Annotated in this window: 56 protein-coding genes and 1 pseudogene (1 of these 57 cut by a window edge); 21 read left to right on the top strand and 36 right to left on the bottom strand. The window is 42.9% G+C overall.

Annotation, left to right across the window (positions count from 1 at the left end; translation table 11 throughout):
- Positions 1-115, bottom strand: the start of a protein-coding gene (locus A5883_RS03545; RefSeq protein ID WP_086338005.1) for a peptide ABC transporter substrate-binding protein. It extends 1,547 nt beyond the left edge of the window; the window shows 115 of its 1,662 coding nt (coding positions 1-115); its start codon is at positions 113-115; its stop codon lies off the left edge, out of view.
- A 710-nt stretch (positions 116-825) separates the two neighbouring features.
- On the opposite strand from A5883_RS03545, the gene A5883_RS03535 reads away from it, so the two are divergent.
- Complete coding sequence (locus A5883_RS03535) at positions 826-1,161, top strand: antibiotic biosynthesis monooxygenase family protein (protein WP_086338004.1); 336 nt, start codon at positions 826-828, stop codon at positions 1,159-1,161.
- A 74-nt stretch (positions 1,162-1,235) separates the two neighbouring features.
- Here the strand turns inward: A5883_RS03535 and A5883_RS03530 are convergent, their stop codons facing one another.
- The 8 genes from A5883_RS03530 to adhP form a co-directional block, all read right to left on the bottom strand.
- Positions 1,236-2,009, bottom strand: coding sequence for a hypothetical protein (locus A5883_RS03530; RefSeq protein ID WP_081116494.1), 774 nt, complete (start codon positions 2,007-2,009; stop codon positions 1,236-1,238).
- 158 nt (positions 2,010-2,167) lie between these two features.
- Complete coding sequence (locus tag A5883_RS03525; protein WP_005229082.1) at positions 2,168-2,395, bottom strand: hypothetical protein; 228 nt, start codon at positions 2,393-2,395, stop codon at positions 2,168-2,170.
- Between the two features lie 178 nt (positions 2,396-2,573).
- On the bottom strand, positions 2,574-3,035 hold the full coding sequence (locus tag A5883_RS03520; RefSeq protein WP_074536031.1) for a GAF domain-containing protein: 462 nt from the start codon (positions 3,033-3,035) through the stop codon (positions 2,574-2,576).
- Positions 3,036-3,214: 179 nt separating this feature from the next.
- Positions 3,215-3,862 (bottom strand): NAD(P)H-binding protein, encoded by a 648-nt coding sequence (locus tag A5883_RS03515; RefSeq protein WP_016608699.1) that lies wholly within the window; start codon positions 3,860-3,862, stop codon positions 3,215-3,217.
- A 137-nt stretch (positions 3,863-3,999) separates the two neighbouring features.
- Positions 4,000-4,425: an Rrf2 family transcriptional regulator gene (locus tag A5883_RS03510; RefSeq protein WP_010749722.1), complete on the bottom strand. Its 426-nt coding sequence runs from the start codon at positions 4,423-4,425 to the stop codon at positions 4,000-4,002.
- A 192-nt stretch (positions 4,426-4,617) separates the two neighbouring features.
- The gene (locus A5883_RS03505; protein WP_086338003.1) at positions 4,618-5,022 is read right to left on the bottom strand and encodes a VOC family protein; all 405 of its coding nucleotides are present in this window, start codon (positions 5,020-5,022) and stop codon (positions 4,618-4,620) included.
- Between the two features lie 261 nt (positions 5,023-5,283).
- Positions 5,284-6,003: a helix-turn-helix domain-containing protein gene (locus A5883_RS03500; protein WP_176323996.1), complete on the bottom strand. Its 720-nt coding sequence runs from the start codon at positions 6,001-6,003 to the stop codon at positions 5,284-5,286.
- Between the two features lie 100 nt (positions 6,004-6,103).
- The gene (gene adhP, locus A5883_RS03495; RefSeq protein WP_005229064.1) at positions 6,104-7,117 is read right to left on the bottom strand and encodes an alcohol dehydrogenase AdhP; all 1,014 of its coding nucleotides are present in this window, start codon (positions 7,115-7,117) and stop codon (positions 6,104-6,106) included.
- Positions 7,118-8,428: 1,311 nt separating this feature from the next.
- On the opposite strand from adhP, the gene A5883_RS03485 reads away from it, so the two are divergent.
- A complete protein-coding gene (locus A5883_RS03485; protein WP_015510131.1) occupies positions 8,429-9,481 on the top strand; it encodes a zinc-binding dehydrogenase in 1,053 nt (350 codons plus the stop codon).
- Positions 9,482-9,710: 229 nt separating this feature from the next.
- Here the strand turns inward: A5883_RS03485 and rplS are convergent, their stop codons facing one another.
- The 7 genes from rplS to rpsP form a co-directional block, all read right to left on the bottom strand.
- Positions 9,711-10,058 (bottom strand): 50S ribosomal protein L19, encoded by a 348-nt coding sequence (rplS, locus tag A5883_RS03480; RefSeq protein WP_002357176.1) that lies wholly within the window; start codon positions 10,056-10,058, stop codon positions 9,711-9,713.
- Positions 10,059-10,224: 166 nt separating this feature from the next.
- Entirely contained in the window at positions 10,225-10,971 is a 747-nt protein-coding gene (trmD, locus tag A5883_RS03475) for a tRNA (guanosine(37)-N1)-methyltransferase TrmD (RefSeq protein ID WP_010749727.1), read from the bottom strand.
- Positions 10,961-11,485, bottom strand: coding sequence for a ribosome maturation factor RimM (rimM, locus tag A5883_RS03470; RefSeq protein ID WP_010749728.1), 525 nt, complete (start codon positions 11,483-11,485; stop codon positions 10,961-10,963). The genes trmD and rimM overlap by 11 nt, the downstream gene beginning before the upstream one ends.
- A gap of 155 nt (positions 11,486-11,640) precedes the next feature.
- Positions 11,641-12,465 carry a hypothetical protein gene (locus A5883_RS03465; RefSeq protein WP_086338002.1) on the bottom strand — a complete coding sequence of 275 codons (825 nt, stop codon included), beginning with the start codon at positions 12,463-12,465 and terminating at the stop codon, positions 11,641-11,643.
- Positions 12,466-12,551: 86 nt separating this feature from the next.
- Positions 12,552-12,809, bottom strand: coding sequence for a hypothetical protein (locus A5883_RS03460; protein WP_005228919.1), 258 nt, complete (start codon positions 12,807-12,809; stop codon positions 12,552-12,554).
- Positions 12,810-12,922: 113 nt separating this feature from the next.
- The gene (locus A5883_RS03455; protein ID WP_005228918.1) at positions 12,923-13,168 is read right to left on the bottom strand and encodes a KH domain-containing protein; all 246 of its coding nucleotides are present in this window, start codon (positions 13,166-13,168) and stop codon (positions 12,923-12,925) included.
- Positions 13,169-13,179: 11 nt separating this feature from the next.
- Positions 13,180-13,455 carry a 30S ribosomal protein S16 gene (gene rpsP / locus A5883_RS03450; RefSeq protein WP_005228917.1) on the bottom strand — a complete coding sequence of 92 codons (276 nt, stop codon included), beginning with the start codon at positions 13,453-13,455 and terminating at the stop codon, positions 13,180-13,182.
- A gap of 254 nt (positions 13,456-13,709) precedes the next feature.
- On the opposite strand from rpsP, the gene A5883_RS03445 reads away from it, so the two are divergent.
- The gene (locus tag A5883_RS03445; protein WP_005228916.1) at positions 13,710-14,261 is read left to right on the top strand and encodes an NADPH-dependent FMN reductase; all 552 of its coding nucleotides are present in this window, start codon (positions 13,710-13,712) and stop codon (positions 14,259-14,261) included.
- 84 nt (positions 14,262-14,345) lie between these two features.
- On the opposite strand, the gene A5883_RS03440 is transcribed toward A5883_RS03445, so the two are convergent.
- Positions 14,346-14,879, bottom strand: a complete 534-nt coding sequence (locus A5883_RS03440) for a dihydrofolate reductase family protein (protein WP_086338001.1) — start codon at positions 14,877-14,879, stop codon at positions 14,346-14,348.
- Positions 14,880-14,892: 13 nt separating this feature from the next.
- Positions 14,893-15,462, bottom strand: a complete 570-nt coding sequence (locus A5883_RS03435; RefSeq protein WP_086338000.1) for a DNA-3-methyladenine glycosylase I — start codon at positions 15,460-15,462, stop codon at positions 14,893-14,895.
- A gap of 100 nt (positions 15,463-15,562) precedes the next feature.
- Here A5883_RS03435 and A5883_RS03430 point away from each other — a divergent pair, with 100 nt between their 5' ends.
- From A5883_RS03430 to A5883_RS03420, 3 genes are read left to right on the top strand one after another with little or no spacing between them, the layout of a single operon-like run.
- Entirely contained in the window at positions 15,563-15,949 is a 387-nt protein-coding gene (locus A5883_RS03430; protein ID WP_005228910.1) for a GntR family transcriptional regulator, read from the top strand.
- On the top strand, positions 15,946-16,827 hold the full coding sequence (locus A5883_RS03425) for an ATP-binding cassette domain-containing protein (RefSeq protein ID WP_015510136.1): 882 nt from the start codon (positions 15,946-15,948) through the stop codon (positions 16,825-16,827). Before A5883_RS03430 ends, A5883_RS03425 begins: the two co-directional genes overlap by 4 nt.
- Positions 16,828-16,839: 12 nt before the next feature.
- Complete coding sequence (locus A5883_RS03420; protein WP_015510137.1) at positions 16,840-18,000, top strand: ABC transporter permease; 1,161 nt, start codon at positions 16,840-16,842, stop codon at positions 17,998-18,000.
- 46 nt (positions 18,001-18,046) lie between these two features.
- On the opposite strand, the gene A5883_RS03415 is transcribed toward A5883_RS03420, so the two are convergent.
- From A5883_RS03415 to A5883_RS03400, 4 genes are all read right to left on the bottom strand, one after another.
- The gene (locus A5883_RS03415; RefSeq protein WP_005228904.1) at positions 18,047-18,247 is read right to left on the bottom strand and encodes a CsbD family protein; all 201 of its coding nucleotides are present in this window, start codon (positions 18,245-18,247) and stop codon (positions 18,047-18,049) included.
- A 394-nt stretch (positions 18,248-18,641) separates the two neighbouring features.
- Positions 18,642-20,060 carry a signal recognition particle protein gene (ffh, locus tag A5883_RS03410; RefSeq protein ID WP_005228902.1) on the bottom strand — a complete coding sequence of 473 codons (1,419 nt, stop codon included), beginning with the start codon at positions 20,058-20,060 and terminating at the stop codon, positions 18,642-18,644.
- A gap of 14 nt (positions 20,061-20,074) precedes the next feature.
- Complete coding sequence (locus A5883_RS03405; protein WP_005228897.1) at positions 20,075-20,413, bottom strand: putative DNA-binding protein; 339 nt, start codon at positions 20,411-20,413, stop codon at positions 20,075-20,077.
- Complete coding sequence (locus A5883_RS03400) at positions 20,403-20,876, bottom strand: DUF523 domain-containing protein (protein WP_016608717.1); 474 nt, start codon at positions 20,874-20,876, stop codon at positions 20,403-20,405. The genes A5883_RS03405 and A5883_RS03400 overlap by 11 nt, the downstream gene beginning before the upstream one ends.
- A 150-nt stretch (positions 20,877-21,026) precedes the next feature.
- Here A5883_RS03400 and A5883_RS03395 point away from each other — a divergent pair, with 150 nt between their 5' ends.
- Positions 21,027-21,734, top strand: coding sequence for a response regulator transcription factor (locus A5883_RS03395; RefSeq protein ID WP_005228895.1), 708 nt, complete (start codon positions 21,027-21,029; stop codon positions 21,732-21,734).
- Positions 21,731-23,467 (top strand): two-component system histidine kinase PnpS, encoded by a 1,737-nt coding sequence (pnpS, locus tag A5883_RS03390; RefSeq protein WP_086337999.1) that lies wholly within the window; start codon positions 21,731-21,733, stop codon positions 23,465-23,467. Before A5883_RS03395 ends, pnpS begins: the two co-directional genes overlap by 4 nt.
- 145 nt (positions 23,468-23,612) lie before the next feature.
- On the opposite strand, the gene A5883_RS03385 is transcribed toward pnpS, so the two are convergent.
- A complete protein-coding gene (locus A5883_RS03385) occupies positions 23,613-24,521 on the bottom strand; it encodes a phosphate ABC transporter substrate-binding protein PstS family protein (protein WP_016608721.1) in 909 nt (302 codons plus the stop codon).
- A 194-nt stretch (positions 24,522-24,715) separates the two neighbouring features.
- Complete coding sequence (locus A5883_RS03380; protein ID WP_086337998.1) at positions 24,716-25,885, bottom strand: pyridoxal phosphate-dependent aminotransferase; 1,170 nt, start codon at positions 25,883-25,885, stop codon at positions 24,716-24,718.
- Between the two features lie 178 nt (positions 25,886-26,063).
- Here A5883_RS03380 and A5883_RS03375 point away from each other — a divergent pair.
- Positions 26,064-26,793 (top strand): annotated as a pseudogene (locus A5883_RS03375) (DUF2087 domain-containing protein).
- 163 nt (positions 26,794-26,956) lie between these two features.
- Here the strand turns inward: A5883_RS03375 and A5883_RS03370 are convergent.
- The 8 genes from A5883_RS03370 to map all read right to left on the bottom strand — a co-directional run bounded on the left by A5883_RS03370 (position 26,957) and on the right by map (position 35,298).
- Positions 26,957-27,484: a hypothetical protein gene (locus A5883_RS03370; protein WP_010749742.1), complete on the bottom strand. Its 528-nt coding sequence runs from the start codon at positions 27,482-27,484 to the stop codon at positions 26,957-26,959.
- 101 nt (positions 27,485-27,585) lie between these two features.
- Positions 27,586-30,060, bottom strand: a complete 2,475-nt coding sequence (locus A5883_RS03365; RefSeq protein ID WP_086337997.1) for a heavy metal translocating P-type ATPase — start codon at positions 30,058-30,060, stop codon at positions 27,586-27,588.
- Between the two features lie 126 nt (positions 30,061-30,186).
- The gene (gene copZ, locus A5883_RS03360; RefSeq protein WP_086337996.1) at positions 30,187-30,396 is read right to left on the bottom strand and encodes a copper chaperone CopZ; all 210 of its coding nucleotides are present in this window, start codon (positions 30,394-30,396) and stop codon (positions 30,187-30,189) included.
- 37 nt (positions 30,397-30,433) lie between these two features.
- Entirely contained in the window at positions 30,434-30,880 is a 447-nt protein-coding gene (locus tag A5883_RS03355) for a CopY/TcrY family copper transport repressor (RefSeq protein ID WP_086337995.1), read from the bottom strand.
- Between the two features lie 141 nt (positions 30,881-31,021).
- Complete coding sequence (locus A5883_RS03350) at positions 31,022-32,008, bottom strand: aldose epimerase family protein (protein WP_086337994.1); 987 nt, start codon at positions 32,006-32,008, stop codon at positions 31,022-31,024.
- 282 nt (positions 32,009-32,290) lie between these two features.
- Entirely contained in the window at positions 32,291-33,511 is a 1,221-nt protein-coding gene (locus tag A5883_RS03345) for a glycosyltransferase family 4 protein (protein ID WP_015510147.1), read from the bottom strand.
- A gap of 19 nt (positions 33,512-33,530) precedes the next feature.
- Positions 33,531-34,454 carry a YihY/virulence factor BrkB family protein gene (locus tag A5883_RS03340; protein ID WP_005228865.1) on the bottom strand — a complete coding sequence of 308 codons (924 nt, stop codon included), beginning with the start codon at positions 34,452-34,454 and terminating at the stop codon, positions 33,531-33,533.
- A gap of 79 nt (positions 34,455-34,533) precedes the next feature.
- The gene (gene map / locus A5883_RS03335; RefSeq protein ID WP_005228863.1) at positions 34,534-35,298 is read right to left on the bottom strand and encodes a type I methionyl aminopeptidase; all 765 of its coding nucleotides are present in this window, start codon (positions 35,296-35,298) and stop codon (positions 34,534-34,536) included.
- A gap of 176 nt (positions 35,299-35,474) precedes the next feature.
- On the opposite strand from map, the gene A5883_RS03330 reads away from it, so the two are divergent.
- The gene (locus A5883_RS03330; protein WP_086337993.1) at positions 35,475-35,921 is read left to right on the top strand and encodes a flavodoxin; all 447 of its coding nucleotides are present in this window, start codon (positions 35,475-35,477) and stop codon (positions 35,919-35,921) included.
- A 55-nt stretch (positions 35,922-35,976) separates the two neighbouring features.
- On the opposite strand, the gene A5883_RS03325 is transcribed toward A5883_RS03330, so the two are convergent.
- Positions 35,977-36,552: a TetR/AcrR family transcriptional regulator gene (locus A5883_RS03325; protein WP_005228861.1), complete on the bottom strand. Its 576-nt coding sequence runs from the start codon at positions 36,550-36,552 to the stop codon at positions 35,977-35,979.
- 231 nt (positions 36,553-36,783) lie between these two features.
- On the opposite strand from A5883_RS03325, the gene A5883_RS03320 reads away from it, so the two are divergent.
- The 11 genes from A5883_RS03320 to vanS all read left to right on the top strand — a co-directional run bounded on the left by A5883_RS03320 (position 36,784) and on the right by vanS (position 48,245).
- Positions 36,784-38,019: an aminopeptidase gene (locus A5883_RS03320; RefSeq protein ID WP_015510149.1), complete on the top strand. Its 1,236-nt coding sequence runs from the start codon at positions 36,784-36,786 to the stop codon at positions 38,017-38,019.
- Between the two features lie 143 nt (positions 38,020-38,162).
- On the top strand, positions 38,163-38,810 hold the full coding sequence (locus tag A5883_RS03315) for a metal-dependent transcriptional regulator (RefSeq protein ID WP_015510150.1): 648 nt from the start codon (positions 38,163-38,165) through the stop codon (positions 38,808-38,810).
- A gap of 9 nt (positions 38,811-38,819) precedes the next feature.
- Complete coding sequence (zwf, locus tag A5883_RS03310; protein ID WP_010749749.1) at positions 38,820-40,346, top strand: glucose-6-phosphate dehydrogenase; 1,527 nt, start codon at positions 38,820-38,822, stop codon at positions 40,344-40,346.
- A 103-nt stretch (positions 40,347-40,449) separates the two neighbouring features.
- The gene (gene thiD / locus A5883_RS03305; protein WP_086337992.1) at positions 40,450-41,238 is read left to right on the top strand and encodes a bifunctional hydroxymethylpyrimidine kinase/phosphomethylpyrimidine kinase; all 789 of its coding nucleotides are present in this window, start codon (positions 40,450-40,452) and stop codon (positions 41,236-41,238) included.
- The gene (locus A5883_RS03300) at positions 41,235-41,714 is read left to right on the top strand and encodes an ECF transporter S component (protein WP_015510153.1); all 480 of its coding nucleotides are present in this window, start codon (positions 41,235-41,237) and stop codon (positions 41,712-41,714) included. Before thiD ends, A5883_RS03300 begins: the two co-directional genes overlap by 4 nt.
- Positions 41,715-41,719: 5 nt before the next feature.
- The gene (locus A5883_RS03295; protein ID WP_176285398.1) at positions 41,720-42,265 is read left to right on the top strand and encodes a TIGR01440 family protein; all 546 of its coding nucleotides are present in this window, start codon (positions 41,720-41,722) and stop codon (positions 42,263-42,265) included.
- A gap of 345 nt (positions 42,266-42,610) precedes the next feature.
- Positions 42,611-43,663, top strand: a complete 1,053-nt coding sequence (gene vanC / locus A5883_RS03290) for a D-alanine--D-serine ligase VanC (RefSeq protein ID WP_086299201.1) — start codon at positions 42,611-42,613, stop codon at positions 43,661-43,663.
- Entirely contained in the window at positions 43,660-44,232 is a 573-nt protein-coding gene (locus tag A5883_RS03285; RefSeq protein WP_010749757.1) for a D-Ala-D-Ala dipeptidase/D-Ala-D-Ala carboxypeptidase VanXY-C, read from the top strand. Before vanC ends, A5883_RS03285 begins: the two co-directional genes overlap by 4 nt.
- Positions 44,229-46,331 carry a membrane-bound serine racemase VanT gene (gene vanT / locus A5883_RS03280; RefSeq protein WP_086337991.1) on the top strand — a complete coding sequence of 701 codons (2,103 nt, stop codon included), beginning with the start codon at positions 44,229-44,231 and terminating at the stop codon, positions 46,329-46,331. The genes A5883_RS03285 and vanT overlap by 4 nt, the downstream gene beginning before the upstream one ends.
- 98 nt (positions 46,332-46,429) lie before the next feature.
- Positions 46,430-47,125 carry a vancomycin resistance response regulator transcription factor VanR-C gene (vanR-C, locus tag A5883_RS03275; protein WP_005237269.1) on the top strand — a complete coding sequence of 232 codons (696 nt, stop codon included), beginning with the start codon at positions 46,430-46,432 and terminating at the stop codon, positions 47,123-47,125.
- Positions 47,115-48,245 carry a vancomycin resistance histidine kinase VanS gene (gene vanS, locus A5883_RS03270; protein WP_303393663.1) on the top strand — a complete coding sequence of 377 codons (1,131 nt, stop codon included), beginning with the start codon at positions 47,115-47,117 and terminating at the stop codon, positions 48,243-48,245. Before vanR-C ends, vanS begins: the two co-directional genes overlap by 11 nt.
- 83 nt (positions 48,246-48,328) lie before the next feature.
- Here the strand turns inward: vanS and A5883_RS03265 are convergent, their stop codons facing one another.
- The 3 genes from A5883_RS03265 to ileS all read right to left on the bottom strand — a co-directional run bounded on the left by A5883_RS03265 (position 48,329) and on the right by ileS (position 57,437).
- A complete protein-coding gene (locus tag A5883_RS03265) occupies positions 48,329-49,768 on the bottom strand; it encodes a glutamate synthase subunit beta (RefSeq protein WP_016620658.1) in 1,440 nt (479 codons plus the stop codon).
- Position 49,769: 1 nt separating this feature from the next.
- Positions 49,770-54,275, bottom strand: a complete 4,506-nt coding sequence (gene gltB / locus A5883_RS03260) for a glutamate synthase large subunit (protein ID WP_086337990.1) — start codon at positions 54,273-54,275, stop codon at positions 49,770-49,772.
- A 366-nt stretch (positions 54,276-54,641) separates the two neighbouring features.
- A complete protein-coding gene (ileS, locus tag A5883_RS03255) occupies positions 54,642-57,437 on the bottom strand; it encodes an isoleucine--tRNA ligase (protein ID WP_086337989.1) in 2,796 nt (931 codons plus the stop codon).
- Positions 57,438-57,671: the final 234 nt, after the last annotated feature.

Here is a 57,671-nt window from a genome sequence, read left to right as displayed (position 1 = left end):
CAGAAGAAGCGGCTGATGAATCCGTCTCGTTATCTTCATTGCCATTTTGACAAGCTGCTAAAAATAAGCTGCCTAGTAACACAAGCGATACTGCATATTTGCTACATTTCCCCATTTCTACTCATCCCCTTCTAACATTCAGATAATTCAAAAAATTCTGTTTGTTGTACCGAGTTTACCGCATGTTTATGCAGCCTGTCAATTTAACACGACCAAAAAATGTAAGAGGTTACATGATTGTGTCAGAAACGCTCTTCTGAATGTAAAAAGTAGAAAAGAGCGACTTTTATACTGAATATCGTTGAAAGGAGTCGTGCCAAGAAAACATACAAAAAAGTCCTGATCTTCTAGTAATCAGAACTTTTGATACTTTCTTATACATCATTTCGCAGGTAAAATGGATAAAAAAACTTTCTTAATTTTCCTTCCCTTTCACACAAAAAAAGAAGACATAAATTTCGTCTTCATAGCGCTTTCTCAGAGCCTTCCCACTTTTTTGCCTTTCAACTCAAGGAATAAAAGAAATCTCCTCAGAAAGCAAAAAAAACGTATCTATTTTAAAATGGGAGTGGTACACTAAACAAACGAAGAGTACTGCACGTGAGAAAAGAAAGACTTCCCCAAGTATCCATTTTCTCCAATACTCTTCGGACTCTTCAGTACGTATATTAATTATACGTACTTTTTTCATTTGTTCAAGGCTTTTGAATGATTTAATCAAAAAGTGAAAATCGATAAAAAAGTAAAAATCCCCATGCTAATTGACAATGATTCTCAATTAGCGCTATACTAAATGAAATCACTCACAGTCAAAGGAGGAATTTCATGTATATCCGTACCGTCGCATTTGAAGTCATTCCAGAAGGCAAAGACATCTTTCTTGCTAAAATGAAAAAAGATACCGCCTCAATGAAAACATTTGCTGGCTGTCACTCTGCTGAAGCTTGGTTTTCAGAATCAAAAGACCGCCTCGTTTTCCAGCTGGTGTCAAAATGGACTGAGAAAAAAGCATTTCAAGCTTGGTTAAAACGCCCCGAACATCTGCAAAAGCACCGAGAGGCGTATCGAGTAGAAAAGGAAGGAACTGCAAAACCGAGCCTTGTTTTGTCCAAAACAGGTCAAGAATTTGTCTTGATCGATGAAGAGCCTACTCCTAGTTAAACGATACGAGCGATCCACCAAAGCGGATTCCGTTCGTTTTGGTGGATCGCTTTCTTGTTCAGTATCTCTCTTTTCTATTCCACCGTTCGCTCGTTCAGGGTTCTTCCTTGCTGATCTTTTAATTGAAGCCAGCCATTGGTCCCCCCATAGTAAAGAAACATGCCGACCTCATTGACACTTTTTAATACGACGTCTTCAATCGTTCGTCCCTCTTTGATCGCTGATTGATTTTCTTGCCGTATCTTTTCTGCTAATCGAGCTGAAAAGCCCACCGAGCCGTCTTTGTTCAAAGGAACCTCTTGACGCAAGGTAGCGCCTTTTTCAATTCGAACCTCGTTGCGTTTCTGCCAATAGACCGTTGCTGTACTTCCTTGATAATCCACCATAAAGGGTTCATCTTGTAATTCTTTTGACCATTTATGACGAGGCTTGCCCCCTTTTTTCACCGCTTTCGTTTCCTTTTTACTGGTGGATACATACCCCAGAAAATCGATCAAGCAATCAAATGATTCCGCACAAACAGCGACCCCTTGTTGCAGTTCCTGTGGAATCACGATAGGTGCGTTGGAAGCATTGGACAAATGATATTTCTCTTGATAATAGGCTGCTAAGTATGGCGCCATGATCTCCCAAGGTGGTGTAAGGATCATTAAGCGATCATATTCTTGCTTGTCATCAAATGTTTTCTCATCTGCTACTGATAGTAATTGGCCTTCTTTTATGGCTAAGAGGACGGTATTGTCTTTTGTTTCAATAAGTTTTCCTTTAACAATTTGCAGTTGCCCTGCTTCCTTCGGCAATTCAAAAAGCATCTGTTTGTCATCAATGACCGTTTTTTCTAATTCCATTTTGCTCCCTGCTTTCTGCTAGTTTCTCGCCCATTATAGCATGTATTTTTCTACGCAGCGGTGTCCAAGAATCAAAAAAAGAGGCTGCTTCCAAGAAACAGCCCCTTTGTTAAGGGAATTGGTTTACGTGCATGGCTTCGCTTGATTGGGATTAACCCTTAGCTAGAAAAGCATTCAACCAATGCTGGTTGATAGATCTCGTTGTATTTTGCCACAACTCGTCCACAACGTTCTTCAAGCTCGTCATGATCGGTCTCTTCATAACGGATCACATGCAAAACGGCACAACGTTCCATTTTTCTGACCACTTCTCCGATAACGCGGCTTTCTAAGCCAACTGGTTTACATTCATATGCTTTACCTAATACAATTGTTTCTGCTTCCATAATGCGCTCCTTACTACTCGTTTCTCTAATTGTATTATCATCTTATCATCTAATTCTAATAAAATAAAGCGATATGCATGTCTATTTAAAACAAAAATGAAAAAAGTGCCCATTATTCAATGAACACTTGCTTTGTAAACGTTATATTGTTTTTTGCTAATTATTAAGAAATGACGATTTATTTACGACTCGCTACTAGGATCGCCGCAAATTCTTCAAGATATTTCTGATCGATCGCATCATAGCTGTTCGTTTTGCCACTATCGATATCCAACACACCAATCAATTGATCATCAGCTATCATAGGAACAACGATTTCAGACATAGCTGCCGAGTCACAAGAGATATAGTTCTCATGTTCTTTGACATTCGGGACGATCAATGTCGTTTGTTTTGCGGCTGACTCCCCACAAACCCCTTTGCCCATAGTGATTCTAGTGCAAGATACTCTTCCTTGGAACGGGCCTAAGATCAGTTCGCCTTCTTCAAACAAATAGTAGCCGGCAAACACCGTATCTTCCAATGTTTCATTTAATAAAGCAGAAGAGTTTGCTAGATTAGCGATCCAATTACTCTCTGCTTCTAGTAATCCTTTTAATTGCAGAAGCATCAATTCATACGCTTCGATTTTTTTATTCATTTTCTCACCTCTGTCCTTGATTATAAGCAAAGACAGAGGATTTGTCTTGTCTAAATTACTGAGTATGGGAAACAATAATGTGAAAAAAGAACTGTTGCCTAAAATAGCCTATCCATCCACTCGTACCAATAGTCAACGCTACTCATAGCATTTCCTTCTCAGTCGTCTTTGAAAACTTACTAGGCATCAATCACAGTAAAGCGAGTGTTTTCATGTTGTACTGTTTCGATCTCATCGATAATTGCCTTAGCTAACGTACCGCTAGATGTCACCGATTCCTTTTGTTCGTTGAATAGTAAGTGATCTTTCCCTAAAATCGCTGGTTTAGCTGGTCCTTCTTGAAAGACATTCCCAGGAGAAATCCCCACCCAAGGGACATTTTTGACTGTTTCTAAAAAGAGATATTCGTCTAGCTGATTTTCTGGAATCGCAATCCAACTTTCGCTTCCTGGTGCTTTTTTCAACTCAGAGAGATTACGTTCCCCCGCTTCATTGAATAAACTGCCGGCTCCTAAGATGAAGAACAAACGAGTGTTTTTTTCTCGAAACAGGTGCACTAATTTTGCTGCCAGATCCACATGCAAGTAAGCTTTGTCAGGACTTGTCGCAAACGCGTCAACAAGCACATCAAAGTCACTGAGCTCTTCTTCTGTGAGAGAAAAAGCATCCTTTGTAAGTGTTTTGACCGTCTCACCAAGTTGTTCTTTGGCCTTCGCTTCATTTCTCACGATAGCAGTCACTTCGTGTCCTCTCTGTACTGCTTCTTGATAAATTGCTGAACCTGCATTCCCTGTTGCGCCAATAATACCGATTTTCATAATGATCATCCTTCCTACTTTTGTTTTTTTCAAAATCAGTTGTTACTAATTAAGTTACAACTAGAGTATAAAAGAAACTTTCTTCCCTGTCAAGAATTTGCCTAGCAGGTGAAAGTTCTTTTTTTACAGCCTTTTATGTGACACTTTTAATGATTGGCTTCTACTTGAATGCCGTCAATGATGGATTGTAGCGAGATAGCGCTCATTTCCTGCTCAATTTTCTTTTGCAGCACATCGTAAGTTTCCTCTAATACCGTTTGGATATTCCCCCCAATCAAGCAATTGGGATTGGTCTTTTTGTCCGCATGTAAAAGATGCTGATCTTTTTCAACACTCGCATAGATGTCCAACAAAGAAATCTCATTTGGTTCCTTCGTTAGTTTAGGGTTTGGTTTTCCTCTTTGGCTTTCGATCAATCCGGCAATACGCAGATCACTCATAATCCGGCGAACATAAGCAGGATTCGTTTCAACACTCTGGGCGATCCGATCACTTGATAGATCAGTTCCTTTAAAGAGGTGGATGTAAGCGAGGATGTGAATGGCGTCGCTGTATTTCGTTGAATATTTCACTTCGTCTCCACTCCTTTTTCTTGTATCATACCTCTTTTTTCAGATTTAGACAAAGGGTACTGACCAATCTTACAAAACTCGAGGATCCCATCAAGAAAAAGCAGCCCTCAAAAAGTTAGCACAAAAGCCTAACTTCTTGAGGGAACTGCATACTGAACCATTTTTTTCCTTTTTATTTAAACGAGCACTTTGCTAATAGCCCTTCATCCAAGCAGACTCAATCTGATTGCCGTCAGGATCAACGATTTCATAGCCGACCATCATGTCCTCTAGAATCCCCATATCAACTTGGAACGACTGTCCACCATTTTCTTCAGCGATTTTTGCAAAATTCTTTGCTTCTTCTGGTGTGTCAAAACTAAATGCGATCAATGCGCCACTCGTCTTCTTTGTATCTGCAATACTTCTACCATTTAGAAATTGTTGGTAAAACGCATGTTCTAACAGCATTAACCAAATCGATTCACTCCAAACCATTCCACTGCTGGTCTCGTTTGAGAACTCTTCATTTTTTACAAACCCCAGCGCTTCATAAAAGGATGTTGCACGTTTGATATCAGTGACAGGCAAGTTAATAAACACCATTTTGTTCGCCATTTTCTTGCTTCCTTTCTTTGGTAAGCTGCACTGCTGAATCCGTTCTCATTATAGCACCTATCGGTTCATTCACAAAAACATCAGTCTTTGTCCTCTGCTGCTAGTCTGAATAACCTGATCCAAAATTTTTTTCAAGTAAAAAAAGGCCTTGCACACATAGGCCTTTTAGCTTTTCTCATCTATGAAAAAGTAACTTGATAAGCATTAGCAAAGAATCATGTTTTCGCTAATACAATCAGCCCAAACTACTTTATTTAATACTCAAAGCTCGAGTCTTGAGTCGATCACGGTTACTTTCCCACGATAAATTTTTCGATACTCTTTGGGCGTATAAGAAGTTGCTTTTTTAAATTTCTTACTAAAATAATTTGGATCATTGAATCCTACTCTAACAGAAATTTCACTGATTGATCGATCACTTGTTGAGAGTTCTTTTTTGGCAACTTCAATACGATAAATCATCAAGTACAATGAAAAGGTCATTCCTAATGTATTCTTGATCAAACGGCTGGTGTGATACCGACTTAAATGCAGGTGATCTGCTAAAGTGTCTAACGTAATATGTTCTCTATAATTTTCATGAATATAGCGCAATATCTTATGTCTTAAAGAAAGCGAAGGAGAAGCTTCATTGTTTTTCTCGACGTGCAGCAAGGAAATCTGATTGATGGATTGAATCCCTCGGTCCAATGCATAAACAAAATCATTGGTGATCGGTTCGACCAAATAATCAATCAAGCCGTAACGTAACGCTTTTTGAGCGATAGCAAAGCTTTCTACTGCAGAATACAAAATTGCTTTTGCATTCGGGTAAAAAGAGAGCAATTCTTTGTATAATTCAAAACAGTCCTCTTCACCATCTGCATTAATCACTGCAATCTCAACCATCTGCTCAAGACAGGTACGCTGAAGTGCTTTTTTCGAATCAACCATTGGAAGCAAGATGACATTTGGGAAATGACGATCAATCAAACGAACCATCTCGCTAACTGCTCTTCGCTCTTCGCTGTCAATGATCAATAAATTACACACGAAATTTTCTCCTTCGCTAAAAATTCATAGTCGGTTTCTCTATTTTCGTTTATTTTTCTTGAAAATCAATGACCATTCGTCCTTTGATTTTTCCTGAAAGCATTTCATCAAAAATATCGTTGATCTCTTCTAACTGACGCATGACTACTTTAGGAACGACTTTCCCTTCCGCTGCAAATTGGAAAGCTTCTGCTAAATCAGTTCGTGTTCCAACAAGGGAACCGACAATCTTAATCCCATCCAATACAAGTCGAGGAATGTTCAAGTCCATGCTTTCTGGTGGGAGACCGACCGCTACAATCGTACCGCCCGCACGAACAGCATCAACAGCAGAATTGAAGGCTGCTTTTGAAACAGCTGTTACTACGGCTGCATGTGCGCCGCCGGTTGCTTCTTGAATGATTTTTGCCGCATCTTCTTTCGCAGGATTGATTACAAGATCAGCGCCGTGATCTTTTGCGAAGTCCAACTGTTTGTCGTTGATATCGATTCCAATCACTTTTGCATTAAAGACATTTTTAGCATATTGTAAGGCTAGGTTTCCTAGTCCCCCTAAACCATAGATGGCGATCCATTGACCTGGTTTAATGTCAGAAACTTTTACCGCTTTATATGTGGTTACACCTGCACAAGTAATGCTGCTGGCTTCAGCAGAACCTAAGTCCTCTGGAACTTTCACTGCATAGTCAGCTACAACGATACATTCTTCAGCCATACCACCATCTACAGAATAGCCGGCATTTCTAACCGAACGGCATAATGATTCATTCCCGTTCACACAGTATTCGCATGATCCACAGCTTTCATACAACCAAGCGACACTTGCACGGTCACCGATTGCTAGAGAAGTAACATCATCACCGATTGCAACCACTTTACCGATTCCCTCGTGTCCGAGTACGATCCCAGATGCATCTCCAAAGTCGCCATCTTTTACATGCAAGTCAGTATGGCAGACACCGCAACACTCCATTTTCAATAATGCTTCATTCGGACGAAGCGCTCTTAATTCTTTTTCCTCGATTTTTACAACCTTATCTTTTGATACTACAGCTGCTTTCACAAAGACACCTCTTTCAATTCGATTAAATAAAGAACTTCCTTTTATTTGTGAAGTAGTTAACTAACGCATAGAGGTCAGTAATAGCTAGATAAAAGAAAGTTCTCTATCGAGAAGATTACCATAGAAATCATCAAAAAAAGGGGAATTTATTGCTTTTTTTCTGTAATCATTTATTAGAAAACAATAATGAAATCATTCAAAATTTTTTCTTTATTTCCAGATTACATAAAATTAAAAATTAAAAAGATAGAGATAATTCATCTCTATAAATAACAATCGTTTCAATAAAAAACATCAAGACGATCTGATAGAAGACTGTAGGATGATTTGTACTCACTGTTCTTCTATCCTTCTATTTTTATCCCTTCGATGACTTGCGATTTATTTTCTTTCAGGCGCTGAATGTCCTATTGGTATTTAGCAAGATGTCCCTCGTCAATGTTTTTCTGAAAATTTCCATTCCCTTCTTCTCCTTTTCTACTCATAAAAGCAACTAGTGCACAAAGGCGGTCGATCAAACAATCGACAATCTGTACTCTGTCATTATTGGACAGCCGATAAGTATCCACAAAAAGTTTCAATCGATGGCATTGCGTTTCACTCAGACGACTGTTCCCACCAAAATACAAGGGTACCCAGCGGTACGCAGCATAAGAAACATCCCATAACCTGCTTCCTGGCCTTACTGTGTCAAAATCAAAAAGCCCAAAAGGCTCCCCAACTACGATCGGCACATAATACGGAAAAACATAGTAATCAATCAGCAACTACCTAATCACTCAAAATGAACTTCTACAGCCTAAATGTGTAGTGAACGTTTAATTAAAATCTCCGTTTATTGCCTCTTTGCCTTTTTTATAAAAAACTGCTGATCAGTAACAGTTGTTGAGAGGGAAATAAACTGGAATCTGAAGAAAGTATTCTGTCTTCGCAAAACTTTAGACGATCATTTCATGGTATCCTCTGCTAGATAAGCTAAAATCATTTATGAAAAAAGTTACTCTGACGTACATGTAATTTTTGTTGCACCAAATGAAGCATTGAGGGAAGTTGGATAGAAGTTTCAGAAACAACAGGCGGTTTGAATGACAAACCGTCTCCAGGCGTCATTTGCGCATGCTCCACTTGAAACATCGTAAGAAACGGCTAACGAATAGAAATAATTATTTTTGTTAGCACTACGTTTGCTCTTGAAGGAAAACCTGAATGGAATTTTTTAGAGAACGTCATTTCTTGATGTGTCTTTTTCTTGACCTAAAGTTAACTTCAACATTTATACTAACAATACTAACTTAAGAAAGAAGGATTTATATGAGAGCAGCAATTTTTGAAAAAGCAGGATTAGTTAAAGTGGAAGAAGTAAAAAAGCCAACTTTGCAAGCAGCCGATGATGTTATTATTAAAGTTGTCCGAGCATGTGTTTGCGGTTCTGATCTTTGGTCGTATGCCCATGGCGATAGTAAAGAACCTCATTCAGTTAATGATGGTCATGAGGCATTAGGCATCGTTGAAGAAATCGGTCCAGACATTACGACTGTGAAACCTGGAGATTTTGTCATCGTCCCCTTCACCCATGGTTGTGGTGAATGTGATGCTTGCCGTGCCGGCTTTGATGGCACATGCGACCGTCATCAAGGTACAACGAATTGGTCTAACGGTTTCCAATCTGAGTATATCAACTTCCATTACGGCAACTGGGCCCTTGTAAAAGTTCCAGGTCAGCCAGCTGATTATACGGAAGGTATGATCAAGTCTCTTTTAACTTTGGCAGATGTTATGCCCACAGGATATCATGCGGCACGTTGTGCACATGTAGAAAAAGGGGATAAAGTCGTCGTGATTGGCGATGGTGCCGTAGGACAATGTGCTGTCATCGCGGCAAAAATGCGTGGGGCTTCCCAAATTATTTTAATGAGCCGTCATAAAGATCGACAAGAAATGGCTCTTCAATCAGGTGCTACAGCTGTTGTGGCTGAGCGTGGTGAAGAGGGAATCGCGAAGGTACGCGAGATCCTTGGCGGAGGCGCGGATGCTGCTCTTGAATGTGTTGGTACAGAAGCTGCCATTACACAAGCCCTTGGTGTATTGCATAATGGTGGTCGTGTAGGTTATGTCGGCGTCCCTCACTATGACGATCGACCAATCGGTTCCACTTTTGCTCAAAACATTTCCATTGCAGGAGGATCTGCATCGGTCACAACATATGATAAGGAAATCCTGTTAAAAGCGGTGCTTGATGGTACTATCAATCCAGGCCGCGTTTTCACCCAAACCTATGATTTAGATGATATCAACCAAGCCTATGCCGATATGCAGGAACGAAAAACGATCAAATCTATGGTTGTTGTTTCAAGGGATGAATAGACAATGCTAATTAAAAAACGCTCGTCCGAACAATGGACAGCCTCTCGATAGACAAAGTACTAAAACCAGTACTTTGTCTTTTTATCCATGAAGAAAGAAAACACTGTAACAGCCTACCCTTTTTCCACAATTAATCAATTCTAGAACTTTAAAATGATAGAACATAACGCCGAACAAAAGAAAAAAGCCCTTGAAATCAAGGGCTTTTGCTTCATCTGATAATAAATGATTAACGACGAATTTCTTTGATACGAGCTGCTTTTCCGTGTAATGCACGCAAGTAGTACAATTTTGCACGACGTACTTTACCGTAACGAACAACTTCGATTTGTGCAACACGTGGTGTGTGCAATGGGAAGGTACGTTCAACACCTACACCGTTTGATACTTTACGAACTGTATAAGTTTCGCTGATACCAGCACCGCGGCGTTTGATGACAACACCTTCAAATAACTGGATACGTTCGCGAGTTCCTTCGACAACTTTCGCGTGAACGCGAACAGTGTCCCCAGGACGGAAAGCTGGGATGTCAGTACGTAATTGTTCTTGAGTTAGTTCTTGAATCAATGGATTCATGTTTATCATTCTCCTTATTCCCAAACATTCTTAAAGCATGAAAGCTCCAGCGGAACATCGTAATAGTTGAGTTTACACTCACTGAAATATCTTACCACAGTCGACCATAGGCTGTAAAGAGAATTTTCTTGTCATGGCGCAGAATATCAAAAAAACTGGCACTATTTTAGTTGCCAGTCTTCGCTTCGTCTTCAATTTCTTTTAAAAGCTTCTGCATTTCAGCGGTCAGCGGATAAGTTTCCAGCATATCTGGACGTCGCTGATACGTTCGGCGCAAGGATTCTTTTAATTGCCACTGCTCGATCAATTTATGATTGCCATTCATCAAAACTTCCGGCACTTTCATGCCTTTGAACTCTGCCGGGCGTGTATATTGCGGATGCTCTAATAAACCAGTGGAATGAGAATCAGTTTGTGCGGAGGTTTGATTGCCCAAAACTTCTGGTAATAGCCTGACCGTCGCATCGATCATAACCATTGCCCCCAATTCGCCGCCAGTCAAGACGTAATCGCCCAGTGACACTTCATCAGTGACCAATGAACGGATTCGTTCATCATAGCCTTCATAGTGACCGCAAATAAAAACAAGGTGCTCTTCGGTAGAGAATTCTTCCGCCATCTTTTGATCAAAGGGTTTTCCCGCTGGGTCTAATAGGATCACCCGCTTTTTCGTTTCTGGTGTCGCTTCTTCGATCGCTTTGATATTGTCATAGACAGGTTGGACTTTTAATAACATTCCTGCTCCGCCACCATAAGGATAGTCATCCACTGTTTGATGCTTGTTGTCAGAATAATCACGGAAATTAGAGACATTGATTTCTAACAATCCCTTTTCCCGTGCTTTACCGATGATCGATTCTCCAAGAGGCCCTTCAAACATTCGTGGAAATAGTGTCAGCACATCAATTCTCATCGTCTAACAACCCTTCTGGGATCTCAACGATGACCTGACCATTTTCAAGATCGATGGTATGAACAACAGATTCGATATAAGGAATCAAGGCATCCTTCTTCCCTTTTCGCTGTACCACCCAAACATCATTGGCGCCTGGTGAAAGGATCTCTTTGACTTTACCAATGACTGTGCCATCTTCTTCGACGACTTCCAGACCAATAATTTCATGGTAGTAAAACTCATTTTCTGCTAGATCCACCAAATCATCCTTGGTAACTTTTAAAATGCCGTTACGAAACGGTTCAACGTCGTTGATGTTGGGATAGCCCTCAAACGTTAACAAATCAAAATTTTTATGTTTGCGATGACCTGAAACAATCAATGGTAATGGCTCTTTATTTTCACGAAAAAGTGTCAATTCAGCCCCTTTACGGTAGCGTTCTTCTGGAAAATCCGTTTGTGATATCACTCGTACTTCTCCACGGATCCCATGTGTATTGACGATTTTCCCTACGTTTAAATATTCTGTCACGTTCGTTCCCCATTTCTTCTAACTTCTGTTCTATTTTAGCATAGCAAAGTAGCGAATTCTAGCCGTTTCCTAGCGCCCCCTGTTTTCCTCAAAATCATCGCACGAAAAACGCCCCTTCGACGCTTGATCAAAGGGGCAATGTCCTAATCTGAAACTTATTGATTCATTGAAACGGCCATTTCCAATGCTGAACGTGCATCTTGATGTTGCACCGTTCGAAGCATCTTTTCTTGTTGCCAGACCACGGTAGTTGCTGTATGGTCATTTTTTCCCATATCGATGGTGATTTGACCGACCTCAGGTGCTGGAAGCATGGCTTCTTCTAGATACGCTACCACTTCTTTGGCAACCGGAACTGGATCTTGTTCCTCTTGGTTGACTGCTCGAACAGTCAATGACCAATTTCCTTCTTGCCAGCTCAAATAACTGGAGCCAGCAGCTCCTTGCATATGCCCAGTAATGCCATAGCCGAGATCGACGGCTTGTCCGCCATCATCCGCTGTTACATTGACCGCTGCAGCCGCTTCATCCGCTGATTGATACTCTTTTGATTGAAAAGCAGCAAGCGGTGTTTCTTCGTTCAATGCCTTGTCATTGAGAGACAATTGCTGATCAAGTCCATAATAAAGAATCGAGACATCGGATTGACTGCCAGCTGTGGCAGCATTCAACACTTTACCCGAAGCAAGCGGAACGTCCTTTGGCAAGACAAGATCAGGGAATACCGCTTGTATTTGGCTATAGATGTCTGTGGTGCTACTCGTATTTGAAGAATCCTCAGAAACCGCCTGACTAGTCGATGCAGTTGATTGACTGGTTTCTGACTGACTACTTTTTTGTGTTTGGGTACTTTCCACCATAGTCGTTGCTGTTGTTTCAGCTGTACTGGCTTGACTGGTTTCTTGGTCTTTTTGATTAGTACAGCCAGCCAAGGTTCCGATCGCTAGCAGCGTAACAAATAATCCTAGTTCTTTTTTCATGATGTTCCCCTCCTTATACAAAGGATACCCCTCAATAAAAAAAATGACAAACAAGTCAGATTGTCTGTCATTTTTTTGTCGATTTTTTAAAGATTAGTGACCCAATTTTGCAGTGATTGGAAGCCGTCCTTGATCCATTGCCAAACTTGATTGGCGATCGTCGATAGGTCGCCCCAACGAAAGTTTTGTGTCCATTGGTTCAATTGGGTCATGATCTCCTCACGATAGACCCAAATTAAAAAGAGCAACAACAAGATCCCTAGCGTTCGCCAAAGAAAAGAACCGATTTTATAAATAAAGACGAGAATCAAAAGAACGACGATCCATGCGATTAGTTGAGACATACAAGCACCTCCTCATTTTTGATTATCTCAAAACCATCCTTTTTTGTCCTCCATCTTAAGCATGAATTTTACAAAAAAAGCATTTCTCTTTGAGAAATGCTTTACACTCTTGCTTATTTACCATCAATGATATTCAAACGAACTTTTTTCGGTCCATTTGTCCGTACACTGTAAACGATCGTTCGAATTGCTTTGGCAACCCGACCTTGTTTACCGATGATACGGCCAATATCTTCTGGTGCCACAGTAAGATTATATTCCAAGAAATCATCTGACTCTACCAGCTCAAGCTTGATATCCTCAGGTTTGGTAACAAGTGGTGAAACGATCGTTAAGACTAATTCTTGCAAATCTTTCATCCAAAGTCACCTTATTTCTTAGTGAATTTTGCTTCGTGGTGTTTTTTCATAACGCCTTCTTTAGAAAGGATGTTACGAACTGTATCTGAAGGTTGCGCACCTTTAGATAACCAATCAAGAACTAGATCTTCTTTGATTGTTACTTCAGCTGGGTCTAGTAAAGGATTGTAAGTACCAACTGTTTCGATGAAACGTCCGTCACGAGGAGAACGTGAATCTGCTACGACGATACGGTAAAAAGGTTTCTTTTTAGAACCCATGCGTTTTAAACGAATTTTTACTGCCATTATTTACACCTCCATTGATTTAATCACAAGAGCTAGTTTAACAGGTTTTTCTGATGGTGTAAAGAGTTTTTTCTTTACAGCTGAAAAAAGTTTTTCTTTCCTGTTTTTTCGGCATGGTTATCTTTTGCCAGAATGAATTTGGACGCGTATCATGAATACTAGAGAAACCTTTTTAAGGTCAAATCGTTTTATTTGCACCATTCACTTACTTTTGGTAAGCTAAATGAGTAGAAAACAACAAGGAGGAATTTTACATGACAAAAAAAATCGGTTTTATCGTCGGCAGCTTGCGGGAAGGTTCTTACAATAAACTCGTAGCGAAAAAATTCGCATCACTATTACCAGAAGGTTTTGAAGCATCTTTCATCGAGATCGGCAACTTGCCTTTTTACAATGAAGATTTGGAAGTTGAAGGAAAAGTTCCTGCTGAATGGACAGCATTTCGTGAAGCATTAAGCGCCGTTGATGGTGTCTTCTTCTTTACACCAGAATACAACCGCTCTGTTCCTGCAGCCTTGAAAAATGCTTTAGATGTTGGTTCTCGTCCTTACGGTGCGAGCAGTTGGGGCGGCAAACCAGCCTTAGTCGTCAGCGTTTCTCCAGGAGCGATCGCTGGATTTGGTGCGAACCATCATTTGCGTCAATCATTAGTCTTTTTGGATATGCCTACTCTGCAACAACCAGAAGCCTACATTGGCGGTATCACAAACTTGATCGATGAAAACAATGAAATCAATCCAGATACAGTAAGCTTCTTCGAAACGATCCTTGCAAAATATATTGAATTCTTTCAACGATTCAACTAATGAAGATTCCATACAAAAAGACCAAGAAACTCGGCACTGAGTTTCTTGGTCTTTTTTACTGTGAAGAATAATCGTTTGCGCTTTTTACTCGCTGCCTGACACAGACTTTCGGACAAAATGGAGTTCTGTCAGTTCTCCCATCTGTTTTGTTTCAACAAACGTCAAGCGTCTCGAATATCCCCCCGGTTCAAACAGCCGCTTGCCTTCTCCTAAAAACACCGGCGCGATTTGAATAAACCATTCATCGATCAAATCAGCTTCCAGCAATGGTTTTAATAAGGAACCTCCCCCTACTACCCATACGTTTTCCTCTTGTTTTAATGCTGAAACAAATGCCACTGGATCCGTTGACACTAGCGTTGCATCTGGCAACGGTTCTTTTTGTGTACGGGAAAAAACATAATTTGTCGTTTCAGGATACAACAGTCCACCATCCATAAGTTTCTTTGCTTCTTGATAGGTCTTTCTCCCCATCACTGTCGCATCGATGGTTGCAAAAAATGCTTCATAAGTCGTGGCGACACCGGTATCAGTTTGAAACAGCCAGTCCAGTTGATCCTTCAGACCTGCTAAATAGCCATCGAGGCTGATCGCACCATAGAATATCACTTTTCCCATTATGCTCGCTCCTTTATTCTTTGTTTGCTGCTGATGTTCGACAAACACAAGTGACTAAATGGTCGTTGACCATGCCGACAGCTTCCATAAAGGCGTAAATAATGGTCGTTCCGACAAATTTAAACCCTCGCTTTTTCAAATCTTTCGCTAGCTGATCAGAGATTTCCGAATGGGTCGGTACATCGGATTGCTGCTCAAATTCATTAATGATCGGCTGATGATCGACATATCGCCACAAGAATGCGGAGAAACTACCATATTCTTGCTGGATTTTTAAAACTTCTTGGGCATTGCTGATCGCCGCTTCAATCTTTCGCCGATTGCGGATGATTCCTGGATTCATCATCAGTTCTTCCACTTTTTCTTCCGTATAGTTCGCTACTTTGGTGATTTCAAACTGATCATACGCCGTATCAAAATTCGCCATTTTATTTAAAATCGTTTGCCAGCTCAACCCTGCTTGATTCATATCTAACACCAATTTTCGAAACAACTGCTGATCCTCATACTCAGGTTTCCCCCAGATTGTATCATGATACTCCTGCATCGCTGGTGTACTGTTGGCCCACTCACATCGTTCCATTGTCCTCATCAGCTCCTTTTTGTTTATTTTATCATAAAAGACTTTACTTCCACTAGTGTACTACGTATACTAGTACACATAAATGAAAGGAGCTGATTTTGTGGTTCGCATTAACAAAGCCAGCAGCAAACCTTACTATGAGCAATTGGTTTTAAGTATCAAAGAAGATATTCTGAACGGTGTTCTAACCGCTGGAGATCAAGTACCTTCGGTTCGTGAAATGGCCAAGCACCTGTTGATGAATCCAAATACCGTCAGCAAAGCCTACAAAGTATTGGAAAATGAGCAAGTGCTTGTCACCATCAAAGGAAAAGGCACCTTTGTGAAAGTTACTGAGGATCTGCCACGCGATGAGATTCGGATCTTACAAGTGAAAGAACGTTTGAAAGAATTGGTGATCGAAGCACGCCATTTACAGATCAGCATGCGTGAGCTGAGCGATTGGATGAATGGCTTTGAACAAGAGTTAGGAGGCGATCCACAGTGAAGATCGAACATGTGACCAAGAAAATGGAACAAACAATTATCTTAGAAAACGTGAACTTCTCTTTGGAAAAAGGAGAACTCGTAGGATTGATCGGCCGCAATGGTTCTGGGAAAACCACGCTGTTTCGGACGGTCGCTGGACATTATTTACTAGATGATGGCGAGATTTCAATCGATAACCAACGCCTGGATCAGCACCCGGAATTAAAAGAACAGCTTTTTTATATCGATGAAAAAGAAAACTTTCTGGCTGCCTACTCGTTAAAAAAAATCAATCAATTTTATCGGCTTGCTTATCCGAATTTTGATCAAAATCTTTATTTAGAATTGATGCAAAGCCATGGTCTGCCGCTAACGCTTTCTTACCGGCGAATGTCAAAAGGAATGCAAGGTCTTTATAAGATGATTCTAGCGATCGCTTCAAATGCGACGTTCTTACTGTTAGACGAACCTTTTGATGGGCTTGATGTGATCGTCCGTAAAAAAGTGATCGGACTATTGCTGGAAAGCCTCAGTGAGTCGAATCGTACCGCATTGATCGCTTCCCATAATCTAAATGAATTAGAGCATATTATTGATCGTGCCTTGTTGATCAAAGGGAAAACGATTGAAGGAGACTACCGTTTGGAAACGATTCGCGAACAATCTCGCAAACTTCAACTCGTCTTTCGCAGCAAGCAGATTCCTCCCCTTATCAAGCAGCGCTCCAAGCTGATTCAAAAACAAGGTCGAGTCTTGACCGCTTTGTTTGACAATTACACAAAAGAGCTGGCGGCTGAGATCCAGCAGCTTGATCCTTTGGTTTTCGAAGAATTGCCATTGACCTTGGAAGATCTGTTTGAAGCAAATTTACGACAAGAGGCATTAGTGGAAGGATAGAGGTGGAAAACGATGTTAAGCAATATATTTAAAGAACGCTACGGCAAGCTGCTGATCGGCTTTTGTTTTGTCTTACTCTTAATGTATCTTGGTGATGGCTGGCAATCACAAAAAGCCTGGCATCAGCAAGAACGCTATTTGACATCTGAAGAATTTATCAAAGATTTCAACGAAAATCGAGAGTACTATGTCAAAAGCTACAAGGGTGAAACCCCGGTTTACTTTGATTCGGCAACAGAGTACCGCGATGCGGTATTGACGATCAGCAATGAGTCCCCTGATGAGATTTATTACAATCGCCCTTATATGACCACCATGAATCAATTTGTGATTGTCTTCCTGTTTATTTGGGGCTTCTTGTCCTTTTTTGTCGATGGCCGCACCAATTTCAATCGCTTTTTATTTGCTTTACCCTTTAGCAGAAAGCACGTCTTTCACAAGAAACTGCTTTTTATCGGCTTACCCTTGACCGCTTGTTTAGTCTTGGGTCTGTTAGGTCATATCCTGATCGAATACACGATGATCCCAGCTCGCTATCTCGCTGTGCCGCTTCAAGACGTGCTGCTTTCTGCCCTTAGTACCTTGGCAACGAATCTGCTAGTATTTGCTGCAGGTCTCTTGTTAGGCGTTTTGCTGGGGAATCTGTTTACTGGCGTGCTCTCGGTCTTCTTCACTATTTCGCTAGGATCAATGGGGTATAGCTTTTTCCAATGTACCCGCGAGTTTTTTAGTTTTGTGTTTCTTGGTCATGGGGATTTTCTGATTCCTTTTCAAACCTGGATCGATTGGCCGCAAGGATATGTCTACCCTTGGTGGCTGCTGCTCCTTTACCTCGGCTTGAGCGGCTTGCTGATTCTTGCTGCCGAAAAAGTGTTCTCGAAAATCTCTTTAGAAAATGACGGTGATTATTTAACGATCCCTAAATTGCGCGCACCAGTTTATTGGCTGCTTTCTTTGGGAACCTGGTTCTATTTATCCATGATTTCTTATTACCCACTAGAAATTTTTTACCGTAATCTCTATGAGGGGTATGATGTCAGTCTTTGGAACATCGCCCTTCGGCTCGGTTTATTACTGGTTGCCTGCTTATTCATCAGTTTGCTGCTTGTCTATCCTAAAGCGCTGATGAATTGGTGGTACAAACGAAAAAACAAACAAATCAGTGGAATATAAAAAAGCATCCCTGCAACATGTTCTTGTTGCAGGGATGCTTTTAAGTTTAATGTCTAGGTTTGTCGTCGTCTTTTTTGTCAAAGAAGTCATTTACTTTACGAGAAACATCATCCGCAAAATCTTCAACCTTATCTTTGGCTTTCCCATATTTATTTTGGGTTTTGCCTTTTAATTCTTCGGAGTCATCTCCTGTAAGTTTCCCTTTTGTTTCGGTTACTTTTCCTTCAATGCGATCTTTGTTTGTCATCGTAAAAAACTCCTTTCATACTTGCTATAAATTAATAGTAGCACCATTTAACAGAAAGCACGAATGTTCTGCTTCTATCCTATTCTTAGAGTTGTCCGCAACGATAGTTGATCGCTATTTTTGACTCTTGGACGATTTGAGATATTCGGTAGAAAGCTGGCTTTCTCTATAAAAAAGGATGTTCTCTAGATGTTCTATTTGATGTTCTTTGAAGGAGTTCATTTAAAGAGGACGCTGTGAGCATAAAAAACCATGACCTGAAGAAGGCAATCTGAGGAGCTGCAGTTGCTAGAATTAGCAGGTACAGCTTCTCGATTTGGTGCCTTTTCAGATCATGTTTTTTTAATTACACGAAGATAAGGTTCAGTTCTCAGTTCCTATCAGTGTTAAACGATTATTTGCGTTTTTTCTTTTTCTTCTTTTGTTTCTTGACCATGCGGTTCATGGCCATTTTTCCAAGTTTCCCTTTGACCCCACCGCCAAACATTTGATCCATGCCAGGAATGTTCATATTCCCTTTACTCATTTGCTGCATCATTTTGCGAGATTCTTTGAATTGTTTGATCATACGGTTGACTTCGACGACACTATTTCCAGAACCAGCAGCAATACGGCGGCGACGGCTTGGATTTAACAAATCAGGATTTTCCCGTTCAGCTGGTGTCATAGAATAAACCATGGCTTTTTGTCGAGCAATTTGTTTCGGATCAACTTTGACATTTTCGATACCAGGCATTTGACTCATTCCCGGAATCATTTTTAAGAGATCTTCAATTGGGCCCATGCCCATAACTTGATCGATCTGTTCGACAAAGTCATTGAAGTCGAAGGAGTTTTCCTTCATTTTTTGAGCAAGCTCTTCTGCTTTTTTCTCGTCGTAATCTTGCTGTGCTTTTTCGATCAAAGTCAGCATATCACCCATACCGAGAATCCGACTAGACATCCGATCTGGATGGAATACTTCAAGGTCGGTCAATTTTTCACCGGTACCAGTGAACTTGATTGGAGCGCCCGTAACTTGACGAATCGACAATGCCGCCCCGCCACGAGTATCGCCATCTAGTTTGGTGATGACTACCCCTGTGATCCCCAGTTGTTGATTGAAGCTTTCCGCCACGTTGACAGCATCTTGTCCTGTCATCGCATCCACTACCAGTAAAATTTCATTTGGCTGTGCCAAGTCCTTGATTTGTTTTAGCTCTTCCATCAAGTTTTCATCGATATGCAAGCGACCTGCCGTATCGATCAAAACGTAGTCATTTTTCTTTTCCCGAGCCAAAGCCAATCCTTGGCGGACGATTTCAACTGGACTGACATCAGTTCCCATATCAAAAACAGGTACATCCAATTGCTGCCCTAATACTTTCAACTGGTCGATCGCAGCTGGACGGTACACGTCACCAGCGATCATTAATGGACGTGCGTTTTCGGTTTTGATCAAATGGTTGGCTAATTTCCCAGCAAAGGTGGTTTTCCCTGCCCCTTGCAAACCAGCCATCATGATGATCGTTGGGATCTTCGGTGATTTTTCGATCCCAACTGTTTCTGATCCTAATGTTTTGGTTAATTCTTCATCAACGATCTTAACGATTTGTTGCGCTGGAGATAGGCTTTCTAATACTTCTACCCCCACTGCCCGTTCACGGACATTTTTGGTAAACTCTTTTACAACTTGCAGATTGACGTCGGCTTCTAATAAAGCTAGACGAATCTCACGCATCATTTCTTTTACATCTGCTTCAGATACTTTTCCTTTTCTGCGCAGTTTGCTCATTGCCTGCTGGAGGCGTTCAGTTAAACTTTCAAATGCCATTTTTTTTCATTCCTTTATTCTTCAATTTCTTGGAGCTGTTGAATAAACCCCTGTAAGGTTTCGTCTTTTGGATAGTGGGTTTTCGTATACTCGCTTAGCTGATCCAGCAAGTCTTCCCGCATGATATAATCCGAAAACATATGTAGTTTTTTTTCATAGTCTTCTAAAATACGTTCGGTGCGTTTGATGTTGTCATAGACTGCTTGACGGCTAACTTGATACTCTTCAGCGATTTCTCCTAGAGAAAAATCATCTGCGTAATACAATTCCATGTAATTCATCTGTTTTTCCGTCAATAACGTGGAATAAAACTCAAACAACGCATTCATGCGATTGGTCTTTTCAATTTCCATTTGCTTCCTCCTGTTTTGCAAGCCATTCGACATCGGACAAAACAGTCATGCCTTGTTGTCGAAAATAGGCACAAGCGACACCGACCCCTGTTTTTTTGATTCCAGAAAAATTGCCATCATAAATCGTCTGACTGCCACAAGAGGGACTTTTCTCTTTTAAGATCAGTTGGGTGATGCCTTGCTCTTGTAATTTTTGATAAGCAATTTTCGCGCCTTTAGTAAATTGTTCCGTCACGTCTTCTCCTGAAATGGTGACGACCTTCGCTCGTTGCGCCCAAACATCCACCCCATCGCCACCGACGATTTCGGCCGGTTCACGTGGAATCGGCAAGCCGCCAAGAACTTCTGGACAGACCATCATGGCTTGACCCGCACGAACAAGTTCGATCAATTGTGGTACTGCTTGATGTTTTCCATCGTAGCGGCAAAGGGCACCGCCTAGACACGCACTGATTCCAATCATTTAGCACCCTCAGCTTTCCTATGAAATCGTCCTTTATTATAGCATTTATTTAGTGGTTGCAATAGTACCAATTGTCTATTCATGCTAAAATAGGACTTGTTCGTTGAAATTTAATCGTTTCTTGAAAAAAAGAAACGAAAGGAGTCTATCATGAAAAAAATACTCGTTGTCGATGATGAACCTTCAATCGTCACACTTTTAACCTTTAATTTAGAAAAAGAGGGCTACCAAGTCGTTTCCGCCTCAGATGGTCAAAAAGCCTTCGACTTGGCGTTGTCAAAACCTTTTGACTTTATCATCTTGGATGTCATGCTGCCGAATTTGGACGGTATCGAAATCACAAAGAAATTACGTCAAGAAAAAATCGAGACACCGATCCTCGTCTTGACCGCAAAAGATGATCCGATCGACCGGATCTTGGGCTTAGAGATCGGGGCTGACGACTATCTGACGAAACCCTTCAGCCCTCGAGAAGTATTGGCTCGAATGAAGGCCATCTTCCGTCGCTTAGAACCTCGTCAACAAGCACGAGAAGAAGATCAACCTGCAGAAATCTTGCAAATCGGCGGAATCCAAGCCGATCTGACCAATTTTCAGGTCAGTGTGGATGGGGAGAAAATCTTCCTGACACCGAAAGAGTTCGAGTTGCTGGTTTACTTTATGAAACGTAAAGGCCGTGTGATCGATCGCGATACCTTACTCAATCGTATTTGGAATTTCGACTTTGATGGACAAAGTCGCATCGTGGATGTTCACATCAGTCATTTAAGAGAAAAATTGGAAGCTGATCCAAAGCGTCCAGAATACTTGGTGACCGTTCGAGGATTTGGGTATAAATTTCAGGAGCCGACCCAATGAAAAAACGCTATGGCTATGGTTTATGGTCAATCGGTCTATTGCTGATTTTTTTCCTGTGTTGGCAAGTTCTAAGCAGTTTTTACCGTCAGCAAGTCATCGCCCAGCAAGTGGATTTTCTGCAAGAGAAAGCCGCTGTGTTTTTGAATCTCTCAGATAACCAAACCGCAGCGCTCGAACAATTTGCCGATGCCTATGTTCAAGACAGCAATAGCCGCATCACTTTGTTAGATGATCAAGGCCAAATCATTTTCGATACTTATGATCATACTCTCCATGAAAATCGCTCCGATCGTCCAGAAGTTCAAGCCGTTTTGCGCGGAAGCGCCGTTGGTCAATCGTTGCGGGAAAGCGACACCTTGCATGAAGAATTGCTTTACGTGGCGATTCCTGTCAAAGAAGATGGAAACTTAACTCAAATCTTGCGGATCGCAGAACCGACTGCTGCTTTTTTTGCGAAAAACCAAGGAATCAAGCAATCGATCTTGATTGTCTATCTTGTCTTTTGTTTCTTGATCAGCCTGCTGATTTTTCACACGCTGCGTCAGCGGAATCGTCCAATCCAAACGATTCTGCCCGTCGTAAAAAAAATGATCACCTCGCCCGATCAACAAGCAATCATTATGCAAGAAACCCCTGAACATGACGAGTTGTATCAACTGATCAATCAGCTGAGCGAACAAATGAGCCAGACCTATCGTGCCTATGCGGCATCTGAACAACAGCTGTACGGCTTGCTCAGTGAACTGATGATCGGTGTCTTTATCATTAATGAAGAAAATCAACTGCTGCTGTTGAATCCGACGATGCAAGAACAGTTGGGGATGGAAACTGCGCCAACCTTGCCGCAGCCCTTCACTGAAGTGATTCATGACACACAACTGATCCAATTGATCTATCAATTTAACGACGAGACCCCTATTTTCCATGCGGAAACCACCCTTAGCGGAGAACGTTCAAAAGTCTTGGATGTTACCTTGCGAAGCTTCCAAGAAAACCAGTTGATTGGTATTTCTTATGACTTGACGCGCATCCGACAATTAGAAAAAATGCAAAAAGATTTTGTCGGCAATGTTTCCCATGAATTAAAAACGCCGGTAACTTCCTTGATTGGGTTTACCGAAACACTGCTGGACGGCGCCAAAGAAGACCCAGAAACATTGCAGACCTTTTTAGAGATCATTCAAAAAGATGCTTATCGCTTGAAAAATCTAATACAAGATATCATCCAACTGTCTCAAGACAGTGATTCTTTCCAGTATGTCGACCAACCGATCAACTTTTCTGAGCTGCTGCAACAAGTCGTTCAAACCTATGGTCCCGCAGCTGGTAAGAAGCAATTGACCTTTCAATTTGAAGGACCCGAACCCTTCATTTTATCTACCAAAAAAGAGCTGCTGCAGCCCATCGTAAAAAATCTGGTAGAAAATGCTGTCACCTATTCAAAACCTGGTGGTGTCATCACATTATCCTATTCAGAGCAAGACGACCAGCTGTTATTTCAAGTGCAGGATCAAGGCATCGGCATCGATGAAGAAGATCAGGAACGGATTTTTGAGCGGTTTTATCGGGTGGACAAAGCCCGCGCTCGCAATTCTGGCGGCACTGGACTTGGGCTGGCTATCGTCAAAGACTATACCAAATTATTAGGCGGCAGCATCAAGGTTGACAGTTTCCCCAAAATTGGTTCTACCTTTACGGTGACTTTGCCGCTTCATGAAAAAGATGATTATTGATAAAAAACAGCCGATAACAGGTGAATAATTGTTATCGGCTGTTTTTGTAGTTGTTTTTCATTACCAAATGAAGCACCAGCTAATAGCATCTTCTTGATGCTCTAAACAAAAAAAGAAGGAGCATTCTCCTTCTTCGGTCATTTCACTATTCAACATTCGTTACTTCGCCGTCTACACTGCGTTCTACTTTCATATCAGTGATTGGCAAGTAACCTAATTCGATAACGATTCCTTGTTGGACATCGTCTGTCATGATGTAATCAAGAAAGGCTTTGACGTTTGCATCTGGCTCGCCGTTCGTGTACATATGCTCGTAAGACCAGATTGGCCATTTGTTATCTGCAATATTTTCAGGAGTCGCTTCTACCCCATCAAGAGATAGCGCTTGGATCGAATCGTCCAAATAGGATAAAGCAAGGTAGCTGATTGCTCCTGGTGTTTCAGCAACGATTTTACGGACTGTTCCAGAAGAATCTTGCTCTTGTGTTTGGATCGTCTCTGCACCATCTAAGCCCCATTTTTCAAAGGTCGCTCTCGTACCGCTGCCTGATGCGCGGTTGATTACAGAGATTTCTTGATCTGCTCCGCCTAGTTCAGACCAATTCTTCACTTTGCCTGTAAAAATATCGATTAAATCTTGTTGGCTAAGGTCCGTAACGCCTGCGTCTTTATTTACCACTGGTGCCATACCAACTACGGCTACTTTATGGTCAACTAATTTGCTAGCATCCACACCATCTTTTTCATCCGCAAACACATCGGAATTGCCGATCGTCACCGCGCCTGCTTCTACTTGACTTAAGCCAGTTCCGCTGCCGCCACCTTGAACCGTAATTGTATAATTGGGATTGTCTGCTGAGAAGCTTTCACCTGCTGCTTCAACCAAGGGTTGCAATGCCGTTGAGCCCACAGCTAAAATTTCTACATTTTCATTTGATGCGGCACCTGATGAAGATCCGCCTGATGCTTGACTGCTCTCAGTGCTTGCGCCACCGCTCCCACAGCCAGCTAATAATAATCCAGTTGCAAAAAATAAAAGTCCCAATTTTTTCATTTAGTAAATCTCCTTTCGTTATATGCTTAGTTTAGCAAGGCGGTGTAAACCCTTGATGGATTTCATGTAAAGAATCGATAAAGCGATGTAAATCTTTTGTAAAGTTCGTCGATTGCCTAAAAAAGCCCCCGCTGCATCCAGCAGAGGGGGCTTACTTTATCTAACACTTATGAACTAAAGAAACGTTTGTAGAATCAATTGCTTTGCATATAGCGTGTCAAGCGATCCATCGCTTCCACCAAGTTTTCTATACTTGCCGCATAGCTTAAACGAACATAGCCTTCTGCTTCGGGACCAAAGGCGATCCCTGGAATGATTGCTAATTGATTCTTTTCGGCTAAGTCGACACAAAAAGCCATGGAATCTTGGTTGAAACCTGCTGGTATTTTGGCAAAAATGTAGAATGCACCAGATGGCTTCGCCATTTCAAAACCAAGGGCAGTCATCTTTTCAAACAAGTAATCTCGGCGTTCACGGTAATCGGCTTTCATGACTTCTGCATCGTTGATGCCTTCGATCAATGCCCGCACTGCGGCTTTTTGAGAAATCGTTGATGCCGCGGTCACTAAGTATTGGTGGACCTTAATGATCTGAGCAGTCAACGCTGCTGGTGCAAAAATGAAGCCGACGCGCCAACCAGTCATCGCGTGTGATTTCGACAAGCCGTTGATCACGATCGTTTGATCCCGCAAGTATTCAGCAATGGATACGTGGGTTTCATCATAAGTCAACTCACTATAAATTTCATCGCTAATAACAAAAACGGGGTATTTTTCTAAAACTTCTGCCAATGCTTTGACTTGTTCTCGGGTATAAACGACCCCTGTTGGATTGCTAGGATAATTTAAAATGACTGCCTTGACTTGCTCCCCATGTTCTTTTAAGGCTGCTTCCAAAACTTCTGGCGCTAAAACAAAGTCATTATCCGTCGTATCAAGATAAATCGGTTTGGCATGAGCTAAATGGATGACTGGTTCATAGCCTGGATAAATTGGTGCTGGTAAAATCACTTTATCACCAGGTTCTAACGTAGCTAATAACGAAGCTGAGATTGCTTCCGTTGCACCGATCGTCACTAATACTTCTGATTGAAAGTCGTAATCAAGCTGATATTTATTTTTCAAAAAGAGACTGGCTGCTTGCCGAACATCTGCTAAGCCTGCCATTCCAGAATAGTGGCTGAAATTTTGTTCGATTGCTTGGACACCCGATTTTTTCACGTGCTCCGGTGTGTTGAAATCCGGCTCGCCTAACGTTAACTTTAAAATATCAGGAATTGAAGAAACCCGTTCATCAAATTTACGAATCAATGAAACAGCTATATTGTACACTTCATGATTGAAGCGTTGGCTTACGTCTGCCATAGTATCACTCCTTTGAATTAAGCAAATTCATTCGCTATTGTTGTTAATCCTAACACAAAAAGGCGACGATTTTAAGCAACGGATGAAATTAATCTAATAACGATAAATCCGTTTGCTTATTTACAAACAAATCCAAATTATGTTAGTATATATCTAAACAACAAAAGGAGAATCCAAAATGAAACCTTATCAAGAGTTTACCCTTTCTGATTATCAGCAAGGATATGTCGCAACACCAACGGATTATTGTTGCGTCTTTTGTCAGGAGACCTTCGACAAAGAAGAAATCTATCCCATTGATGGCGCCTTTTTTACAGCAAAAAAACGAATGATGCAGCATATCACTGAGCATCACGGAGCATCACGGAACCGTTTTATCCGCATTGTTGACTTTACCCAAAGAACAAACAGGCTTATCAGAAAGCCAACAGGAGATTTTACAACTGTTTGCCCAAGATGTTAGCGACACTGTGATTGCCCAGCGCTTAGGTATCTCTTCTTCGACTGTCAGGAATCATCGCTTTAAGCTAAAAGAAAAACAGCGACAAGCGACTGTTTTTTTAAGCATCATGTCCTTGTTGCAAGATACCCCGTTGCTGCCGCCTCACAAAGGGGCGACGATGCTTGATGATCGCTATGCCATTACGGCTAGTGAAAGAGAAAAGATCATTGCTACTTATTTTGATGAAACGGGGTTTATCAAACAGTTTCCCAGCAAAGAAAAGCGCAAGATCGTTGTCTTGAGTGTACTGGCACAAAAATTTGATCCGAAGAAAAATTATTCAGAAGCTGCCGTCAATGATGTATTAAAACAAGCGATCACCGATTACGTCACTGTCCGACGTTATTTGATCGAATACGGATTTATGCAACGGACGAAAGACGGGAAAACTTACTGGCTGACTTAAAACCTAGTCTGTAACTGGCTGGAACTTTTGTTGGTTGGATGAGCAATATCTTTCACAGTTTTAAAAAAATTAACAAGCTCCAGTATTTTATAGAAAAAAAGACAAAGTACGAACACATCCGTACTTTGTCTACCGTCTGAAACGCTGGGACAAGTTCCAGCGTTTATTTTTCTTTTAGAAAGATTTTTTTGATGATCAATTTATCAAATAATTGCGTTTGATTGTCTTGTTCTCCAATGACTTCAGCGGTCACCGATTTACCATCTTGTTTTTTACGTAGCTGGTAAACGATCTTGCCTGTTTCTTTCAATTCGTTCACCATGTCAACGACACCGCCAAAACCAGTTTTACGAGTGATGAACCCTAACGCCACCATTCGCTCATCTAAATTTTTTGCCGAGATGCTCGCACCGGTGATCAGCGCTTGCCGCATGATTTGTAAGAATTCCTCTAGCCCTGCCACTGGCGGCTGTTCGGGTTCTTCTTCCATCATCGGTCGCTGACGCAAATAATCTAATTCCTGCAATAACGTTTCATACTGCTCTTGTGTCAACATGACCCCCGCCACTTTTTCACGATTGAATACATATACTGCTGTTCCTGCTTCTCGCGCTTGATTAAATACATCCATCGGAGATTTTTTTACTTCAGTAATTGAAGTAGTGGGAACATCCAATTTCTTCAGTTCCATAATCAACGTCCTCCTTGTCTCAACGAACACATTATAGCATAAATCCAGAAGCAGATTATAGAGGTATTTCACTGCTCCTAGGAAAAGAAACAAAAAAGCGGCTAATCGCCGCTTTTTTCGATTGATAAGGTCATTGCATTGATGGCAACGATGATCGTGCTCATAGACATCAAGACAGCTCCGACTGCTGGGTTCAAAATGATCCCGATCGGTGCGAGGACGCCAGCTGCCAAAGGAATGGCAAAAATATTGTATCCTGCGCCCCACCAGAGATTTTGAATCATCTTGCGTCTTGTTTTTTTCGCCAAAGTCAAGAAGTGCAAGATGTCTTGAGGTTCGCTATTCGTCAAAACGACATCGGCTGAATCGATCGCTACATCGGTACCAGCTCCGATCGCAATCCCGATCGTCGCTCTTGCAAGACTTGGGGCGTCATTGATCCCATCGCCTACCATTACGACGCGCTTGCCCTCTTTGACATAGTCACTGACTAGACGTTCTTTATCGTCTGGCAACATTGCCGCATGGAAGGCTTCGATTCCTAGGTAATCGGCTACGGCTTGCGCCGCTTCTTGGTTGTCTCCAGTAGCCATAACTGGTGTGATGCCTAAGTCTTTCACTTTTTGAATAAATTGACTCGCTTCTGGTTTCACCTTATCCCCTAATGCGACGATTCCTTCCACTTTGCCGTCATGAACCAAATAGCTGATGGTATTGCCCTGTTCTTGATAATTTTCCAAGGAGTTCCCTTGATACTGAATGGCTAATTGCTCCAATCCTTTTTGATTGACGATCGCCCACTTCTGCCCATCGATCACGCCTTCCAGACCAATCCCTGTCCTTGTTTGAACAACAGTCGCCTTTTTGGCTGTGATGTTTTCCTTTTCAGCTTGGGCTAAAATACCTTCTGCGATCGGATGATTGGCGGTTTTCTCAAGACCTGCTAGGTAAGCTAGTACTTCTGATGCAGAAAGACTGCCTGTCGCCTCGATGCCAGTTACGGTAAACGTTCCTTCTGTTAACGTACCGGTCTTATCGAGGATCAGATAATCAACATGATGCGCATTCTCCAGTGCGTTGCGATTTTTTAAGAGCAAGCCATTTTTGGCAGCGATCGATGTCGAGCGAGCAACCACAAGGGGAATCGCTAGCCCTAACGCATGGGGACAGGCAATGACGAATACCGTGACCATTCGATCAAGAGCAGTCGGTAGGTCAGCAACAAACAGCCATACAGCAAATGCCAAGACACCAGCAACTAACGCAATATAAAACAGCCATTTTGCCACTTTGTCCGAAAGTGCTTCTAAGCGGGATTTATCTGCTTGGGCTTTTCGCACCATTTCCATGACTTTCGCTAAGTAGCTGTCTTCCCCAGTTCCTGTGACTTCCATCGTGATGGTACCATTGCCGTTGACAGATCCTCCAATGACAGTACTGCCGACGGTTTTAGGTACCCGTCTGGATTCACCAGTCACTGCCGACTCATCGATTGTTGTTTCTCCTTCAAGGATCGTTCCGTCGGTAGGAATCTTATCTCCTGAGCGAACGATCAACTGTGTTTTGTTGGTCACTTCTTCTAATGGAATCTGTTCTTCTGATCCATCCGCATTTTTCCGAATCACTTCTTTTGGCAATAGTTCTGCTAATTTCTGTAATGCATTGCCAGCATTAGAAACGGCATTCATCTCGATCCAATGGCCCAACAACATGATCACGATCAAAGTCGCTAGTTCCCAGAAGAAATCCATTACATGAGGAACAGCAAGAAAATGATTGGCGATAAATGCGTAAAGACTATAAAAATAAGAAACCGTGATCCCCATAGCAATCAACGTCATCATGGCTGGGCTTTTTTGTTTCAATTCCATTTTCGCACCACTTAAAAACGGCTGCCCTCCATAGAAAAACAGGATCGTTCCTAAAAGCAATACGACCCAATCTGAGCCAGGAAACGTGAAATGAAAGGGCAATTCGATGCCCATCATTGGTGATAAAATGACGATTGGAATCGCCAAAACCAAGGATAGCCAAAACTTTTGCTTAAAATTTCCCATATGCATACTATGATCCATGCCACCCATTCCATGATCCATATGACTATGATCCATACCAGACATCTCATGATTCATGTGACTATGTTCCATGCCAGACATCTCATGGTCCTTATGGCCGTGATCCATGCCAGACATCTCATGATCCGTGTGACTATGTTCCATGCCAGACATCTCATGATTCATGTGACTATGGTTCATGCCAGACATCTCGTGGTCCTTGTGGCCGTGATCCATGCCAGATATCTCATGGCCCTTATGGCTATAGTCCATGCTGGACACTTCATGATCCATAGGACCATGGTTACTATCGGAGCTTTCATGCTCCTGCTGTTTTGATGTCGCCTTGTGATGATCCATCCCATTCATCTCATGGCTAGGCTCAGGGACTTCTGTCACTTGTGATTGCGCATGTTGCTCTTTTCCCTGTGTACCATTATCCCGCTCATTCAAAGCAGGTTCATGCCTATGATGGCTTGACGTCTGACTATTACTTGCGGAAGACGTTTTTTTCTGATTCATCCTAGTATTCCCCTTCCTATTTCACTGAATGTGCGTACAGTCTTGCTCCTTCATACAAAAGCTTCAAGCGGCTGGACACTTTTCATTTGTTTTGATTTTTCATTTTCACTTTAGCAATTCCATTGCTTACTTAAATACCCCTTGATAACCCGCTTCGGTGACCGCATTGACTAAGGCTGTTTCTGTCACTTGCGACTCGTCAAACTTGACTGTTCCGCGAGCTTTTTTCAAATCCACTTTGGCTTTTTTCACACCCGGTACTTCACTAAGCGCTTTTTCAACTTTTGCGGCACAATGGGCACAATTCATTCCGCTGATTTGCATGTTTTTTTTCATTACGATTCCTCATTTCTTTTGACAGTTCGTTGGCTACTTATTTTGTTTCATGGGTTTTGCATTGGCACTGACCAGGAATACAATTACATGAAATCGCTGCTACTGGCACTTTTTGGTCGACTGCTGCTTGGAGCATCGCCAAATCTTCTGCCGTCAATGCTGCTTCTTGGATCATTTCTGCTAATGTCTGCCCAACTTTTTTGGCACAAATATGAGAAAAAAGATTCTCAGCTGCACTGCGAACGGTTGCTTCTTCGGAAACAAGCGGCGAATAAACAAATTTTTTTCCTTGGCTTTCTGTTTTCAATACGCCTTTTTTGACGAGTCGTCCTAAAAGCGTCTTGACCGTTGCTGCTTTCCAATTTTTATTTTCGCTCAATAAAGCGGTGATCTCTTTCGCGTCGGATTGTCCTAATGTCCAGATCACACGCATGACTTCCCATTCAGAATCGCTAATTTTGATTGGTTCGACCACAGATTGCATTTGTCCACTTCCTTTCATAAGTGATTCACATTTTTAAGTTTACATCTGTAATCGGATTTTGTCAAAAAAAAGCATCGCCAAACTTTCTGCGTTTTGACAATGCTTTTTTCTATTTCATTAAAAATGATTTGGTTCCTATGCTTAAAAGTGGACCTGATACGTCGTCACAGAGTGGAAGGGTTCTTCTGGACGCAACACGATCTCACCAAAGTGGGTAAATTTCTCAGAACCAGGAACACCTTGTGTTTCGATCGCCATCCCGCCATGATTGGCAAAAGGACCAGTCTTCATTGGTGCGCCAGCTTCTCTCTCACCCGTTGTGTAAATAACAACGGCAGGACGGTCAGTAGTTACAGTCAGCTGCACTTTTTGATCGGGACTGGTTACTTTTAGATCCCACTCTTGTGTATGGTCTAATAAGAACGGATCATCCAACATCGTCGTTCCCATCGGGCGTTCTTGTCTAAAATCAAACTTTGTGCCTGCGACAGGCGTTTTTTCACCGGTCGTCGTCACATCGTCATTCGTTTCAGCCACATGTTCGGCATTGATTTGAACCAAATGGTCATCGATCGGCTGTTGGGTATCACCTGTCAAATTGAAATAACCGTGGTTCGTTGGGTTAAATAAAGTCGCTTTGTCAGTGTTGGCATCATAAGCAAGCAATAGTTCATTGTCATTCGTCAACGTATAGGTGACTTGATAACGAACATTCCCAGGAAACCCGCCATCGCCATCTTGCCGTGTGGTAGTAAAAATCACCCCAGCTTTGTCTGCTTCTTCAAAGGTTTCAGTAATCCATGTATCAGTATCCAGCCCCTTTGAACCGCCATGAAGCGTATTGCCGCCATCATTGTCTTCCGTTTGGTATTCTTGTCCGTCGATCTCAAAGCGAGTACCTGCGATCCTTCCCGCCACAGGGCCGATCGTTGCGCCATAATAACGTGCTTGGCGATGTCCTTCGATCGTGTCATAACCGACCACGATGTCGCGACCTTCTTCTACTGGAACGACCCAATCCAATAAGCGTGCGCCTTCAGGACTTAGCCTTACGATGGTACCGCTATCATTGGAAAGCTCATAAATTGTTCCCATTTTTTCTGACGTCAGTTGTTTCACATTTGGCATTCGTTCATATCCTTCTTTCTTTGATTAGTCTGCTGCTCTTTTTAAGTATAGACGTTTAGGGCTAGATCCGTCAATTCAAGACGGAAGAATTCGACAGGAAATAATATTTGTCTGACCATTTTTCAAACAAACAAAAAGCGGCAAGTATCGCCAACGGATTGATCGAATCATCGACAGCTGATCGTAAGAGAACGCGCTAGAAGAAGCACTGACTCCTCCTGACCTTCAACGATCACTCGTATTCATCTCACCTGTTGGACACCTTTGCCGCAACTGTATCGTTTATTTTTTGTGTTTTGCTTGGTAATGTTTTCTCTTTCGTCGCTTTTCCTTGATTTGAGAAGCGCTAGCAGCTAAATCTTCGCTTTCCTCTTCTTGCTTGTCTTTTCTCTTTTCCGCTCGCGCCTTCAAGACTTTTTGCCTGAATCGACGGTTTCCAAGAAACTTCAGCGCGCACATGAGTGGTTGACGATTTTCTCCCACCAAACCAATCAACTCGATAAACAATTCGATGCCAAAACCTGTACTAATGATCAGCAAGATGATTGCGGTGTTACTGGCATAATTCATCAATAATGCAATAAATGAAAAAACCATCGCCAAGGCATAGATCGTCAAGACCGTGCCACGGTGGGTAAACCCTAATGAAAGTAAGCGATGATGCAAGTGCATTTTATCTGCTGAAGAGATCTTTTGTTTATTGAATTTTCTACGAATCATCGCATAGACGGTATCGGTAATGGGTACCCCTAAAATCAGCATTGGGGTGATCACTGTAATGAAGGTCGCATTTTTTAAGCCTTGCAACGATAGGACGGAAATCATGAAACCTAGAAAAAGCGCCCCAGTATCGCCTAAAAAAATCGTGGCTGGATAAAAATTGTAAGGAAAGAAGCCTACGATCGCGGCAATCAATGTAAAAATCACCATCGGTACTTCAACGGAGTTTGGTAAAAAGAAGTAACTAATGATCCCAATCGTTGTCAGACTGATAATGGAGACCCCACTCGCTAGACCATCTAAACCGTCAATCAAGTTGACCGCATTCGTGATCGCCAAAATCCATAGGATCGTCATAGGTAAGCCTAACCAGCCCAAGTCAAAAACCCCGAGATAAGGGATCGAAACCGTGCTGATTTTGATGCCAGCCACAAAATAGATCTCCAAAGCCGCTAACGTCAAACCCAGTGTTTTTTGCAGGGGCGTCAACTCAAAGATATCATCCAATAATCCAGTAACTACGACGATGGCTGCACCTAAAAGCATCGGCCAGACATAGTCAAAAGGAATCATTGCACGGAATTCCCAAAGCAATGCAAAAGAGAACGAAAGAAAAATACTCAGTCCCCCTGCGGTCGGCATTGTCTTGGTGTTGATTCGGCGATCTCCTGGTCGATCGACTGCGCCGATCTTAAAAGAGATCAATTTAATGATCGGTGTTAGGATTAAAGACACGATCATTGTTATAAATAAGCGCATTACAAATTTGAATGCAAAATCCATCGTTTATTCTCGCTTTCCGTTATTTCTCTTTATTGGTAAATGTATCTTCGATTTTCGAAGAAATCCGCTGAACAGGATCTGTTCGTTCTTTGATCTCTTGTCCCGACACATACTCTTCTACCACTGCGTTGATGATTCCACCCAAGATAATAATCGTCGCAGCAAGATTCAACCAGATCATTAAAACAATAAAACTTCCAATAATTTGATAGCCAATGATTTTCGCAGCAAAGTAACGGGCGTATAAGCCAAACACTTGTGACAGCAACATCCAGCCAATCGTTGCAAAGATCGCCCCTGGCAAAGTCGAACGCAACTTGACCTTTGCATTCGGCACTAACCAATAGATCAGCATCATGATAAACAGCAAAGCAACGATCGTGACTGGCCATTTGACTGTTTGGAACGTATCGATCAGATTGTCTTGAAACTTAAAAATCGGCTGCAAAAAATCAAGAATGATTTTTCCAAGCCCAAATACCATCGTAACACCAACGATCGCAATCATAAAGAGCAGGATGATCACAAATGATACTGCGCGCACCACGATAAAATTGGAACGTTGGTCCACACCGAAGGCTTTGTTCATCGCAATTTGCAAGGCATTGATACTTTGACTCGCAGACCACAACGCAGCCAAGGCGGAAATCGATAACAACCCGCCAGAGCTTGTGGTGAGGAGGTTTTCGATCGCTGGTCCGATAAAGTCATAGATTTGACTAGGGATCAATTCTTGTACATAAGATAAAACCGTGTTCGGATCAATCGATAAATAAGGCAACAGATTTCCCAGCGCAATCATTAACGGGAAAAGTGAAAGCAATAAATAGTAGGCGACGACGACCGATGTGGTCCCCATCTCTGAATCGGTTATTCTATTTTGCGTTGTTTCAATGAAACGCATCAGCTTTTGATTGCTTTTTACTTTATCAACGATTTTCATGTTTCTTCCTCCGCCAGCGAATCATCTGCCTTTTTTTCTTTGTCATACGTAACAATCAGAAGTCTCCTACCGCCAAAATTTAGTAGGTTCCTTCTTCTCCTTGAGAAGTCAAAATGCGTGGCCCTTCTTTGGTGATCGCCAAACTATGTTCGTATTGGCAACTTAAGCCACCATCTAGAGTATAGGCGGTCCAGCCGTTAGGATCCATTTTCATTTTCCACGTCCCTGTATTGATCATAGGTTCGATGGTAATAACCATTCCTTCTTTTAAACGTAACCCTTTGCCGGCTTCTCCGTAGTGAGGAATCATCGGACTTTCATGGATCGTTGGACCAATGCCGTGTCCAACGAAATCGCGCACGACACCGTAGCCTTCTTTTTCCGCATAGGTTTGAATGGCATGACCGATGTCACCGATTCGGTTGCCAACTTGGGCTTGTTCGATTCCTAGATACAACGCTTTTTTGGTTACTTCCATTAAACGATCGATCTCAGGCGTCGAGTTTCCTACCACATAACTCCAGCAAGAATCAGAAATGGCGCCTTTTAAATCAATACACATATCAACTTTGATCAGATCGCCATCTTTCAATGGTTTTTTTCGGGGGAACCCGTGACAAATCTCATCGTTGATACTGCAGCAAGTGGCATATTTGTAATCTTCAAAACCAATTTGGGCGGCAATTCCGCCATGGCTTTCAATATAATCTCTGACAAACACTTCGATATCCCAACTGGTGATACCAGGTTTGATGAAGCTGCGTAATTGTTTGTGGACATCTGCTAACAGCGCGCCGGATTCGGCCATGCGGTCTATTTCTCTGGCAGATTTTAATGTAATCATGTTCTCGTCTCCCTTAATTAAATTCCTCTTATTTTACCATAGAAATCCCTTATTTTACAAAATTCACAGACATTGTAAAGAGTTTTTCAAGTTTTGTTTTCAATCTTTCGTGCATTTGCTATAATCTGTAAGAGAGTTTTCCTTGAGAATAGGAATGAGATTGGAGGAAAAAGCCCATGGCTTTAGCAAAAATCGTCTATGCGAGTATGACGGGGAATACGGAAGAAATTGCAGATATCGTTTCTGAAGCCCTTGAAAATCTTGACATGGAAGTTGAAATGAATGAGTGTACCCAAGTGGATGCCGATGAGTTTGAAGACGCCGATATCTGTATCGTCGCAACCTATACATACGGTGACGGTGAATTGCCTGATGAGATCGTCGATTTTTACGAAGATTTGCAAGAACTTGATTTAAGTGGCAAAATCTTTGGGGTCTGCGGCTCTGGCGATACGTTTTATGATGACTTTTGTAAGTCCGTCGATGACTTTGAAGCCGTCTTTAGTAAGACAGGTGCAACAAAAGGGGCAGATAGCGTCAAGGTCGACTTGGCTGCGGACGAAGACGATATTCAAAACTTAGAAGCCTTTGCCAAAAAGCTAGCGGAAGCATTTGCAGAATAAAACAAGAAAACCTCTGACAAAATCACTTGATTCTGTCGGAGGTTTTCTTGTTTGCTTAATGATAACTGATATCGATGGGTGTTTCTCTTGCTAAAATATTATCGGTGGTTTCCGTCATCAGCTTAGCAATCTGATCTTCTGTGGGATGAATGATCCCCGAAGACATCAATGCCGCTAAGCCAGTAGCGACGATCCAGACACCAGTATGCAAGGACTGTAATTTCACGTCCGATAGATCTTGATACTTTGGTTCTTTTTTTACTGATTTCACAAAAAGGTCAAATGAAAACTGCTGCATGGAATCCCCACCACCATGCTCTTCTAAGTATAGCGCTCGGTATAATCGTTTTTCTTTATTTGCAAAGCCAATATAATTTAACGTTAAGTCAACGATGACATCTCCCCGTCTTTCAACTGGAAAAACTTCTGTCGCTAAGTAGTCGTAAATCTGATTGATCAATGCATTTTTTAAGTCATCCATATTTTTAAATTCTAAGTAGATCGGTTGCGTTGAACATTTCATCTTCGCTGCGATATTGCGTGCGGTAAAACGTGTAAATCCTTCGGTTGCGACAACTTCATAGGCAGCTTTTAAAATCTGGTCTCTAGTAATAGTTTTCTTTCTTGCCATAATTTTTTAATCTCCTTAATTCTGCTATACATCGCTTTCAGAAATACCTTTTACTTATTGTATCATGTTTTTTTAAGTTTGCAAAAAAACTTTTAAAATTATTGCCCCTAGTGTTTCCAGATTTTCAATTTGAAGACCTCTGTTTTTTTGCTCTCTTTTTCGTTTGTTTTCAAAAATACTTAGTGCTATCATGAAGACAGTTATAATTTTAGAATAAATGGAGGAATTTTAATGGTTTTACCAAACTTTAATCAGAACCTTGAAAAATATGCCCAACTGATCACAGAAGTTGGTGTAAATGTCCAAAAAGGGCACACCATCGTCATCCAAATCGCCGTGGACCAAGCACCGTTAGCTCGACTATTGACAAAAAAAGCGTATGAGCTAGGCGCTGATGAAGTAATCGTTCAATGGACCGACGATGTGGTTCAAAAAGAATTTCTTGCGCATGCAGCTGAGGATCGTTTGTCTACGATCCCTCAACACAAAATTGATCAGACAGAAGATTGGGTCGAAAAAGGTGCGAGCCGCATCAGTGTCGTTTCTGCCAATCCCGATGCGTTAGCGGGCGTTGACTCAGATCGGGTCGCCGCTTTCCAAGCAGCTTCTGGTAAGGCGATGATGAAACTGCGTCAAGCAACACAAGCCAACAAAGTCAGCTGGACCGTTGTTGCTGCTGCAGGTCAAGATTGGGCACAAAAAGTGTTCCCTGATGCTTCCCCAGAAGAAGCACAAGACAAGCTATGGGATCAAATTTTCAAAACGACGCGTATCTACGAAGAAGATCCTGTTGCTGCTTGGAAAAAACATGATGAAACACTGCAAGTCAAGGCAGAAGAATTGAACAAAGAACAATTCAGCGCATTACACTATACAGCACCGGGTACCGATTTGATCATCGGCCTACCAAAAAATCACTTGTGGGAAGGTGCTGGCAGCTACAACACCCGCAATGAAAAATTCATGGCGAACATGCCGACAGAAGAAGTCTTTACTGCCCCAGATAATCGTCGCATCGATGGCTATATTTCAAGTACGAAACCATTGAGCTACGCAGGTACGATTATTTCTGGCATGAAATTCACCTTCAAAGACGGTAAAGTCGTGGACTTTTCTGCAGAACAAGGCGAAGAAGTGTTAGGCAAATTGCTAGCGATCGATGAAGGAGCGAAATCTTTAGGTGAAGTCGCTTTAGTCCCTGACCCTTCCCCTATCTCACAATCTGGCATCATCTTCTTCAATACGTTGTTTGATGAAAATGCCTCAAACCACTTGGCTTTAGGCTCTGCTTATGCCTTCAGCTTACAAGGCGGCACTGAGATGAGTGAAGAAGAACTGGCAGCGGCTGGTTTAAACCGCAGCCAAACCCACGTAGACTTCATGGTCGGCTCTGACCAAATGTCCATCGATGGCATCAAAGAAGATGGCACCACAGTTCCTGTCTTCCGCAATGGTGATTGGGCTTAATAAAAAAAGGCTGAGGTGGAGTAGCTCCCCTCGGTCTTCTTTTTACATAGAACATTGAGAACCGGCGGCTTTTTTCATAGTAATCAGCTGGCTTTTTTGATAAAATCTACTTTGATAGTCTTTGATAAGAGAGGATGGATCCGATGACACCAAATCGTGAAGATTATTTAAAGCTCATCTTAGAGCTTGGTGGTGACCAAAAGAAGATCAATAACAAACAAATCGTGTCAGGTCTGGACGTCTCAGCAGCTTCAGTAAGTGAAATGATTTCAAAATTATTAAAAGAAGGCTTAGTGGAACATTCACCTTATCAAGGGGTACAGTTGACTGAAACTGGTTTAGCTTCTGCAAGTGCCCTCATTCGTAAGCATCGTTTATGGGAAGTCTTTCTTGTAGAGCACCTGCATTATTCATGGAATGAAGTTCATGATGACGCAGAAGTTTTAGAACATGTCACCTCAGAAACATTGGCGAGCCGCTTAGAAGCCTACCTTGATCATCCTCGGTATTGCCCACATGGGGGAATGATTCCTGAACAAGGAGAACTCATTCACGAAGGCGAAAAAAACACCATGAGTTCTTATCCGGTAGGAACCAAGATTCGTATCGCCCGTGTCCTTGACGAACGAGAACTGCTGGATTATCTCGTTTCGATCAAATTGAATATTCATGAAGAATACGAGATCATCGATGCGGCAGCATACGAGGGTCCGATTACGATCAAAAATGACACAAAAGAAATTGCTGTCAGCTACAAAGCCGCCAGCACGATTTTTGTCGATAAACTGTAAGGAGTGAAGATGATGGAAAAAAAGGTCCTTTTTACGATTTTTGGCGGTACGGGCGACCTTGCCCAACGCAAACTATATCCTTCTTTGTTTCGGTTGTACAAAAAAGGCGATTTGAAAGAAGATTTTGCAGTCATTGGTACTGCACGCCGTCCTTGGTCGGATGAACACTATCGTGAAGTGGTGATGGGTACAATCAAAGAGTTGAGTGACTCACAAGAACAAGCAGAGACATTCGCTTCTCATTTCTACTACCAATCACATGATGTAACAGATACGAGCCATTATGATTCATTAAAGGATTTGGCGGAAACCTTAGATCAGAAATACCATTTAGAAGGCAATCAGATTTTTTACTTAGCAATGTCCCCTAATTTCTTTGGGACGATCGTTTCTCACTTAAAATCCCAAGGAATGCTGGATACTGACGGCTACCATCGGGTGATCATCGAGAAACCGTTTGGAAGCGACTATAATTCAGCAAAAGAATTGAATGAAGAGATCAATCAAGTCTTTACGGAACAAGAAATCTACCGAATCGATCACTATTTAGGAAAAGAAATGATCCAAAATATTTCTGCGATTCGTTTTGCCAATAACATTTTTGAGTCAATGTGGAACAATCGTTACATTGACAATGTTCAGATCAATATCGCAGAAAACTTAGGCGTAGAAGAACGCGGCGGCTATTATGATAAGAGCGGTGCCTTGAAGGATATGGTCCAAAATCATATTCTGCAGATTCTTTCCTTATTAGCCATGGAACCGCCAGTGGCTTTTTCTGAAAAAGAATTACGGACAGAAAAAATCAAAGCCTTAAATGCGATCCGTATCTACTCCGAAGAAGAAGTGAAACAACACTTCGTACGTGGTCAATACGATAAGGGACAATTAGAAGACAAGAAATTTGTTGGCTACCGTGAAGAAGCCAATGTGGATGAAGAATCGGCAACGGAAACCTTCGTTGCTGGGAAATTTTTGATCGATAACTTCCGCTGGTCCGGCGTACCATTTTATGTACGCACTGGGAAACGGTTGACGGAAAAAGGCACTCGCATCAACATTGTCTTTAAACAAGTCCCAGTCAATGTCTTTAAGCAAGACCTGAATGAACAAAAGCAAATCGAGAGTTTGGCACCGAATGTGCTGACGATTTACATTCAACCGACGGAAGGCTTCTCTCTTTCCTTGAACGGAAAAGAAATTGGCCAAGGGTTTGAGACATTGCCAGTGAAGCTCGATTACCGAAATAGTACTGAAATCGTCGAAAACACCCCTGAAGCTTACGAAAAACTAATTCTAGATGCCTTGAACGGTGATGGCACTAACTTTACCCACTGGGATGAAGTTGCCCAATCTTGGCGCATCGTTGATGTGATCCGTCACGCTTGGGACCAAGAAACACCTGATTTTCCAAATTATGCCGCAGGAACGATGGGCCCCCAAGCAGCCTATGATCTCTTAGCTGCCGATGGCTTTGAATGGATCTGGCGTCCCGATGAATGGTATCGTGAGCGAGATTTACTAAATGAGAAATAAGCAAATGGTCAATTGGATGAGGAAAAAACATCCAATTGGCCGTTTTTCTTTTTTACCGACTGTTTATAATAGAAAGAAATGAGAAATGAAAGGAGCAGCAGACATGAAACAAGTCTTATCGATCGCCGGTCTCGACAGTTTGGCAGGTGGCGGCATGACGGCTGATTTGAAAACATTTGAGGAATTCGGGGTGTTTGGCCATGCCCTATTAACATGTGTGGTCGCCATCAAGGATGATCTTATGTTCCATGATCTCCCTGAGCCTGTGATCCAAGCACAACTGGATTCACTGCGTTCGGTCGTATCCCTAGATGCAATCAAAATCGGGCTGCTTCATCAAACCGCCATCATTGAATTGCTGCGAGATTTTTTACAAACATTTACCGGACCGATCGTGCTCGATCCCGTTCTCGCCTTCAAAGAAGGAGATACTGCCTTTAACCACTCCTATCAAGCAGGATTGATCTCATTGTTTCCTTACACAGCATTAGTGACACCTAATCTACTCGAAGCACAACACTTATCTGGACAAAGCATTACCTCTTTAGCAGAGATGAAAACCGCGGCGAAAAAAATCCATGCATTGGGTGCCCCAAATATCCTGATCAAAGGTGGCAGTCGACTAACTGGAGAAAGAGCCTACGACCTTTTATACCACTCTGGGCAATATACTGTTTTCGAAGCAGAAAAAAGTACCCGAACGACTACCAACGGTGCTGGGTGTACCCTTTCATCGGCGATTGCCGCTTTACTTGCCAAAGGCACTTCATTGGAAACAGCTGTTCAAACTGCAAAAGCATTTGTTTGGGCAGGGATCGAAGACGGTCTGCCTTTAGGAACCTCTGGCAACGTCAATCAGCTCGCCTATTTTAAAAAGGAGGAACACCTATGAAAGTAAGAAATTTAACTACGATCGCTATGCTGACGGCACTCACGTGTGCACTTTCTTTGACCTTTATCATTCCTGTTCCGCAAACGAAGGGTTTTGTGACCTTATGTGAAGCAGGGATCTATATCTCGGCCCTTTTGTTTGGTCCTAGCGCCGGGGCCTTCGTCGGTGGAATGAGCGGCGGCATCATTGATTTTCTATCAGGTTACCCTGAATGGGCCTTCTTTTCCATCGTGATTCATGGTGTACAAGGCTGGATCGTAGGCAGAATGAGCCACCGGCCACTAGCAGCCGTCATTGTCGGCAGCTTGATCATGATCGCCGGCTACGCAGCAGCAACAGTTTTACTATTCGGGTTAGGCGCTGGGATCGCCTCGATTCCAAGTAATTTGATCCAAACGGTCTTTGGCAGCATCGTTGCTTTACCGCTGACGCATGCCTTGCGCCGCACGAAAAAGTTTTCTTTAAATGAAAGGTGATTCTTATGACAGATATCAATCAATTAAAAACGGATTTAACTACGATCGTTGAAGAAGTCATTACGACAGCGAACGTTGGTGAAAACGATCTTTTTGTCCTTGGCTGTTCAACAAGTGAAGTCGTGGGCGGCTTGATTGGCAAAAATTCCAGTCAAGAAGTAGGCATGATCATCGTCGAAACACTGCGAGCGATCTTGCGTCCTAAAAATATTCATTTAGCCGTTCAAGGCTGTGAACACCTCAATCGGGCTTTAGCCGTTGAGCGTGAAACGGCTCGACTATATCAATTAGAAGAAGTCGCAGTAGTGCCCCAGCTGCATGCAGGCGGTGCTTGCTCAGTTGCGGCTTTCCAGTTGTTCGATGAGCCTATCGAAGTGGAGCACATTGTGGCCAAAGCGGGTATCGATATCGGCGACACAGCGATCGGTATGCATGTCAAACATGTTCAAATCCCGATCCGTCCCTCTATCAAGACCCTTGGCGCTGCCCATGTCACAGCTCTGGGATCACGGCCCAAATATATCGGTGGTCCTCGTGCTCATTACGCATAATAAGCGAATCGTATAATGAGCGAAAAACCATCTTCAAAAGGAAAAAGCATGCTTCGGCGTGCTTTTTTTGTGTCAACGTTCCTGCTATTGCCTCTCCTTTCCTTCCTTAAATGTGCTCTCCTTTCACTATTTTCTCCGCTCCATCTTATGGCAGCTTTTTCTACTTCAAATTCTGTTTCCTTTCTTGCGTAAAAAGAGCGGCAGCTGTCGCCTTCCTTTTGTCATAAATTCGTCACAATTTCATCACAAAAAGAAAAGAAAGATGCCAGTAAGCCCGCAAATTTCTTTTTTCTTTCCTTGGTAGACTGAATGCAGCAAGAATCGAAAAGTGGAAGGAAGAAAAATATGAAAAAAATCGCCATTATTTTTGGAGGCAATTCACCGGAGTACGCCGTTTCTTTAGCCTCAGCAACTAGCGCAATCGAAGCACTCCTATCATCTCCCGATGACTATGACCTCTCTTTGATCGGGATCGCCCCAGATGCTATAGATTGGTATTTGTATACAGGAGAACTGGAAAACATCCGACAAGACACGTGGTTGTTGGATACGAAACATAAACAGAAAATCCAGCCGCTTTTTGAAGGAAACGGCTTTTGGCTAAGTGAAGCGCAGCAAACGTTGGTACCTGATGTTTTATTTCCCATTATGCATGGCAAATACGGGGAAGATGGCAGTATCCAAGGATTGTTTGAATTGATGAAACTACCTTATGTAGGCTGCGGTGTGGCGGCCTCCGCATTATGTATGAACAAATGGTTATTGCATCAAGTAGCAGAAGCGATTGGCGTACAAAGCGCTCCTACGATTCTCTTGACAAATCAAGACAACCAGCAAAGACAAATCGAAGCCTTTATCCAGACCCATGGCTTTCCGGTTTTCTTTAAGCCTAATGAAGCTGGCTCCTCAAAAGGGATCACAAAAGTGACTTGTGTCGAAGAAATTGCTCCTGCCTTGAAGGAAGCCTTCGCTTATTGTTCAGCAGTGCTCTTACAAAAAAATATCGCTGGCGTTGAGATTGGTTGCGGTATCTTAGGCAACGACTCTTTGACTGTCGGTGCTTGTGACGCTATTTCATTAGTAGAAGGCTTTTTCGATTTTGAAGAAAAGTACCAGTTGATTAGCGCCAAGATCACCGTTCCTGCACCATTGCCTGAAACGATTGAAACCAAGGTCAAAGAACAAGCTCAGCTGCTCTATCACAGTCTTGGTCTTAAAGGACTTGCTCGCATCGACTTTTTTGTCACGAATCAAGGAGAACTATACTTGAATGAAATCAATACTATGCCGGGCTTTACTAGTCACTCCCGCTATCCGGCCATGATGGCAGCGATCGGCTTATCCTATCAAGAACTACTACAAAAACTGCTTGTCTTAGCAAAGGAGGAAGTCAAATGAATCCCTATCTACAGTTAGTTAGCAAAGAATTTCCGTTAGAAAAAAACCAAGAGCCGCCTCATTTAGTCCTTGCTGCCTTCAGTGAAGACGAGGTTTACTTGCAACCAGAAGCAGCCAAACAATGGAAACGGCTAGTCAAAGCTTTAAAGCTTGAAGACGAGATCTGCTTATTAGATGGCTACCGAACCGAAAAGCAGCAACGGTATTTATGGGAATATTCCTTGAAAGAAAATGGGCTAGCCTATACGAAACAATTTGTGGCATTGCCCGGGTGCAGTGAACATCAGTTAGGCTTAGCGATCGATGTTGGTTTAAAAGGCAGCCAGGATGATTTGATCTGCCCACGATTTCGTGACAGCGCAGCGGCGGATTTATTTACCCAGGAAATGATGAACTATGGGTTTATTTTACGCTATCCCGCGGACAAACAGGAAATTACAGGGATTGGCTATGAACCATGGCATTTTCGTTATGTCGGTCTGCCCCATAGTCAAATCATCGCCAGCCAACAGTGGACCTTGGAAGAATACCATCAATACCTTGAACAAACGGCGAGGCAGTTCGCATGAAGAAGAATCAAGGAATCGAGCAATTTCGGGTAATTTTGGCGATGATGGTGGTCGCGATCCACTGTCTGCCTCTTCACCGCTTATGGCCTGACGGTGATATCCTGATCACGTTGACGCTCTTCAGAATCGCCGTCCCCTTCTTTTTTATGATCAGCGGGTATTATGTGTTCAGTGATTTAGCCACCCAAAACAGCTATCCTGCCAGACAACGTATCTGGCAGTTTATCAAAAAACAGCTGCAAGTCTATCTCATTGCCACACTGCTCTTTTTGCCGCTTGCTTGGTACAGCGGCATACTAGGATTGAACATGCCACTAGACACTTTTATTCAAACTTTGCTAGTCAACGGCATTCTTTACCATCTTTGGTATTTTCCTGCGATCATTACCGGCGGTCTACTAGTGATGGGCCTCTTGACACGGCTTTCTTTCAAGCAGGTGTTTTTCATTGCTGTCGGTTTGTATGTGGTTGGTTTAGGTGGGGACAGTTGGTCTGGCCTGGCTGCACAAACACCCATCACGCCACTCTATTCACTGATTTTCCAACTATTGGATGGCACTCGCAACGGCATTTTTTTTGCTCCCTTATTTTTGATCTTAGGGGTACTAGCCAGAAGATTTGCCAAAAAACCTGCTTCTCCCCATCGCTATAGTTATCTGATGATTAGTCTGATTTGCTTGCTTTTGGAAAGTTATCTCTTGCATCACTTTACTACACCTAAACATGACAGCATGTATGTCTTTTTGCCCTTCGTTCTCTTGTTTTTATTTCCGATCATTCAGCAATGGCAAGCACCCATGATCTGGAAACAAGCGGGTCGTCTGTCCCTTTGGCTCTATTTGCTCCATCCTTATACCATTGCAGTAACCCATTTTCTTAGTCAGAAACTGCCCTTGCTTCAAAACAATCTAATCAATTACTTCGTGGTCTTAGGATTGACCATCGGGTTGATTTATGGTCTCTTTGCTTTGCAAAAGCTGTTGCCGTTTCCGAAAAAAACGCCGCTCCACTTGCAGCGGGCAGCCAAAGAATTCTCAGCCCCCGCCCTGTTGCACAACTTGCAGGAAATCAAACGAGTGATTCCATCCACAACAAAAGTGATGGCGGTCGTTAAAGCAGATGCCTATGGTTGCGATGCACAATTGGTCGCTCGTACCTTGGAAAGAGTAGGCGTCGATTTTTTTGCTGTTGCCACCATAGAAGAAGCCATCGAATTACGGCGAGCTGGCATTAAAAGTCGCTTACTGATTTTAGGGTACACTTCTGCCCAACGTGCCAAAGAGCTGAACCGATATTCCTTAATTCAAACTATCGTCAGTGAAGCGCATGGACAAGCGTTAGCCCGAACAGGCCTTCCAATCGAATGCCATTTAGCGGTAGATACCGGCATGCATCGTCTAGGCGTTGCCCCTGACCTTGAAACAGTTAGAAGGCTTTATGCCTTGCCATCCCTCAAGATCACAGGCATTTTTTCCCATCTAGGCTCTTCAGATCAGCTAGATACGGCAAGTATCTTACGGACACAAGCCCAAATCATTTGTTTTGATGATCTATTGGCTGGCTTATCCGCTAGAAATATCGCCTATGGTCTGACGCATCTGCAAAGCAGTTACGGAATATTGAATTATCCAGAGAAACAGTATGATTATGTGCGCCCGGGTATTCTTTTAACTGGTTCCCTGAGTGTCCCGAATGAACCAACAAAACAGAAGATAAACGTACAGCCGATTCTGACCCTAAAAGCCTTACTAGTGGACAAAAAAACAGTCGCCGCTGGTGAAGCGATCGGCTATGGACTAGCCACTGTTTTTGATCGACCTACCACGATTGGGATCGTTAGTATCGGCTACTGTGACGGAGTCCCCCGTGCCCTATCAAATCAAGGATTCCAATTGTCTTATCAAGGGGGGTTACTCCCGCAGGTTGGGTTGATTTGTATGGATATGCTCTTGATCGATTTAACGGACTATCCAGAACTGGCGGTCGAAAGTTGGTTAGAAGTAATCAGCGATTGGACGAATACAGCTGATCAAGCACAAACCATTCCCAATGAATTGATCAGTCGACTAGGTTCCCGCGTCCCTTCAATGTCAAAGTAGAAAACGAATGCATTCGCTTACCGATTACGGTATGATGTGGGTAGAGTAAATGGTAGTTTAAATGAAAAAAGATCGTAGATAGTTGGAGTGAATCAAGGATGGCAGAAAAAATAATTGTTGTTGATGATGAAAAAGAAATCGCCGAGTTAGTCACGACGTTTCTAAGGAATGAAGGCTTTCAAGTGGAACCTTTTTATGATGGAACGAGTGCTTTGGCTTATCTCGAAAAAGAAACAGTCGATGTGGCAGTTTTAGATGTGATGCTGCCGGATATCGACGGCTTTCAGCTGTTACAGACCATTCGCAAAACCCACTTTTTTCCAGTACTGATGCTCACTGCCAAAGGAGAAGATCTGGATAAAATTACCGGTCTAAGTCTAGGTGCAGATGATTATGTGACGAAACCCTTCAATCCATTAGAAGTTGTTGCTCGGGTCAAAACGCAACTACGGCGATACCAACGATACAATCAGTCAGCTGTTCCGCAGAAGATTGAAGAATACGAAAAGGAAGGCTTACTGTTGAAAATCAACAGTCACCAATGTTATCTTTATGGCAAAGAGGTTTTCTTGACCCCCATCGAATTTAAAATCCTGCTTTACTTATTTGAACACCAAGGATCGGTCGTTGCCTCAGAAACTCTTTTTGAAGCAGTCTGGAAAGAAAAATATTTAGACAACAATAACACAGTGATGGCACATATTGCCCGTCTGCGGGAAAAGCTAAACGAACAACCCCGCAAACCGAAATTAATCAAAACTGTATGGGGGGTCGGCTATATCATTGAAAAATAGAAGTCCATTGATCCGGAAACTTTTGACTCAATACTTTATCACCACAGGTGTTTTAATGCTCCTTTTGATTCTGATCCCTTTAACTGTTCGCTTTGTAGCAGGATTGAGGGTTTGGTACGGCTATGAGCCCATTTATCAAATATTACGGCTTTTTGCTGATTATTGGCTCGTCTGTCTAGCAATCGGTGCCTTGCTGATTTGGGTGAGCACAACGATTTATTATATGAGTAAAGCCATCAGCTATTTGAATGAAACGATTCAAGCCACGAATCAATTGATTGCTGAACCTACGAAGCGAATCGTTCTTTCCAGCAATCTGATCGACGTGCAAGAAGAAATGAACCAGTTGCGGGAAAAAAATCTACAGGATCAACGAGCTGCCAAAGAAGCAGAGCAGCGGAAAAATGATTTGATCGTCTATCTCGCACATGATTTACGCACACCTTTGACCAGTGTGATCGGCTATTTGACACTTCTAGAAGAAGAACCGCAGCTTTCTTCCGAACTACGCGCACGCTATACCAAGATCGCCTTGCAAAAAGCCCAGCGGCTAGAATTATTGATCAGCGAGTTTTTCGAAATCACCCGTTTTAATCTTACAACGATCGCCTTACAGACCGAAACCACGGATCTGAGCTTGATGCTGGAACAGTTGACGTTTGAATTTTTGCCGCTGTTAGAAGAAAAAAACCTTCATTGGCAACTGCAGCTGCAGAAAAAAGTCTATGCGACTGTCGATACAGAGAAGATGGAACGCGTCTTTGATAACTTGATCCGCAATGCCATCAATTATAGCTATCCTAACTCCCCTTTGCGTTTAGCCATCAGCGAATCTGATGATATCCTGATTCGTTTGACCAATCAAGGAAAAACGATCTCAGCTGAAAAGATCGGCTTGATTTTTGAGCCTTTCTACCGCATGGATGCTTCCCGAGCAACAGCGACGGGTGGGACCGGTCTGGGGCTGCCGATCGCCAAAGAAATCGTTGAAGCATTAGGTGGAAAAATCTGGGCGGAAAGCCGTGACGAAACCATCGTCTTTTCGATTCGTCTACCGAAGGTATCAATGGAAAAAAATGAACAGCGGTCAAAGCCCCATCCATCTGAACCAACTGCTTAACAGGCAAACAACCTGAGCATTTCGCTGTTCCCCTTCTAATTCAGAGGGAGGAAGAGCTGCTCAGGTTGTTTTTTATTGATTGCTTATTGATACACCAATGATCGTAACGCTTGATCGACTTTTTCTGCCGCTAAGCGTCCTTCGCGAATCCCCCAGATGACTAAACTCGGTCCTCTTTTAGCATCTCCTGCGACTAACACTCGTTCATTGTTCGTCGTGTAATCATCGTACACTTCTCGCACACCAAAGGCATCGAAGAGTTGGGTCTCTGCACCAACAAAGCCCATTGCCAACAAAACCAAATCCGCCTTGATCACTTGCTCTGTGCCAGGGATCGGCTGAAACTGTTGATCTACTGAGACCGTTTCGATGGCGATCAACTGGCCGCGTTCGGCGCCGATAAAGGCTGTTGTGGACACCCCATGATACGTCACTTGTGTTTGCAGGACTTCAGCCGCTTCTTCTTGCCCATATCCTGTGCGGGCTGTCATTGGGTATTCAGGCCAAGGATTGCTGTCGGTACGTGTCAATGGCAGTTGGGGCGTGATCTCCAATTGACGCACAGAAGCGGCTCCTTGCCGAATCGCTGAACCAATACAGTCATTTCCAGTGTCGCCGCCGCCAATCACGACGACGTGCTTGCCAGCAAGTTTTTTACTTGTTGCCGCTTTGCCATGCTTTAAGACATCTTTGGTTGCTTCCGTCAGATAATCGACTGCAAATTGCACCCCAGTCAATTCACGACCTGGAATCTTCAAGTCACGAGGAACACTAGCTCCTGTTGCCAAAATGACCCGATCATACTGAGCGGACAATTCTTCTGCTGATAAGTCACGACCGATCTCCGTATTAGCGACAAAGGTCACGCCTAGCTCTGCCATTAGATCAATACGTCGCTGCACGACATCTTTGTCTAATTTCATGTTTGGGATACCATACATTAGCAAACCGCCAAAGCGATCGCTGCGTTCATAGACCGTCACTTGATGTCCTAGTTGATTCAAGCGCCAAGCAGCGGATAAACCAGCCGGTCCACTACCAACAATGGCCACCTTGAAACCAGTCGCATCTTGAGGCAACCCGGAAGCTTTGACCCAATCGTTTTCAAAAGCAGTATCGATAATAAAACGTTCATTGTCATGGATCGTGACACCTGAGCCATTCAGTGCCTCGGTACAGCCTTTTTCACATGGAGCAGGACAGACACGCCCTGTCATTTCTGGTAGTGGATTGGTTTTGGCTAAACGCTCAAAGGCGGCTTGGAAACGCCCTTGATAAACCAGATCATTCCATTCAGGAATCAGGTTGTCATTGGGACAACCTGAAACCGCCCGTTGCCCGCCGTAAAAAGAACCAGTATGACAAAAAGGAATGCCACAATTCATACAGCGCGCCGCTTGCTCTTGACGCTCATTTTCAGGCAATGGCGTCTGTAATTCTTGCCAGTCTTGGATACGTTCTGAAACCGGTCGGGTAGGATTTTCTACTCTTGGGTACTTTAAAAAACCAAATGGATCTGCCATATTAGTCGCGCTCCTTTCCTGGAATAGTCAATTGTGGACCGACGACGGCTTCGAAAGCTTTCGTCACAAGTTCCTCCCCGATAAATCCTTGCTCAGCCAAAGTCTCCGTTGCTTGGATCATCTGATGGTACTCTGTCGGATAGACTTTGATGAAATGTTGCTGCTGATTTTCCCAATCTTCTAAAATCTCAGCCGCCTTCAATGAATCCGTATAGGCAAAATGCTGCTGGATCATCTCCTTCAACTGGTGGTCATCACCGCTTTCACCAATCCGGTACAAATCAACCATTTCCCGATTGCATTTATCAGCAAAGGTTTGATCGGGATCGTAAACATACGCCACGCCACCGGACATTCCAGCACCGAAGTTGCGACCGGTTTTTCCTAAAATTACCACGACACCGCCAGTCATGTACTCACAGCCATGGTCACCAACGCCTTCGACAACGACTTTGGCTCCACTGTTACGGACACAAAAGCGTTCGCCAGCAATGCCGCGGAAATAGCCTTCACCACGATTCGCCCCGAAACAAGCAACATTACCGACAATCGGTGAATGCTCTGCATCGTAAGCAGCATCTTCAGGCGGCACAATGATCAAACGGGCACCACTCAATCCTTTGGCTACATAATCGTTGGCCTCGCCAATCAGTTTCAACTGGATTCCCTGGGTGGCAAACGCCCCAAAACTTTGTCCAGCAATGCCGCGGTACGTAAACTGCAACAAGCCTGGTGTTACTTCGTAATTGCCAAAGCGTTCTGCGATCCAGCCCCCTAAACGAGCGCCGACTGAACGTTGAACATTATTGATCGTATGATTCATAACGATTTCTTGATTGTTGTCGATAGCAGCTTGGGCAAAAGCATCTAATTCTGGCCATTGACGTTTCTCAAGGAATGGGTCCTTCACTTTGCGTTCGATCGGGATCGTCGTTCCAATCATTCTGGAAAAGTCTAATGATTTTGCTTTGCCTTTGGCAACGAAGCGTGGTGTCAACAATTCCGCGTGTCCTACCATCTCATCAATCGTGCGAAACCCTAGCTCGGCCATCGTTTCCCGTAAATCTTCTGCTAAAAAATACATCGTATTGATGATGTGCTCAGGTTTCCCTGCGAAAAATTTGCGCAACGCTGGGTTCTGTGTAGCAATGCCGACAGGACATGTATTGATACTGCAAACTCGCATCATGACACAACCAATCGCAACTAGCGCTAAAGAGGCAAAGCTATATTCTTCTGCTCCTAAAAGAGCAGCAATGGCGATGTCACGCCCCGTCATCAATTTTCCATCTGTCTCTAAGGTCATTCGCTGCCGCAAATGATTCATAGCTAACGTTTGATGGGCTTCTGCAAGCCCCATCTCCCAAGGCAAGCCAGCATCCCGAATCGAATTTCTCGGAGAAGCACCGGTCCCACCGTCATAGCCTGAGATCACGACTACGTCTGCACCGGCTTTGACGACACCGGTAGCGATCGTACCCACACCTGTACTAGAAACCAATTTGACATTGATGCGGGCATACGGGTTGATTGCCTTTAAGTCATAGATCAGCTGGGCTAAGTCTTCAATCGAATAAATGTCGTGATGTGGTGGCGGCGAAATCAATCGGACCCCAGGTGTTGAGCCACGAATCTCAGCGACCCACGGGAAGACTTTGTTGCCTGGCAATTGCCCCCCTTCACCAGGTTTCGCCCCTTGCGCCATTTTGATCTGGAGTTCGTCCGCACTCATTAAATATTCGGCGTTGACACCAAAACGGCCAGAAGCTACTTGTTTGATGCGACTATTATAATTAATGCCATTCACTGGTTTGAAACGATTTCGGTTTTCTCCACCTTCTCCACTGTTGGATTTTGCCCCGATCGCATTCATTCCTTCAGCAATACAGCGATGTGCCTCTTCACTTAGAGAGCCGTAAGACATCGCACCGACTTTAAATCGTTTGACGATCGTTTCAACTGGCTCCACCTCAGCTAATGGAATACTGCGTCTTGTGTTCGCAAAAGTCCACATATAACGGAGGGTCGTTGGATTCTCTAACGCGTCTTGGTTCATCTCCGCCGCATATTCTTTATAAAGCGCATAGCTGCCGGTACGAACAGCTTTTTGAAATCCATAGATTGTTTTTGGATTGAACAGATGATGTTCCCCGTCAGCTTTGTATTGGAAACTACCACCCGAATCAAGATAATCCACGCGTTTCTCGCCATACGCCGCTTCATAACGCGTTAAGTATTCTTGCTCGATTTGCGCTAATGAAAGTCCACCGATACGAGTAACCGTGCCGGTAAAGTATTCGGAGATAACTTTCTCAGAGATACCAACAGCTTCAAACAATTGCGCCCCATGGTAACCGGCAATCGTTGAAATCCCCATTCGTGACATGATTTTGACAATGCCCTTTTCACATGCCTTACGGTAACTTTCGATCTTCTCTGAAAGCTCAAAATGTGCCAATGTCTGGTAAGCCCCATAAGGGTGGACCCCACTTACTCCGTAGCCGACTAACATGGCATAATGATGGACCTCACAGACTTCCGCAGTATCCGCAACGATTGATGCCAAGGAACGTTTGCCTTTTCGCACCAAGTAATTGTGCAGACCTGATACCGCCAAAAGGATCGGAATCGCCACTTTTCCTTCTTGCGCTTGGATGACTTCCCGATCACTTAAAATGACGATCGTTGCCCCAGAATCGATTTTTTGCTCCGTCTCTTTAAAAAGCGCTTCTAACGCTTGTTGCAAAGCTGCCCCGTTTTCTGGTACATAATCATAAAGAATCGACTGTAAAGCCGCTTTTTGACCATTTTGATCTAACTGTTTGATTTTTTCATATTCACTCGTTTTTAACACCGGACTAGCAATCTTCAGCTTATTACAATTGATTCGAATGTCCTTTGAAACATCCCCATCTCGACCTAAAAACAGCTCGGTACCGATCACTAATTTTTCGCGAATCGCATCAATGGGTGGATTGGTCACTTGGGCGAATTGTTGCTTGAAGTACGTAAACAAGGATTGGGGACGTTCGCTCAAAATAGCTAAGGGTGAATCAAACCCCATGGAGATCACTGGTTCTTCTCCCGTTTGAGCCATTGGTAAAATCAACGTGCGAATGATCTCATCCGTGTAACCATTTCGTTTCCAAAGGGTCTGGATCGCATCATCTGCTGTTTCCTCCTGCTTCTCAGTCTCAGGAAGCAGCTCTGGTGTCAATAAGTGATCCGCTAGCCACTCCTGGTAAGGATGGGCATTCGCATAATGCGCTTTGATTTCTTGATTGCGTAAGATCACCCCTTTTTTGGTATCCACCAAAAACATATTTGCTGGTCCAAGCACCCCTTTTTCAATCACTTCCGATGCTGGCAAATCGACAACACCTGACTCAGAGGCCACGACCACAAAACCAGTTTTCGTGATCGAGTAGCGAGATGGCCGTAACCCATTTCGATCGAGTGCAGCCCCTACCAAATCCCCATCGGTAAAACATAAAGCTGCCGGTCCATCCCAAGGAGCCATAAAGCTTGCGTTGTACTCATTAAAAGCTGTCAGCTCCGGCGACAATCCAGCTTCTTTGGACCACGCTTCTGGCACCATCATCAACAGTGCTTGAGGAATATCTCGCCCTTGACGGTACAAATATTCCATACAATTTTCTAGTTTCGCCGAATCAGAATTTTCATCATCATAGACTTCGATCTGATGTCCATGCATCCAATTTTCTGCCCCGCGTAACGTGTTGATTTCGCCATTATGGGCTAAGAAACGAAAAGGTTGCGCCCGACTCCAGCTTGGAAAGGTATTTGTCGAAAAACGAGAATGGGTCAATGCGATACAAGAGGTCATTTCTGGGCTTTGAAGATCTTTGAAAAATAAGCCAACTTGATAGGCATGCAGCATTCCTTTATAAACAACTGTCTTACTGGACAAGCTGCAGATAGACAACTCATCAGTATGATACGTTTTTTCCAGTTTACGTCGTAGCCGGTAAAGCTGATCTTCAAAGGGACGGCCAGCAGTTACATCGACAGGTTTTTCAATAAAGACTTGCACAAATGAGGGCATGACTTTTTGCGCCCCCGGTCCACACTGATAATAATCATAAGGCACATCCCGTTGCCATAAAACGGTAAAACCCATTTGTTGAATGTCTTTAGTTACTTCTTCTTGGACCTGTGCTGCTCGGAGCTTTTCTTTCGGTAAAAAAAACATCCCAACAGCATAGGCGCCTTTTTCAGGCAATGAGATTTCGGCCTCTTTTGCTCGCTGTTGAAAAAATGGGTCAGGCATTGCCATCAAAATTCCAGCTCCGTCACCTGTGTCAGGTTCAGCGCCAGTTCCCCCTCGGTGGTTCATCCGTTCTAACATTGTTAAGGCATTTTGCACAAGTTCTCGGGAATAGCGACCATCTTTTTGTGCAATAAACCCCATCCCACAAGCATCTTTTTCAAAAGCGGCATCGTACATCGTTTGGTTCGTTTTCCTCATCATCTCTAAATCACTCATGGAATCACACTTTCTTTCAATATTCTGAATATTCCGATTTTTAACAGTTTACAACCTGTTTTTCTATCTGGCAAGTTTTTTTTACTTGATCCGAGCTCGTTGGTTTCTTCTGTTGACTGTGAAATACTCTATCTCGAACAAACAATTGCCTACAGACCTTAAGGAAGAAACTTCGTCTAGTAAGGTTTTTTTATTATACAATAAACTGTCGAAAAATTATTGCAAACAAATGAGAATCGTTATCAATTGCCACCTATTTTCTCATATTCATGTCAGAAACGTGCGTTTTTCTCCCATTCTCAAGGAATAAGAATGAGCAAGCGCAAAAAAAGATGACCCGCAATGGGGTCATCTTTTTTCGTTCTTTTATTTTTCAAAGCCTTCTGCAACTGCTTCGGGATAGTTTTCTTTGACGATGGTTGCACAATGCCCACAAAGTGTTGGCAGTTGCTCTTCTACACCAACATCTACCCGGACTTGGCGACAACGTTCACATACTTCCCCTTCGGCTTTTTCAACTAAGATCGCCACATCCTCAAATTGATATGCCATTTCAGGAGCTGCTTCACCGGCTTCTTTGATCGTTAAGAAATCTGGTGAAATGATCAGCAGTTGTGCAATATCTGAATCGATAGCTTTTAGCAATGCCGCAACTGGCTCAGTTGGATAAACAGTGACTTTCGCTTCAAAGGACTTTCCGATCAATTTTGCATTACGCGCTTCTTCTAATGCTTTTAAGACATTGTCACGGAAATCAAGGAAAGCACGCCATAAATCAAGCAGCTCTTCTTGGTTAGCAAATGTATCATAGCCAGGGAACTCCGCTAATTGGACATATTCCTCTTCTTCTTTCAAATGTGACCAGATTTCTTCTGCCGTATGCGGAATGATCGGCGTCAGTAATTTCGTCAACGCAACCGCTGTTTGATAAAAGACGGTTTGCATGGCGCGACGTTGGAAATCATTTTCAGCTTCGATATAAACGACATCTTTCGCAAAATCCAAATAGAAGGATGACATATCGACTGTCAAGAAGTTGATGACTGTTCGGTAAATATGCAAGAAGTTGTATTTTTCATAACCATCTTCTCGGATCGTTTTGATCGTTTGATTCAAACGAACCATCATGTATTTATCAACAGAACGCAAGTTTTCAAATGGTACGCTGTCTTTTGCTGGATCAAAATCATTCGTGTTAGCCAATAAGAAACGCATGGTATTGCGAATTTTCCGATAGACTTCTGATACTTGATTCAAGATATCCATAGACACTCGAACATCCGCTTCGTAGTCAACACTGCTGACCCAAAGGCGCAAAATATCCGCACCCATTTGGTTGATCACTTTTTCTGGTGCAATGGTATTTCCAAGAGATTTACTCATCTTACGGCCTTCGCCATCTAAGGTGAAGCCTTGAGACAAGACGGCTTTGTATGGTGCGACTTCATTGATCGCCACACTAGTTGTGATACTTGAGTTGAACCACCCGCGATATTGATCAGAACCTTCCAAATACATGTCAGCTGGGAACGTCAATTCTGGACGTTGACGTAACACGGCTTCGTGAGAAGAACCTGAATCAAACCAAACATCCATGATGTCAGTTTCTTTCGAGAATTTACCGTTTGGTGAGCCTGGATGCGTAAAGCCAGCCGGCAGCAATTCTTCGGCTTCTTTTTCAAACCAAATCGTTGAACCATGTTCAGCAAACAAGTTTGCCACATGCTCGATCGTTTCAGGCGTGATGATGGCTTCGCCGTTTTCTGCGTAAAAGATTGGCAATGGTACACCCCACGCACGTTGACGAGAGATCACCCAGTCGCCGCGATCGCGAATCATATTGTATAAACGGGTTTTGCCCCATGGAATGATCCAATCTACTTTTTCGATCTCATCCAAAATGTTTTGACGGAACTTATCAATTGAAGCAAACCATTGTGGCGTTGCCCGATAGATGACTGGTTTTTTCGTCCGCCAATCATGTGGATAGCTGTGAGTAAAGAAGTTTAGTTTTAATAGCGCCCCTTTTTCTTCTAAAAGCTCAGTGATCATTGGATTGGCTTTGTCATAAAAGACCCCTTCAAATCCTGGTGCTTCTTCTGTGAAGACCCCACGGCTATCGACTGGCGATAAGACATCTAGCCCATATTTTTTGCTGACGATGTAGTCATCTTCCCCGTGTCCTGGTGCAGTGTGGACCAAACCAGTACCGGCATCCAATGTCACATGATCCCCTAACATCAACAGAGACGTACGGTCATAGAAAGGATGTTGCGCCGTCATTTTTTCTAATTGATCGCCTGCCAATTCTTGCAATACTTCGACAGATTCCCAACCAATCTCATTCGTCACGGTTTCTAATAAATCTTTTGCCACGACAAATTTACGACCATCAGCCAAGATTTGAACATAGGCAAAGGTTGGATTCACAGAGATTCCTAGATTCGCTGGCAAGGTCCATGGCGTCGTCGTCCAGATAACAAAAGATGTATCTGAATCAAGCAAATCTTTGCCATCTGCGACTGGGAAAGCAACATAGATCGATGGTGATTTCACATCTTTGTATTCGATCTCGGCTTCTGCTAGTGATGATTCACTAGATGGTGACCAGTAGATTGGTTTTAATCCTTTGTAGATATAGCCTTTTTCTGCCATTTTTCCGAAAACGCGAATTTCTGCAGCTTCATAATCGGGCGTCAGTGTGATGTATGGGTGCTCCCAGTCACCAGAAACCCCTAAACGTTTGAAGTCAGCTCTTTGTGTATCCACTTGGGTCAAAGCATATTCTTCACATTTTTTGCGGTATTCTGCCAAGCTCATTTCTTTGCGCTTGATTCCTTTATTTGTCAACACTTGCTCGATCGGCAAACCATGGGTATCCCAACCAGGTACATAAGGGGAACGGAAACCTGACATTGATTTGGAACGTACGATAATGTCTTTACTGATTTTGTTCAATGAGTGTCCGATATGGATGTTCCCATTTGCATAAGGAGGACCATCGTGTAAGACAAAGGTTGGCTTGCCTTCATTTAATTCTTGACGGCGTTGATACAATCGATTTTCTTCCCATTCTTTTTGCCAATCCACTTCGCGGTTCGGCAAGTTGCCTCGCATTGGAAAAGCGGTTTTTCCAAGATGCAGTGTTTCTTTCATTTTCATTCTTGTTTCGCTCCTTTTCGTCTCACTACGTTTCCGTATAATTTCTAAATCCATTGACTCGACCAATCAATTGCTTCTATTGAACGTATCAAAATGGATTGGTTGCCATGACTTCCTTGTGTTTAGGTCTCACTGATTTTAAAAATCAATCCTAGTGATTCCTCGTTTGGTTACTACGCTCCCTACGGTCGCCTAGTACTGTTCATCATCTGCTCTGTTCCGCATTGCGGACCA

The sequence above is a fragment of the Enterococcus sp. 5B3_DIV0040 genome (genome assembly GCF_002140755.1).
Lineage (GTDB): Bacteria > Bacillota > Bacilli > Lactobacillales > Enterococcaceae > Enterococcus_D > Enterococcus_D casseliflavus.
This window is presented reverse-complemented; position numbering and strand designations above follow the sequence as displayed.

Excerpts from the sequence above, each read along its gene's own strand:
- A5883_RS03535 (WP_086338004.1), top strand. The coding sequence starts at position 826 with ATGTATATCCGTACCGTCGCATTTGAAGTCATTCCAGAAGGCAAAGAC.
- A5883_RS03530 (WP_081116494.1), bottom strand. The coding sequence starts at position 2,009 with ATGGAATTAGAAAAAACGGTCATTGATGACAAACAGATGCTTTTTGAA.
- A5883_RS03525 (WP_005229082.1), bottom strand. The coding sequence starts at position 2,395 with ATGGAAGCAGAAACAATTGTATTAGGTAAAGCATATGAATGTAAACCA.
- A5883_RS03520 (WP_074536031.1), bottom strand. The coding sequence starts at position 3,035 with ATGAATAAAAAAATCGAAGCGTATGAATTGATGCTTCTGCAATTAAAA.
- A5883_RS03515 (WP_016608699.1), bottom strand. The coding sequence starts at position 3,862 with ATGATCATTATGAAAATCGGTATTATTGGCGCAACAGGGAATGCAGGT.
- A5883_RS03505 (WP_086338003.1), bottom strand. The coding sequence starts at position 5,022 with ATGGCGAACAAAATGGTGTTTATTAACTTGCCTGTCACTGATATCAAA.
- A5883_RS03500 (WP_176323996.1), bottom strand. The coding sequence starts at position 6,003 with ATGGTTCGTTTGATTGATCGTCATTTCCCAAATGTCATCTTGCTTCCA.
- A5883_RS03485 (WP_015510131.1), top strand. The coding sequence starts at position 8,429 with ATGAGAGCAGCAATTTTTGAAAAAGCAGGATTAGTTAAAGTGGAAGAA.
- rplS (WP_002357176.1), bottom strand. The coding sequence starts at position 10,058 with ATGAATCCATTGATTCAAGAACTAACTCAAGAACAATTACGTACTGAC.
- trmD (WP_010749727.1), bottom strand. The coding sequence starts at position 10,971 with ATGAGAATTGATGTGCTGACACTATTTCCACGAATGTTTGAAGGGCCT.
- A5883_RS03465 (WP_086338002.1), bottom strand. The coding sequence starts at position 12,465 with ATGAAAAAAGAACTAGGATTATTTGTTACGCTGCTAGCGATCGGAACC.
- A5883_RS03460 (WP_005228919.1), bottom strand. The coding sequence starts at position 12,809 with ATGTCTCAACTAATCGCATGGATCGTCGTTCTTTTGATTCTCGTCTTT.
- A5883_RS03455 (WP_005228918.1), bottom strand. The coding sequence starts at position 13,168 with ATGAAAGATTTGCAAGAATTAGTCTTAACGATCGTTTCACCACTTGTT.
- rpsP (WP_005228917.1), bottom strand. The coding sequence starts at position 13,455 with ATGGCAGTAAAAATTCGTTTAAAACGCATGGGTTCTAAAAAGAAACCT.
- A5883_RS03445 (WP_005228916.1), top strand. The coding sequence starts at position 13,710 with ATGACAAAAAAAATCGGTTTTATCGTCGGCAGCTTGCGGGAAGGTTCT.
- A5883_RS03440 (WP_086338001.1), bottom strand. The coding sequence starts at position 14,879 with ATGGGAAAAGTGATATTCTATGGTGCGATCAGCCTCGATGGCTATTTA.
- A5883_RS03435 (WP_086338000.1), bottom strand. The coding sequence starts at position 15,462 with ATGGAACGATGTGAGTGGGCCAACAGTACACCAGCGATGCAGGAGTAT.
- A5883_RS03420 (WP_015510137.1), top strand. The coding sequence starts at position 16,840 with ATGTTAAGCAATATATTTAAAGAACGCTACGGCAAGCTGCTGATCGGC.
- A5883_RS03415 (WP_005228904.1), bottom strand. The coding sequence starts at position 18,247 with ATGACAAACAAAGATCGCATTGAAGGAAAAGTAACCGAAACAAAAGGG.
- ffh (WP_005228902.1), bottom strand. The coding sequence starts at position 20,060 with ATGGCATTTGAAAGTTTAACTGAACGCCTCCAGCAGGCAATGAGCAAA.
- A5883_RS03405 (WP_005228897.1), bottom strand. The coding sequence starts at position 20,413 with ATGGAAATTGAAAAGACCAATCGCATGAATGCGTTGTTTGAGTTTTAT.
- A5883_RS03400 (WP_016608717.1), bottom strand. The coding sequence starts at position 20,876 with ATGATTGGAATCAGTGCGTGTCTAGGCGGTGCCCTTTGCCGCTACGAT.
- A5883_RS03395 (WP_005228895.1), top strand. The coding sequence starts at position 21,027 with ATGAAAAAAATACTCGTTGTCGATGATGAACCTTCAATCGTCACACTT.
- pnpS (WP_086337999.1), top strand. The coding sequence starts at position 21,731 with ATGAAAAAACGCTATGGCTATGGTTTATGGTCAATCGGTCTATTGCTG.
- A5883_RS03385 (WP_016608721.1), bottom strand. The coding sequence starts at position 24,521 with ATGAAAAAATTGGGACTTTTATTTTTTGCAACTGGATTATTATTAGCT.
- A5883_RS03380 (WP_086337998.1), bottom strand. The coding sequence starts at position 25,885 with ATGGCAGACGTAAGCCAACGCTTCAATCATGAAGTGTACAATATAGCT.
- A5883_RS03370 (WP_010749742.1), bottom strand. The coding sequence starts at position 27,484 with ATGGAACTGAAGAAATTGGATGTTCCCACTACTTCAATTACTGAAGTA.
- A5883_RS03365 (WP_086337997.1), bottom strand. The coding sequence starts at position 30,060 with ATGAATCAGAAAAAAACGTCTTCCGCAAGTAATAGTCAGACGTCAAGC.
- copZ (WP_086337996.1), bottom strand. The coding sequence starts at position 30,396 with ATGAAAAAAAACATGCAAATCAGCGGAATGAATTGTGCCCATTGTGCC.
- A5883_RS03355 (WP_086337995.1), bottom strand. The coding sequence starts at position 30,880 with ATGCAATCTGTGGTCGAACCAATCAAAATTAGCGATTCTGAATGGGAA.
- A5883_RS03350 (WP_086337994.1), bottom strand. The coding sequence starts at position 32,008 with ATGCCAAATGTGAAACAACTGACGTCAGAAAAAATGGGAACAATTTAT.
- A5883_RS03345 (WP_015510147.1), bottom strand. The coding sequence starts at position 33,511 with ATGGATTTTGCATTCAAATTTGTAATGCGCTTATTTATAACAATGATC.
- A5883_RS03340 (WP_005228865.1), bottom strand. The coding sequence starts at position 34,454 with ATGAAAATCGTTGATAAAGTAAAAAGCAATCAAAAGCTGATGCGTTTC.
- map (WP_005228863.1), bottom strand. The coding sequence starts at position 35,298 with ATGATTACATTAAAATCTGCCAGAGAAATAGACCGCATGGCCGAATCC.
- A5883_RS03330 (WP_086337993.1), top strand. The coding sequence starts at position 35,475 with ATGGCTTTAGCAAAAATCGTCTATGCGAGTATGACGGGGAATACGGAA.
- A5883_RS03325 (WP_005228861.1), bottom strand. The coding sequence starts at position 36,552 with ATGGCAAGAAAGAAAACTATTACTAGAGACCAGATTTTAAAAGCTGCC.
- A5883_RS03320 (WP_015510149.1), top strand. The coding sequence starts at position 36,784 with ATGGTTTTACCAAACTTTAATCAGAACCTTGAAAAATATGCCCAACTG.
- A5883_RS03315 (WP_015510150.1), top strand. The coding sequence starts at position 38,163 with ATGACACCAAATCGTGAAGATTATTTAAAGCTCATCTTAGAGCTTGGT.
- zwf (WP_010749749.1), top strand. The coding sequence starts at position 38,820 with ATGATGGAAAAAAAGGTCCTTTTTACGATTTTTGGCGGTACGGGCGAC.
- thiD (WP_086337992.1), top strand. The coding sequence starts at position 40,450 with ATGAAACAAGTCTTATCGATCGCCGGTCTCGACAGTTTGGCAGGTGGC.
- A5883_RS03300 (WP_015510153.1), top strand. The coding sequence starts at position 41,235 with ATGAAAGTAAGAAATTTAACTACGATCGCTATGCTGACGGCACTCACG.
- A5883_RS03295 (WP_176285398.1), top strand. The coding sequence starts at position 41,720 with ATGACAGATATCAATCAATTAAAAACGGATTTAACTACGATCGTTGAA.
- vanC (WP_086299201.1), top strand. The coding sequence starts at position 42,611 with ATGAAAAAAATCGCCATTATTTTTGGAGGCAATTCACCGGAGTACGCC.
- A5883_RS03285 (WP_010749757.1), top strand. The coding sequence starts at position 43,660 with ATGAATCCCTATCTACAGTTAGTTAGCAAAGAATTTCCGTTAGAAAAA.
- vanT (WP_086337991.1), top strand. The coding sequence starts at position 44,229 with ATGAAGAAGAATCAAGGAATCGAGCAATTTCGGGTAATTTTGGCGATG.
- vanR-C (WP_005237269.1), top strand. The coding sequence starts at position 46,430 with ATGGCAGAAAAAATAATTGTTGTTGATGATGAAAAAGAAATCGCCGAG.
- A5883_RS03265 (WP_016620658.1), bottom strand. The coding sequence starts at position 49,768 with ATGGCAGATCCATTTGGTTTTTTAAAGTACCCAAGAGTAGAAAATCCT.
- gltB (WP_086337990.1), bottom strand. The coding sequence starts at position 54,275 with ATGAGTGATTTAGAGATGATGAGGAAAACGAACCAAACGATGTACGAT.
- ileS (WP_086337989.1), bottom strand. The coding sequence starts at position 57,437 with ATGAAAATGAAAGAAACACTGCATCTTGGAAAAACCGCTTTTCCAATG.